Raw genomic sequence first — 57671 nt, forward strand, 5'->3', positions numbered from 1 at the left:
GACCAGCGGCGTCCAGACATAGCCGGGCGAGATGCAGTTGACCGTAATCCCGTCGGTTGCGGTTTCCAGCGCGATGGTCTTGGTCAGGCCCGCAATCCCGTGCTTCGCCGCGACATAGGCCGACTTGTTGGGGCTGGCGACCAGGCTGTGCGCCGATGCCGTGCAGAGGATCCGGCCCCATTTCGCCGCCTTCATGTGCGGCACCGCCGCGCGCATCATGTGCCAGGCCGAAGACAGGTTGATGGCGATGATCGCGTCCCATTTCTCTGGCGGGAAATCCTCGATCTTCGCGACATGCTGGATGCCGGCATTGTTGACGATGATGTCCGGCCCGCCCAGTTCCGCATGGCAGCGATCGACCATCGCGTAGATCGCATCGGGCTTAGACATGTCGGCGTCGTCGTACAGCGCGCCGGCGCCGCTGATCGTCGCCAGCCCCGCCCGCTCCTGTTCGATCGCGCCGGCATCGCCAAAGCCGTTGATCATCACGCTCGCGCCCTCGGTCGCGAGCGCCTTGGCGATCGCAAGGCCGATGCCCGAGGTGGAACCGGTAACGATCGCGGACTTGCCCTTGAGAAACATCATTTACTCCTGTGCGGTGTCGAAGGCCCGCTCGCGGCGGGTCAGGTCGAAGGCGGCGGTTCGGCCATCGGCGATGTTGCTGGCGAGCAGGCGGGAATTGGCGATCGTCTCGGCCACCGCCGCCTCTCCCGCCCGCCAGTGTTCGCGCATCGACCGGGTGGAAAATTCGAAATCGCGGCTGCCGCCCTCCCAGGCATTGGCGCGATAGATCAGATGGACCAGGCTCACCGGCTTTTCGTCGGCCGCGGCGCGCAGTGCGGCGACGTCGGGATCGTCGGCAAAATCGTCGGGCAGGCGCGCGAGCAGGGCGCGGATCGCCTCCCGCTCCTTGCGCAGCCGCATCCGCTCGTCGGTCACCTGCCGGGTGCGGCTGGAAAAGCGGATTTCCTTCTCGCGCGCCATCACGTCGGTGATCGTGCGCGGGAGCGGCGCGCGGGCGGAGAACAGATCGACCTGAAAGATCAGGGTCGATGCCTCCTGATGGTCGAGGACATGGGTCAGCGGCGTATTCGAAACCAGCCCGCCATCCCAATAGAGCGCGCCATCGATCTCGACCGGGGGCAGGCCGGGGGGCAGCGCCCCGGAGGCCATGATGTGCCGCGCGTCGATCCGCTCCTCACGCGTGTCGAAATAGCGGAAATTGCCGCTCGCCAGCTCGACCGCGCCGACCGACAGGCGGATCGGGCCATCGTTCAGCAGATCCCAGTCGACCAGCGAATCGAGCGTCTCGCGCAACGGCGCGGTGTCGTAGAAGCTCAGCGCCTCCGGCGTGCCGGGTGTCGCCAGGAAGGCCGGCACCGGGCGCGGTGCGAAGAACCCCGGCACGCCCTGGCCCAGCACCATCGCCGCCGACCATTCATGGACGAATTCGCGCACCTGATCGTGGGGCAGGATCGGAAAACTGGGCAGCGCGCTGGTCGCGCGGTTCCAGAATGCGGCGAGACGCTCGATCCGCCGTTCGGGCGGATTGCCGGCGACGATCGCCGCGTTGATCGCACCGATCGAGATGCCGGCGACCCAGTCGGGAACGATGCCGCTATCGCTCAGCGCCTCGATCACGCCGGCCTGATAGCTGCCCAGCGCGCCGCCGCCCTGGAGCACCAGCGCGACGCAGCCGGGCAGCGGCAACGGCGATTCGCTGGGGGACTCGGCGCGGCGGATCGGTTCTGCATCGGCCATGGCGCACATGTGGTGCAACGCGATGCGAAGGGCAATGCGGGAATCTGCATGCAACGCGATCGTGGTTGAGGCATTGTCGCGGAGGATTAACGACAAAAGGGGTGCCGGTCATGCGGCTCGACGATCTCGATCCCAGCGACAATGTCCGCGATCTCGGCTCCGGTGGCTGGGGCGGGTTCGGCGGCGGGGGCGGGGGAAACATCCTTCTGGGCCTGTTGCCGATGCTGCTCGGCAGCCGGCTGGGGTGCGGCACGCTGGCGCTGATCGCGATCGGCGCGGCGATCTTCATGGCGATCGGCGGCGGTGGCAGCCTGATCGGCACCGGTGGAGCGCCCGGCGGCGGCGCGCAGGTGAGCGAGAACAAGCCGTGCGATACGGCGGCCGAGCTCCAGGCCTGCCGGGTGATGAAAAGTACCGAGCAGACCTGGTCGAAACTGTTCGCGGCGCAGGGCGGGCGCTATCAGCCCGCGATCCTCAATTTCTATCAGGGCGGGGTCCAGTCGGGCTGTGGTGCGGCATCGTCGGCGGCCGGCCCCTTTTATTGTCCGTCCGATCGCAGCGTCTATCTCGACACCGGCTTTTTCGACGAGCTGAAGAACCGGTTCGGCGCGGCCGGCGACTTCGCCCAGAATTACGTGATCGCGCATGAGGTTGGGCATCACGTCCAGAACCTGACCGGGACGATGGAGCAGGTGCATGCACGCCAGGGCCGGTTGAGCAAGGCGGAGGGCAATGCGCTGTCGGTCCGCGTCGAATTGCAGGCCGATTGCTATGCGGGCGTCTGGGCGGCGCAGAATCGCGACCGGCTGGAACCCGGCGATATCGAGGAAGGGATGCGCGCCGCCAACGCGATCGGTGACGACACGCTCCAGCGCCAGGCGCAGGGGACGGTGGTGCCGGAAAGCTTTACCCATGGCACCTCGGAACAGCGGATGCGCTGGCTCCGGCGCGGCCTGGAAAGCGGCGATCCCAAGGCCTGCGATACGTTCAGCGGCGCGGTTTGAGCCGCTGAACGGGTGGCCGAGGACGGGCGCTGATACGAAAAGGGGTCCGGACCGAAGCCCGGACCCCTTCTTGCTGACCGCAGGTGCGGTCTGCCTGGGAGCCTGAGGTCAATAGGTACCCGAGAAGCTCCGGTTGAGATAGTGCGCCCCGCGAGACTCGTCGCGTTCGCCGAACATCGCGCCGCTGCGTTCCTCGTCGCGCCACGCGTCCTGCGCCGCAGCGGCGGTCTTGCGGATGTGGACCTTGTCATCGACCCGGTCGATCCAGCGTGACGGGATCGAATGATGATGGCCGCCGGCGTCGGGATCGCTCTTGGTCAGAATGATCCGGTCGCCGCGCACCTTATCGACCTTGCCGACATGTTCGCCGTCCGATCCGACCACGTCCATATGTTCCTCGATCTGACCCAGCGAAGCGCGCTGGGTGCGGCGCTCGTTGCGCCACGCGCCGAATTCATTTTCGAACCGGCTCGCGTTCTCGCGGCGATATTCGTCATAGTCGCGGTCGAGATCGGCGATCTGCCGGTTGCGCCAGCCGCGATAATGGTCGTCGCCGGACCAGCTGTTGCCGTGGCGCAGATCGTAGCGCGCGTCCATTTCGCGACGGCGTTCGGCCTCGTCGTCGCCGAACCAGGACCGGATCTCGTCGCCCGCGCGGGAAAAGAAGTCGCGATCGTCATAGGAATATCCCTCCGGGCGGCGCATCGCGCGACCCGGGGAAGGGCGCCGGTCCTGGCGACCCCGGCCCCAGTCGTCGTCACGCGCGCGCAGGTCGCCGCGCGTCCGGCCACCGTCGCGGTCCCAGCCGCCATGGTCATGGCGTCCCTGATCGAAACGCCCCTCGCCCCGCACGAAGCGTGATCCGTAATAATCCTGTCCGCGATAGCGTTCGCGGTCGTAGCCGCCGGCTGCGGCATCATCTCGCGCGCTTGATCGGCCATAATCGTAACCCGTGTCGCGGCCATAGTCATTGTCGTCACGCCAGCGGTAATCGTCGCCTCTCTCCGTACGGGGGGTGCGGTCGTAGCCCATGCTATCCTCCATTAAGTCTTTGATTTCAGGCGCGCGAAACGCCGCGCGCCCCATGTCTGGACAATGGATTGACGGGCCGCTTTGTTCCGGCGCGCGCCGCACCGGCTGCGGCGGACGGAGTTGAATCGAAGCCGGGCCGGAAAATCGCCTTTTCGGCGTTGCATCGGCGCGGGAGTGAAGCTAGAGGGTCCGCCTTCCGGCGAAGGCCGGAGCCGGAGCGGGGCTGTAGCTCAGATGGGAGAGCGCTGCAATCGCACTGCAGAGGTCAGGGGTTCGATTCCCCTCAGCTCCACCAGCTCCATATTTTCCTCTCCCTGCTGACCCGCATCCCACCCGTCCCCGGCGGATCGCGCGCGTCCCCCTTGATCGCCATCGGCGGACGCCCGGATGTCACGCCGGCCTCGCTCGGAGGACGGCGTTGTGGTGGCTGGCGCAATACAGTCCCTTCGTCCCCCCGTTGCCGAAAGCCGGTTCGGGCGCCCGGCCTTTCGCGGGCTGCGCAGATTGGCGATTGTTGCGGGCCGGGGATTTCCACATAGTCGCCGGTGCGCGCGGGTCATTGGGGGGCAGGTGCATCGGGAGATGATTGGGAGCATGACCGGCGCCCCGCATGGATCCCTGTACTGGAATCCGGGGGCGATCAGCTATCTTGCCGAACTCATGCTCGCGCTCGTGCTCAGCGGGTATCTGGTGGTGCGCGCGACGCGGGAAATCCGTCAGGGACGCGTCCACGCCTCGACCTTTCTGCTCACCATCCTGATGCTGGCGATCAGCCTGACCTTTCTTGCGTCGATGTTGCGCGTGCTGACGGCGGGGGGATGGGTCAGCTATGCGATGCCCTGGTCGCGGACCGACGCCTGGACCACGCTGGCGATGCCCTGGTCGCGACCGTTTGGCGGGATCGTTTCGACCTCGCTCATCCTCCTTGCCTATCATTTCCCCAAACCCTTGCGGAACGCGCGCACGGAGATGCGGATCGTCGGTACGTCACTGATCGTGCTGACGCTGGTCGAAGTCGCGATCGCGGTGAAGGCGGACCTGGCGATCCTCACCTACACGGCCTGGTGGCGTCCGCAGTGGATCGCCGGATGGATGAACCTGGCCACGGTCGGCGCCGCCATCATCTTCTGGCGACAACTGGCGGTGGCGAGCGGGGCGGCGCGATCCGCATCGGCCGGTCATCGCGTGTTCGATGCGATCGCAAGCGTCTGGCGCCCGGCGGCGAACCGCGAGGCGCGGGTGGCGCGCGCCTTCCTGATCCTGACCATCCTGCCGATGATCCATACCACCGCGCTGTTCCTGCCCGACGAGGGACAGTTCGGCCGCTATCCGCTGGACATCTTCATCTGCTGGTCGGCGCTGGCGCAGCTGGTGGGCCTGACGCTGGTGCTGGTCGGCTATCTGCCCGAGCGTTCGTCCTTCCTGTTCAAGCTGACGATCATCGGACTTGGCGTACTGCTCGCGACGGTCAATGGCTTGGCCTGGATCGTCGGTCCCACCTATGCGGCGCAGTTTCGCGCGCCGGGCCTGCCCGTATCCGGCCAGGCGCTGCGCTACGCGCCACGCGGCGGCACGCTTGGCTATGCGATGCAGCCGACGGCGTTTCTGCCGGAACCCGCGCGTGGTCAGGCGATCGGCGAATCGGGCGGGCGCATCGATCTGATGTTCCCCCTGCAATTCTATGGCCGGTCCTACCGCCGCCTCTATATCGACCGACTGGGGACGATCGGGTTCGACCATGTGCCGCAGGCTACCGATGCCGCATTCGGCCAGGGGGTGCAGCCGGCAATCTATCCGATGCTGGTCGATACCGCCAATTCCGACGCCAGGATCACGGCTTTCGGCGACGCCGAGCGGCTGATCGTGACCCGTCGCGACCGGTGCGACGCGGATGCCACCGACCGCTGCTATCAGGTGCAGACGATCCTCTATGCGGACGGGCGGATCGACGTTCAGTATCTCGATATCCCGGCGGCCCCGCCCTTCACGCTGTTCAGCCCGCTGCGCGCGCCATGGATTGTCGGCATCACGCCCGGGGTTGACCTGCGCGCGGGGCCGCCGATCCTCATGGACTATCACCGCGCGTTCCTGATGTATCTCGACCGGCTGTTCGCGCCGCTCGTCCTGTTTACCATCGCGACCGCGCTGATCGCCGCGATCGGCCTGCCGTTACTGTTCAGCAATTTTCTGGTCGCGCCGCTGGAGCGGCTGTTGCGCGGCATTCGCCGGTTCCGCGACGGCGAGGCCGATACCCAGGTCGCGATCTCGTTCAACGACGAGATCGGCTACCTGATCGAATCGTTCAACGCGATGGCGCGCGAACAGACCGCGTTGACGCGCCGGCTGGAGGATCGCGTTGCCGAACGCGTGGCGGAGGTTGCCGACATGACGGTGCGCAATACCAAGCTGGAGGAGCGCACGCGGCTGTCCGCCGATCTGCATGACGCGATCGCACAGACGCTGGCATCCGCGTCGCTGCACGCCAATGCGCTGCCCGCCCGGCTGCGCGACCGGTCCGGTCCGGACGTCGAGGCGGCGGAGCAGGTGGCGCGGCTGAACCGGCACGCGCTCAACGAGATGCGGCTGTTGCTCACCGAATTGCGCAGCGCGGGTGAGCAATTCTCTCCCACCAACCGCCTGACCGAACTGCTCGACAGTTTCACGCGGCTCCATGGGCTGGCGATCTCCCGCGATCTGGCCGAGGCGGCGCCGCTCCCGCCGGAGGTGTTCGCGATGTTCTATCGCGTCGCGCAGGAGTGCCTGAACAATGTCGTCAAACATAGCGGGGTTCGCGAGGTTGAACTGGTGTTCGACGCGCTTGAGGATCGCGCGCTGCTGACGGTGAGCGACCAGGGGCGCGGCTTCGGCGCGGCGGACATGGGCCGGCGCGAGCGGCTGGGGCTTGGCATTATGCGTGATCGTGCGCGCATGATCGGCGCGACGCTTGAAATCGACAGCGCGCCCGACCAGGGTTGCCGTGTGACGATGATCTGGATTCGCTGACATGGGCGCCACACCGATCCGCCTGCTGATCGTCGATGATCACCTGATGGTGCGTCAGGGAATCCGGCAATTGCTCTGCGTCGCGCCCGATGTGGAGATCGTCGGCGAGGCCGATAGCGGCGAGGCTGCGCTGAGCATGTGCGCGACCATGTCCCCGCACATCGTCCTCATGGATTTACGGATGCCGGGCATGGGCGGCCTGGCGGCGACCGAGGCGATCCGCCGCGCATATCCCGACATTCGCATCATCGGCCTGAGCACCTTTGCCGAGGGGCATATGGTCAACACGATGATCGCGAATGGCGCCCGCGCGCACCTTCCCAAATCGGTCACCTTCGACGAACTGATCGAGGCGATCCGGAAGGTGCGGGACGGGTCCGTTCTGGCCGCCCCGACCGGTCCGGCCGCATCCGCCGCCGGTGGCGACAGGGCCGCGTCGATTACCGGGCAGCAGCGGCGGGTGCTCGCCTTGATGGTGAAGGGCTTCACGAACCCGGAAATCGCGACCTATCTTGGCCTGTCGGTTTCGACCGCCAACTATCATGTCGGCGCGATCCTGGCGAAACTGGGCGTGTCCAACCGGGCGGAGGCGGTCGCGATCGCCGTCCGCGAGCAGATGACCGACGAATTCGACCTGTAGCGCGTGGCGACGTCCGGGTCGGGCGCGCCCGACCGCCCGCCTAGTAGACCTACCAGTTCCGCTGACCGGCGCGCCCGCTACCCTCGCGCTCATGTCGAGAAGCGGGGGAGATGGTCCGGTGCGACACGCATTGATGGTGGCCGGCATGGCCGTGCTGATGCTGACGGCCTGCGGCAACAAGGCGGGCGACGGCAATGAGGCGACCGCCGGCGGCAACGCGACCGCCGGCGTGGCGCCGGACATGGACGGCAGCTGTCCGGACGATGGCGGCCGGCTGGCGATCACCGGCATCTGCGCCGGTCGGGCGGTCGCCTATCTCAACGTCGCGGACGGGGATGCGCCGGAGGCTCCGGAAGGGTGTAGCTGGGTGGTGCAGGAAACCCGCTTCGCGAACGATGCCCTGCTCTATCGCGCGACGAAGTGCGGGAGCAAGACGACGCGCCTCGCCTATGCCGGGGGGGCCGGCCTTGCCGAATTGTCCTATGACACGGCGGCCTATGGCGACGCCGACAATGCGCTGAAGGGGCAGGTGCTGGTGCGCGTCGCCGGGGTCGATTCCAGCGACAAGACCGCCGCGCTGTTGCGGGTCGCGCGCGATGCGATCGACGATCCGGCGGAAAAGGCGAAATGTTCGGTCCGCAACGCGCGGATCAACGGCTGGCCGGCCGACGCGCTGGTGGTGGACATCAGCGCGGCCGAAGCGGCGAAGGCGCGCCCCGACGAACCGCGAACAGCCTGCGGCCCATTCGGCCTGGACGAGGATTCGACCAGCTATTGGCGGGTGTTCCAGGGGCATAGCTGGTTCTTCCAGCTGGGCCAGGACGCGCTCCAGATCGATCCTGGCTCGCTGACCCTCATGCGCAAGGGTCCGGACGGCAAGTGGAGCCAGACGGATTGAGCGGTCGATCCGCATCTCTGCGGCCCGGGTCTCTGCCCCGCCACGCGCGCGCGATCGTCCGAATAATCGCGCCGGTCGTTGCCGCCTTTTTGACGAAAGCACTGTCCCGATGCGTATCGTTCACCGCCCCCTTGCTCTGACGCTGGCGCTGGTCGCGGCGTCGGCATGTTCGGCCTCTGATGGCGAGGGTGGGGCCACCAATCGTGCGATGGCGAAGGCTCCATCCGCCGCGACGTGCGCGGCGGGTGAGCGCACGCTGTCGGTAACCGGCCTGTGTCAGCGCGCGGCGGCGGCGATGCTGCCCCCCGGGTCAAAGGGGACGCCGATGGAGGGATGCGAATGGGTCGTTCGCGAAACCCCCTTCGCCACCGAAACGCTGTTGTACCGGACCCTGCACTGCGCGCGCGGCGAGACCAATGTCGAATTTCAGGTGGGCAATCACCAGTCCCAACTGGTCTATGCCAGCCGCGCCGATGGCGGGGCGGCGACCGATGCCGACGGCGCGCCACTGGTGCTGGCGCAGGTGTTCGCCGGCGATCCGGACGGGCGCGCGCGCGCCCTGTGGGAAACCCGCGACAGCATGCAGGATCCGGCCGCGGCCAAACGCTGCGACGTGCGGCCGCCCTATCAGCCGGAAGGATTGCCCGCCGACGCGGTGATCATCGACATCGCGCGCGCCAGGGGCGATCTGGAACGCGACGACGCCGCGCCCGAATGCGGACCCTTTGGATATAATCCCGCCGGCGGGTCGATCGATTTCTGGCGCACAAGCCAGGGCTATGCCTGGTTCTTCCGCATGGGAACCGATCTGTGGGACGTCGATCCGGGATCCTTCACGATCGTCGAAAAACGTGCCGATGGCAGCTGGCGTGCGCTGCCCGATCCGATCGCCGGGCCGGAGCCGCGATGACCGATCCGTTCCGTATCCGACCTCCGTTCAAAAATGGGAGCCTGCAATGAACAAGCGTTTCACCGCATTCCTGGCCGCAGGTCTGGCCACGGCATTCGCCGCTCAGCCCGCCGCGGCCAGAACGGTCTATGGCGACTGCTCGATCACCGTCGGGGGCAAGGTCTATCTGAACATCAAGAAGACTTGCCGGATCGATCTGGAAAGCGACGGGTCGTTCCAGATCAACCTCAACGCCAAGAAGCCGTCCTACTTCGCCTATGTCTCCATTCTTGACGGCGGCTTCGCCAATGTGAGCTGGAACGGCGTGGAGAAGGCCTCCCATGCGGACACGCTACTGGGCGAGGATTTCCGCCGCAGCGGCGGTTGCTGGATCGGCCGCAAGGGGAAGGTCTGCGCGATCAAGCGCTGAACCGGTCCGCCTGCAATCAAACAAGGGAATTATCATCATGCGCAAGATCACATCGGTCGCCCTCGCCCTGTCATTCTCGCTGGCCGGTTGCGGGGGCGGCAGCAGCAGCGGATCCGACGCCGAGAAGCCGGCGGCGGCCAGTTCGGCCAAGCCTGCCGACACTGAATCGGCGGCCGCGCCGGAGACTGCCGAAGCCGAGACCAAGCCGGCGAAACCGTCCACCGGGTCGGGCAGCGGGAAATGGGACATCGATACCCATGAATGTTCCGCGATGATGGAAAGCGGCGAGCGCGCCATCAAGATCCAGCAGACCGACAGCGACCTCAAAATCTATCTCGCGCCCGCCTGGGCCGCGAAGGTCGATGGCAGCGGCAAGCTGACGGTCGGCGGCGAAGCGACGGACTATGAAACCACGCAGGAACAGGGCCATGACTGGATCGTGGTGACCTCGTCGAACGACGATTTCGGCGGGATCCGTGATCTCATCGAGAACGGCCAGACCCTCAAGGTCAGCTATTCCGGAAACGGTGCGAAGCAGGATGAAAGCTTCAGCCTGAAAGGCACCGGTGGCGTGATGGAAAAGCTGCGCAAATGCGCGGGGCTTTGATCTGATCGCCGGGCGGACGGGTCCCTGCAACCCGTCCGCCGAACCGTTCCCGCGACGCATCGCGGCGAGGGGCAAGTTTTCCGCGGCCGGCGACGGTCGCGATTTCGTTTTCTGGGCAAACGCCGCGCGAGGCGGATCAAGGTCAGGCGTTCGCGGATCTTGCCGCTCGACCGTGCCGCCTATGGCCCGTCCACCCCATATCGAGCCGCCCGATCGCGCTGCCGCGGCGCCACGCCGCCTGCCTGTGCAATTCGCCGCGCGCGATCGAGTCATGCGCAGAGCCGCCAGGCTGCGCGTTTCGCACATCCGCACGCCGTCTTGTCAATGGTCAGGTCTACCAGTTGCCGCAGCGTGCCTGACCCTGCACTTCGACCGGGCCGATGGTCGGCACAGGGGGAACCCGCAACTCCAACGTCCAGGCGACGGCGCAGGTACAGCGCGCCGTCCCGCCAGCGGGCCGAGGGGTCGGCCGCCATTCCATCGGCTTCAGCGAAGGAGAACGCAATGAACCGCTTGCTCGTTACCGCGCTTGGGGTCGCAATCGCGACCACCCCGGCCGCCATCCTGCTTCCCCAGCCCGCGATTGCCGGGCCGTCGAGCTTTCAGCAGACCTGCTCCGACATCAAGGTCACCGTCGCGGGCGGAAAAGCTACGATCACCGCGTCCTGCGCCAAGGCGAACGGCCAGAAGATTCCTGCCTCGCTCGCCATCAAATATGTGACCAACAGCAACGGGGTCCTGACCCTGAATCCGCAGGATGCCGACGGATCGTTCGCCCAGACCTGCTATGCCGTCGCACTGGACGCCAGCGCCAAGCTGACGGCGCGCTGCAAGGACAGCCGTGGTGTTCTGAAGCCGGCGACGTCGCTCGTGCTCGAGGATATCGGAAACTTCAACGGCGTCCTGAAATACGCCAAGTGAAGCCGGCGGCGGGCGATCGGCAGCGGTCGCCCGCCCCACTCCGGCTCCGATCGCCAAACCATGCTGCCGGTCAGCGGGACGGCGCGGGGCCGCGAAAGTCGCCCGGGGTCAGGCCATGCCGGGCGAGCTTGTCATAGAGCGTCTTGCGCTTGACCTTGAGCGCGCGCTCGATCCGCGACACGCGGCCTTCATATCGGGTCAGCGCGTCAAGCAGGATCGAGCGTTCGAACGCCGCGACCACCGCCGTCAGCGAATCGTCGCCCGTCCGCGCCGCCGGACCGTCGGTATAGTCGGTCAGGCCATGCACATAATGGCGCGCGAAATCGCGTAGCTGGCGCAGGTTTCCCGGCCAGTCGGACGCCAGCAAACGGCTCAAGTCCTGCGCACCCATCGGGCGGGCGGGTATCTCCAGCTCGGCTTCCAGCTCGGCGACGAAATGGCGAAAAATCTCCGGAATGTCTTCGCGGCGCTCGTCGAGTGACGGCAGCGCGATGGAGATGCCGCCAAGGTGCCGCAGCAGGCCCGATGTCGCCACGTCCGTCTCGCCCGACGTCGCCGCGATGACCCGGATATCGGCGGTGCGGGGGCGATCGGCGCCGAGCGCGCGAAACGTCCGGGTTTCGAGCAGGCTGCCGAGTCGGCCGCGTAGCGGCTCCGGCACGCTTTCGATATTGTCGAGCACCAGCGTTCCGCCCTGCGCGCGCTCGATCAGGCCGGAGCGCGATGCGCGATCGGATGGCGCGCGCCCGAACACGATCAGCTCGACATCCGGGTGTGTCCAGATCCCCGCATCGATCGCGACGAGCGGGCGGCCATGGCGCGGGCTGAGCTGGTGGATGCGATTGGCCAGAAAGGTCTTTCCGACCCCGGCCGGTCCGGTCAGCACGATGTCCAGCCCGGTACGCGCCACCTCTCCCACCAGACCCTCCAGTCGCCGGATACGGTCGGACGAACCGATCAGTCCCGGCGCCTCGCGATCGCGCAGCCGGGCGTGCAGCTTGCGGTTTTCGATCACCAGCGCGCGCCGGTCCGCCGCGCGGCGGATGGCATCGACCAGCGCGGCGGACGAATAGGGTTTGGTCAGAAAGTCAGCGGCGCCCTGCTTCATCGCGGCGACCGCCATGGCGATGTCGCCATGCCCGGTCGTCAGGATTACCGGCAGGTCCGGGTCCAGATCGCGGATGGCGGCGAAAAGTTCGAGGCCGTCCATGCCGGGCAGGCGGATGTCGGTGACGACCACGCCGGGAAAGTCCGGCGAAAGCGATTCGAGCGCGGGCGCCGCGCGCGCATGCGCATCGACCTTCACATTCTCGAGCGCCAGCGATTGCACCATCGCCTCGCGCAGCGCCGCGTCGTCTTCGATGAACAGGACCGCCGGGGCCGGTGCGCGCGTCATGCCCGGGGGATCCGCATGACGAAACACGCGCCGCGTGGCGTCGGTTCGGCGGTCAGTTCGCCGCCCAGCGCGCGCATGATGTCGCGGGAGATCACCAGGCCAAGGCCCAGGCCATCGGGCTTGCTGGTGGCAAAGGGGTGGAACAGCGCGTCTTCCTTGCCGGCAAGCCCCGGCCCGTTGTCGGCGACCCGCAACAGATAGTCATGCGCGTCGGCGTCGATCGACAGCGATATCGTCCCGTTCGCGCCGATGGCGTCCAGCGCGTTCTGCAACAGATTGACCAGCACCTGTTCGAGGCGCACCGGTTCGGCACGGACCGGCAGGTCGCAGCGTTCGCGGCCCGGCAACGTCAGGGTCACGCCGCTGCGTTCGATACGATCGTGGAGCAGCATCAACGCGCCATCGATCGCGCGACCGATCGGAAAGACTTCGGGTTCGGCGCTGCCGCGACGGGCGAAGCCGCGCAATTCGGTGGTGATGCGGCCGATCCGCTCCGCCAGGTCGACGATGCGGGTGAAATTGGCGCGGGCCTCGCCATTGTCCCCCCGGTCCAGCAGCCGCGCGCCATTTTCGGCGTAGACCTGAACCGCGGCGACGGGCTGATTGATCTCATGCCCGATGCCGGCGGTCACCTGGCCCAGGATCGCAAGCCGGTTGGCCTGGCCCAGCTGTTCGCGCAGATCCTGTGTGCGGTGCTCGATCAGCCGCTGTGCGTGGGCCTCGCGCCGCCGCTTCAGCACGATCGCCAGCGCGGCGGCAGCGATCGTGGTGACCAGCGCGAGCAGGGCATAGAGCCGCGCGCGGGAGATCGCCGCATCGGCCTTGCTCGCCGGATCGACCAGCAGGTGAAGATGCCAGCCGCCGAACCGGATCGGCTGATCGGCATCCAGCAATGCGGTCGCGACCGTCCCTGCGGTCAGTGGCTTCGGGAGCCGGAGGGGGGGCAACTCGGCCAGGCCGAACTGGCGCAGGTCGAGCGCGCGGTCGCGCCGCACCTCCGGATCGCGTCGCGTCAGGTGGAACCGCCATTCGTCACGGCTGGTGATCAACACGACGCCGTCGGCGTCGGTCACGAACACTTCGGCCCCGGCGCGGCGCCAGTTGGTTTCCAGCGTGTCGAATTCGACCTTCACCGCGACGACGCCGACGATCTTCCCGCCCGCTTCGACGCGCTGGGCGATGTACAGGCCCGGCATGCGGCTGACCGTACCCAGCGCGAACTGGCCCGCCGCGCCCTTTGCCAGCGCGTCGCGGAAATAGCGGCGAAAGCTGTAGTCCGATCCGACGAAGCTGGTCGGCAGGCGCCAGTTGCTCGCGGCCAGCGTGACGCCCCTGGCATCCATCACATAGATCGCCGCGGCGCTGGTCTGGCGGGCGAGCGCCTCGAACCGCCGGTCGAGCGCGGGAACCCGCGCCCGTCCTGCGGCCAGCGCGTCGCGGACCTCGGTATCGTCGGCAAGGATGAGCGGCACCAGGCTGAACTTGTCCAGTTCCGCCTGAAGCCCGGCGGCAAGGATCGCGGCATCGTCCAGCGCGTCCGCCCGCGCGTCGCCATAGGCGCGCGCGCGCGCACCGCGATCGATCACGCCGAGACCGGCGAAGACCGCAATGCCAAGCGCCAGCGAGAGGATCAGCCAGATGGAGGTGCGGCCGCCGGGGATGCGGGGAAACGGCATGGGAAATATTGTGCGAAAATCCGCACAAAGTGCAACGAAATCGTGCGAATTTACGCACGGTTTCGCCAGTAAAGCAATCTAACATACTGATTATAAAGCATAAGAAAATCGAACCGCGTTGCTTCGACCCGCGTGCGGGCGGCGTTATGCTGGGCGGTAATCACGAAAAGACGGGGGTTGGGAGAGATATGCACGAATCGCTGGCGGATCGCACCGTCCCCTCACGCACCCCCTGGTATCGCCATCTCTATCTCCAGGTCGTGGTCGCGATCGCGGTGGGCGCGCTGCTCGGCCATTTCTTTCCGGGCCTTGGCGTGGCGCTCAAGCCGCTTGGCGACGGGTTCATCGCGCTGGTAAAGATGATTATCGCGCCCGTGATCTTCATCACCGTGGCGACCGGGATCGCCGGCATGCGCGACATGACGCGGGTGGGCGGGGTCGCGACCAAGGCGCTGGTCTATTTCATCACCGTTTCGACCTTCGCGCTGATCGTCGGCCTGGCCGTCGCCAATATCGTGCATCCGGGCAGCGGGCTGGGCATCGATCCCGCTTCGCTCGACGCGGACGCGGTCGCGAAATACGCGCAGACCGCGCACGATCAGACGATCGCCGGCTTCCTGCTCGCGACGATCCCGGAAACGCTGATCTCGGCGCTGACCAGCGGCAGCATCCTTCAGGCGCTGCTCGTCGCGATCCTGACCGGCGTCGCGATCGCGCTGACCCGCCCGCGCAGCGACCTGATGTTCGACACGCTGGTCTCGGCCGGCGACGTCGTGTTCAAGCTGGTCCACATGCTGATGCGCCTCGCGCCGATCGGGGCGTTCGGGGCGATCGCCTTCACCATCGGCAGTTTCGGGATCGGCACGCTTGCCCAGCTCGCGGGGCTGGTGGCGACCTTTTACCTCACCTCGCTGCTGTTCGTCGTCGTGGTGCTGGGCGCGATCGCGCGCGCGGCCGGATTTTCGATCTTCGCACTCATCCGCTATCTGCGCGAGGAACTGCTGCTGGTGCTCGGAACGTCGTCGTCCGAAGCCGCGCTTCCCAGCCTTCTCGAAAAGCTCGAAGCCGCCGGCTGCAAACGCAGCGTGGTGGGCCTGGTGGTCCCGACCGGCTATTCGTTCAACCTCGACGGCACCAACATCTACATGACGCTTGCCGCGCTGTTCATCGCCCAGGCGCTGGGGATCGAGCTGTCGTTCGGCGAGCAGGTGTCGCTGGTGCTCGTGGCGATGATCAGTTCAAAGGGCGCGGCCGGGGTTACCGGTGCGGGCTTCGTGATCCTTGCCGCGACGCTGTCGGTGGTCCCGTCGGTTCCGGTCGCCGGGATGGCCCTGATCCTGGGCGTCGACCGGTTCATGAGCGAGTGCCGCGCGCTCACCAACTTCATCGGCAACGCGGTGGCGACGATCGTGGTGGCGAAGTGGGAAAAGGCGCTGGACACCGAACGGCTCGCCGCCGCGATGGCGGGCCATCCGCTCCCCCCGCCGGAACTCGACAGCGAACGGCACGAGCGCCACCCGCCGATGGCGCCGGCCCGTCCGCCAGAGGAGGGCGCGCAATGATCGATCGACGCAGCCTCGTCACGGCGGCGCTGGCCGCTGGCGGCATGACCGCGGTGCCGGTCCGCCCGGCCCTGGGTCAGCAGAGCGAGGACATCGCGCTATGGCCCGGCACCCCGCCCGGTCGCGGTACGGTGCGCGGGCCGGAAAAGATCGGCACCGATGGCGCCGGCAAGGGCGCGGTTTCGAACGTCAGCGTGCCGCGCCTGCGCGTCTATCGTCCCGAAAAGCCGAACGGCATCGCCGTCATCATCTGTGGCGGCGGCGGCTATTTCCGCATTCAGCTCGCCAAGGAAAGCACGCCGGTCGCCGGATGGCTTCAAAGCCGCGGCTATACTGCGTTCGAACTGATCTATCGCCTGCCCGCCGATGGCTGGGAGGCAAGCGCGCCGTTCGCCGATGCGCAGCGCGCGATGAAGATCGTGCGCAGCCGCGCGGCGGAATTCGGCGTGCGCCCCGATCGCATCGGGATCATGGGCATGTCGGCGGGGGGGCATCTGGCGGGCTTTACCGCGCTTCAGCCCGACCGGCCGCTCTATGCGGGAAAGGACCGGTTCGAAGCGACGGCGGCCCGGCCCGATTTCGCGGCGCTGCTGTTCCCCGTCGTCTCGTTGCGCCCGCCCTTCACCACGACCCGCACCCGCCGCGAGATTATCGGTGAAAAGCCCAGTGCCGACGCCCAGGCCGCCTGGTCGCTGGATAGCTATGCCGCCAAGGACGCGCCGCCGGTCATCCAGTTTTCGGCCACCGACGATCCGACCACGCCGCCGGGCCACAATATCGCGCTTTATGAAGCTCTGGTCCGTGCCGGCGCGCGTCCGGAGCTGCACATTTTCGCGGGCGGGGGACATGGCTGGGGCCTTGGCACCGCCGACCAGCCGCTCAGCCAATGGCCGGGCATTTTCGACACATGGCTGCGCGACCAGCTTCGCGAGCGGACACGATAAGACAGGATAACAGGGGGAGGAAAAGATGCGTTTCAACATGATAGCCAGGGTGGCGCTGCTGTGCGGCACCAGCCTGATGACGGTTCCCGCGCTTGCGCAAAGCGCGCCGGCGGCGGCCGAACCGGCGGCCCAGAGCGACGAGTCCGCGAGCGCGCCCGACACCGAAATCGTCGTGGTCGGATCGCAGATTCAGGGCGCGAAGATCAACGACGTCCTGCCGGTCACGGTGCTGGATGAAAAGGCGATTGAGGCGACCGGCGCGGCGTCGGGCGACGAGCTGTTCCGCTCGATCCCGCAGGCCGGAACGGTCGCGTTCAACGAACAGAATTCGAGCACGGTGAACAATGTGCGCGGCGATGCCGCGTCGATCAACCTGCGCGATCTTGGCACCGGCAACACGCTGTTGCTGATCAACGGGCGCCGCATGACGCTCCATCCGGGATTCCAGACCGAATTGCTGGTGCCGGTGGTCTCGTCGGACACCAACGAGATCGCGCCCGGTTCGGTGCGCCGGATCGAGGTGCTGCGCGACGGCGCGTCCGCGCTCTATGGCGCCGATGCGGTCGCGGGCGTGGTCAACACCGTCCTGCGCGGCAAGCGGCGGGGCGGGTTCGTGGAGGGTGACTATCGCCTCTATGGCGGCACCAGCATGTACAGCGCCCAGGCGAGCGGCGGCTATGGCTTCGATTTCGGCGGCGGTCGCGGCAACCTGACCGTCTATGGCGGATATTTCCACGAAAACGGGATGCCGGTTTCGGACCGCGTCTATTCCTCTGACGACAATCGTCTGCCGCTGGTCGTGGGAACCGCGTTCGAAGGCGACGCCTCGTTCAACAACCGCAATACGTTCGGCCCGTTCGGCCAGTTCGACATTCAGGGATCCTCGCCCGCCAGCCGTACCCCGATCGGCGACGATGATTTCTATCTTCAGCCGAGCACCTTTCCCGGGTGCCGGCTTCAGTTCGGCAATGGCATCTGCGCGCGCGACGGCACCACCCCGGTCAGCACGGTCCGCTACAACACGATCTATGGCAACAGCCTGATCAGCGCGAAGACCCGCTACAATGCCCAGGCGCTGCTGAGCTATGAAGTGTCCGACAAGGTCGAGGCCTATTTCGAGGGCAGCTACTACCGCTCCGAAAGCAATCGCAAGCTCGACGCCTCGGCGATCCTCAGCGCGGTGCCGGTCGGTATTTCGCGCACCGCCTACTGGAACCCGTTCGGCCCGGTGGGAAGCCCCAACCGGTTGCCCGGAACGACGATCGCCGCCAGCGGTGTCGATGTCATCATGGAACGCTATCGGTTCGTCGATGTCGGCAATCGCGACGTGTCGGTGGACAAGGACACCTACCGGCTGGTCGCGGGCCTGCGCGGCAAGCTGGGCGAATGGGACTTCGATACCGGTTTTCTGTACTCGCAGGCCGATTCGACCGACCTGACGCGCAACCGCGTCTCGCTCACGCTGATGCAGCGGCAGATCAACCTCACCACGGCGGATGCCTATAATCCGTTCAACGGCGGCTGTCTGACCGATCCGGGCATCGGCGACTGCACGCCCAATCCGCAATCCTCGATCGATCCGTTCCGGATCAGCGTCTATCGCAAGGGCGGCACCAGCCTGGCGCTGGCCGATTTCAAGATCAGCCGCGACGATTTCCTGACGCTGCCCGGCGGCAATCTGGGCGTCGCGACGGGCATCGAGTGGCGGCGCGAGACGTTTTACGATGATCGCGATCCCCGGCTCGACGGCACGATCACCTTCACCGACAGCGTGACCGGCGATTTCAACGGCAGCGACGTCGCCGGCACCAGCCCGTCGCCGGACACAGATGGACGGCGCGACGTCTATTCGGCCTTTGCCGAACTGTTCGTGCCGCTGGTGAGCGCCGACATGAACGTGCCGCTGGTCAGCGCGCTGAACCTCCAGCTGGCCGGTCGTGCCGAGCATTTCACCGACATCAAGGAAACCGCCGTCGTCCCGCGCGTCGCGGCAGCGTGGACACTGGTTCCGGGCCTGACGTTCCGCGGCGCCTGGTCGCGCGGGTTCCGCGCGCCGAACCTGGTGCAGGTGAATGACGAGGGGACGACGCGGTCAAACACGCGTGACGACTTCGTGGTGTGCCAGGCACAGGTCCGAAAGGGGCTGCTCTCGAACCTGGGCGCGTGTCCGGGGGCCGGCGTGATCAGCTATCGCTCGGGGACCGAGAATCTGGTGCCGGAGGACAGCACCAGCATCAATCTGGGCATCGTGCTGGAGCCGAAATTCATCCGGGGCCTGACGCTGACCGCCGATTTCTGGCGAGTGAAGCAGACCGGGCTGGTCGGTACGTTCGGCGACGACAATGCCATCGCGCTCGATCTGCTGCGCCGCCTGAACGGCAGCACCAACCCCAATGTCGTCCGCCTGGCGCCCACGCAGGACGATATCAACCTGTTCACCGGCACCGGATTGGCGCCGGCGGGCAAGATCGATTACGTTCTCGATCCGTATCTCAATCTCGACAGCCGCGTGTCGAAGGGGCTCGATTTCGGCCTGTTCTACCGCGTGCCGGATTTCGGCGCGGGCAAGTTCCGGCTGAGCGTCAACGTGGCGCGGCTGCTCGGCTTCAAACAGTCGGCGGGTCCCGACGGGCAGGAACTGATCGACGCGGTTGCCGCCGGCACCTTGCCGCTCGACGTCTCGGTCGGCGGGCTGGGCGAGCTGCTTCAGCTCGACGGGCGTCCGAAATGGCGCGCCAGCGGCTCGATCAACTGGGAGAAGGGGCCGGTCCAGGTCGATCTGTTCGGCCAGTATGTCGGGAAATTCTATGACACGAGCGTCATCCGCGACGTGCTGATCGTGTCGGACGATCCCCGGGCCAATTATTTCCCGGTCGATGACATCTTCACGATGAACGTGTCGATCTCCTACACGATCCGCAACCGCACGCCGCTCAACGGCACGCGGCTGCGCTTTGCGATCAACAACATCTTCGGGGAGGATCCGCCGCTGGCGGACGAGGATTACGGCTTCTATTCCGACATCCACAGCCCGCGCGGCCGGGTGTTCCACTTCGAACTGCGCAAGTCGTTCTGACCGCGCACCTGGCGGGAGCGTCCATCGACGTTTCCGCCAGGCCGGGCGACCGGGGCGATGACCGTCGGTCGCCGGGTGGTGCTGATGTCAGCCGGGTGCAGCGCCGCCCGGCGGATCTTCCGTCAGCGCGGCGATCTCATCGGCCTCGCGCAGCGCGTCGCCCGGCTCATCGACATGGCCGACCGGATCGACATGGATCAGCACGTCGGTGCCGGGAAACGCATCGGCCAGCCGCCGCTCCAGCGCCTCGACGATGTGATGCGCGGCGGCCACCGTCATTTGGCCGGGCATCGAGATGTGGAACTGCGCGAAATCCTGCGTACCGCTGGTGCGGGTGCGCAGGTCGTGCAGGTTTTCGAGGCCGGGCTGGCGCGCGGCGGTTTCGACAAAGGCGCGGCGCTTTTCCTCCGGCCATTCGCGGTCCATCAGCTGGTGCAGCGCCTCGCTCGCGGCATGCCATGCGCCGTAGAGCAGCCACAGCGCGATCGCGATGCCGAACAGCGGGTCGGCGCCGCGCAGGCGCAGATATTGCTCGGCGACCAGCGCGGCGATCACCCCGGCATTGAGGAACAGGTCGGACTGGTAATGGAGCCGGTCGGTACGGATCGCCAGCGATCCGCTCGCCGCGATCGCCCGCTGCTGATAGGCGGTCAGCGCCAGCGTCGCGACGATCGCGATGAGCGAGACGATCACGCCCGCCTCCGCATCGGCGGAAACCTCGCCGGCGATCAGCCGCTCGCCCGCGCGCACCGCGATGAAGGTCGCGGAGATCGAGATGAGCGCGATCTGGAACAGCGCCGCCAGCGCCTCCGCCTTGCCATGGCCGAACCGGTGCGCATGATCGGCCGGCTGGGCGGCGATCCGCACGCCCGCCAGCGTGACCAGCGAGGCGACCAGATCGAGCAGGCTGTCGGCCAGGCTCGCCAGCATCGCGATCGATCCGGTCGACCATGCGGCATAGGCCTTGAGCGCACCCAGCAGGAGCGCGACGGACACGCTGGCGATCGCGGCGCGGGTCGGCGTCGCGCTCACGGAAAGAGCAGCCCCTCGTCCCAGCCATCGCCGGCCCGCACGAACAGGCGACGTTCGTGCAGCCGGTGCGCGCGATCCTGCCAGAACTCGATCCTCGCCGGCGTGACGCGATAGCCGCCCCAATGCGGCGGGCGTGGCACCTCGCCGCCGTCGAACCGCGCGCGCATCGCTTCGTACCGCGCCTCGAACGTGCCGCGATTCGCCAGCGGGCGCGACTGGTCGCTGGCCCAGGCGCCCAGCTGTGAATCGCGGTTGCGCGTGGCGAAATAGGCGTCCGATTCCATGTCGGACACACGGGTGACCGCGCCCTCGATCCGGATCTGCCGGCGCAGCGATTTCCAGTGGAACAGCAACGCCGCGCGCGGCACCGCTGCCAGGTCCGCCGCCTTGCGGCTCTCGCGGTTGGTGTAGAAGACGAACCCGTCGGGGCCATGGCCCTTCAACAGCACCATGCGGACCGAGGGCTGGCCATCGGCGTCCACCGTCGCCAGCGCCATCGCGTTCGAATCATTGATCTCGTTCGCCCGCGCCTCGGCGTACCAGGAATCGAACAGTGCAAAGGGGTCATCGGCCATTTGCGTCAGATAGGCGGAACGAGTCCGCATCCCAAGCTTTGAATCGGCCACGCAACGACCACGGAGCTTTGGATTATGGCAGCGCGCGCCTATTGGCAGGGACAGATCCGCCTCGCGCTCGTCTCGATTCCGGTGGAGATCTACACGGCGGTCAAATCCGGCGCCCAGATTTCGTTTCACCAGATTCACGAGCCGTCGGGCAAGCGCATCCGCTATGAAAAGGTGGTGCCGGGCATCGGCCCGGTCGATACCGACGAGATCATGAAGGGCTATGAGATCGACAAGGGCGAATATGTCCTGCTCGACCAGGACGAGATCGACGCGGTCAAGCTGGAGAGCAAGAAGACGCTGGAGCTGACCCAGTTCGTCGATGCGCATGAGATCGACGTGCTGTATTTCGAAAAGCCCTATTTCGTCGTTCCCGCCGACGATCTGGCAGAGGAGGCGTTCGTCGTCCTGCGCGAAGCGCTGCGGCGGACGAAGAAGGTCGGGCTGGGCCAGCTGGCGATGCGCGGGCGCGAATATGTCGTCAGCCTGAAACCGTGCGGGCGCGGCCTGGTGCTCGAGACCCTGCGCTACGCCGATGAGGTGAACCGGGCGCAGGGCTATTTTCGTGACATCCCCGATATCGAGCCGGATGCCGAACTGCTCGACCTTGCCGAATCGCTGATCGAGAAGAAGGCGGCGGCGTTCGACCCGAAGGAATTTCACGACCGCTATGTCGATGCGCTGAAGGACCTGATCGATCGCAAGCGCAAGCAGAAGGGCAAGCGCAAGATCATCGAGGACAAGGACGACGGCGATCCGCGCGGCGGCAATGTGGTGGACCTGATGGCCGCGCTGAAGAAGAGCCTGGAAAAGCCGGGCGCCGGGGCCACCGCGACCAGGCGGACACCGGCGAAAAAGGCGCCAGCGCGAAAGCCGGCCGCGCGCAAGCGGGCGTGACCGGTGGCGAAGGCCGATCCGCTCGCCCGGTACAACCGGATGCGCGATTTCGCGAAGACCGCCGAACCGCGCGGTGAGATCGCGCCGGGAACGGGTCGCCGCTTCGTCGTCCAGAAACATGATGCGACCCGGCTCCACTGGGACTTCCGGCTGGAAGTGGACGGTGTGCTCAAAAGCTGGGCGGTGACGCGCGGACCCAGTATCGACCCTGACGAAAAGCGGCTCGCGGTGCGGACCGAGGATCACCCGATGCGCTATGCCGAGTTCGAAGGGACGATCCCGGCGGGCCAATATGGCGGCGGCACCGTCATGCTGTGGGATCTGGGCGAATGGGCGCCGGTGCCGGGCAAACGGGCGGAGGATCTCGACAAGGGCCATCTCCATTTCCGCCTCGACGGCATGCGGATGAAGGGGGAATGGCTGTTGATCCGCCTGAAGCCGCGCGGGAATGAAACGCGCGAGAACTGGCTGCTCCGCAAGATCGACGATGCGGAGGCGGGGGCCACCGACGCGCTGGTCGAGACCGGCCTGACGAGCGTGACGACGGGCCGTACGATGCAGGAAATCGCCGATGGCGCCCCGCCGCGCGATCCCGCGCCGGGCGCACATCCCGGGGGGCGCCGCTCCGCCGGGCGATCCGCGAAGGACAAGCTGCCCCGGTTTCGCGCGCCGCAGCTTGCGACCCTTGTCGATACCGTGCCGTCGGGCAATGGCTGGCTCCACGAAATGAAATATGACGGCTATCGCGCGTTGCTCGCGATCGGCCCGGGCGGGCCGCGCCTCTATACCCGCAGCGGCCTCGACTGGACCGACCGGTTCCGCGCGATCGCGGACGCGGCGCGGGCGATTCCGGCGGCGACGGCGCTGATCGATGGCGAGGTGGTCGCGTTTAAGGACGGCAAGCCCGATTTCGCGACGCTTCAGGACATTCTGTCCAATGGCGGCGGCGCGCTCGCCTTTTTCGCCTTCGACCTGCTCGAACTGGATGGCGAGGATGTCGGACGGCGCCCGCAGATCGAGCGTAAGGAGCGGCTGCGCGCGCTGATCGACCGGGTCGATTCCCCGCTGCTGTTTTCCGAACATGTGCTGGGCGCGGGCGAGAAACTGTTCGAGGCGATGTGCCGGGAGGGGCATGAAGGCATCGTCTCGAAACGTGCCGACGCGCCCTATCGCGGCGCGCGCACCAAATCCTGGCTGAAGATCAAATGCACCCGGCGGCAGGAATTCGTCATCCTGGGCTGGAGCGAGAGCGGCGCGCGGGGGCGCGGCTTCGCCTCGCTGCTGCTCGGCCTGCACGACGGCGAATCGCTGCGCTACGCGGGCAAGGTGGGGACCGGCTTCACGCTCGACGCGACCCAGGATATTCGCGCCCGCCTCGACCGGCTGTCGCGCAAGACGCCGCCCGCCCAGGTCCCGCGCGCCGCCGCGCGCGGCGCGCATTGGGTAACGCCCAATCTGATCGCCGAAGTCGCCTTTGCCGAATTCACGCGCGAACATATCGTGCGCCATGCGAGTTTCCTTGGCCTGCGCGAGGACAAGGATGCCGGTGACGTGACGATCGAGGAGGCAAAGGCGGTGCCGGAGTTCGAACCCAGCGATGTGAGGATCAGCAGCCGCGACCGGGTGATCTTTCCCGATGCGGGCGTGACCAAGGGCGACCTGGCCGATTATTACGCCGCGATCGCGCCGGTCGCGCTCCCCTGGCTCGCGCATCGGCCGATCAGCCTGGTGCGATGCCCGCAGGGGCGCACCCGGCAATGCTTCTTCCAGAAGCATGATGCGGGAAGTTTCGGCGATCATGTGCGGCATGTCGATATCCGGGAGAAGGACGGATCGGTCGAACCCTATCTCTATGTTGACGATGTCGATGGCATGCTCGCCTGCGTGCAGATGGGGACGATCGAATTTCACGGTTGGGGAAGCCGGGTCGCGGATGTCGAGAAACCCGACCGGCTGGTGTTCGATCTCGATCCCGATGAGGGGCTCGGCTTCGATGCGGTGAAGCGCGCCGCCGCGGACCTGAAACGGCATCTGGCGGACCTTGGCCTTGTCAGCTGGCCGATGCTTTCGGGGGGCAAGGGCGTGCATGTCGTGGTGCCGCTGACCCCCCGTGCCGAATGGCCGGCGGCGAAATCCTTTGCGGAGCGGTTCGCACGCGCGCTCGTCCAGGCCGAGCCCGACCGCTTCACCGCCAATATGAAGAAGGCGGAGCGCAAGGGGCGTATCTTCATCGACTGGCTCCGCAACCAGCGCGGCAGCACCGCCGTCCTGCCCTATGTCGCCCGCGCCCGGCCGGGAGCGCCCGTCGCCGCTCCGGTCGGCTGGAGCGAGTTGCGCGACATCGATACGCCGCAGCGGTTCGGCGTGCGCGATATCGACACGCTGATCGCGCGGGCGAACGGCCGCGCGCTGAAGGGGTGGGGGCTGGCCCGACAGGTGCTTCCCGACCTCTGACGGACAGCGTGATCTGTGTTGCGCTGCGGCAGCAATGCCGCCACAACGCGCGGCGAAGGGGGCGGATATGGCGAGCGCTGCGGCGACATCCTTGTTCGATGCGGCGACGATCGCGGGGCGGTGGACCGCCGCCTATCGTGCCGCGACGCCGGCGACCGATGTGCTCCACGCGGCCGGCCTGGACGATCCCGCCTGGAACGCCTTGTTCGAGGAACTGGCGGGGCGCGCCGGCGACGATCTGACGCGTGCGCGTGAAAGCGCCCAGCGCCATGCCGAGGATATCGGCACCGGATTTCGCATCGCCGGCGAGGGGGAGGAACGCCCCTGGCCGCTGTCGCCCGTCCCGCTGCCGATCGCGAAACAGGAATGGCTGGGAATCGCCGCCGGCGTCGCCCAGCGCGCCGACCTGCTCGAAGCGGTGCTGGCCGATTGCTATGGGGCGCAAAAGCTGGTGGCGGGCGGCTATCTTCCGGCGACGCTGGTCACCGGCAGCCCGTTCTTCCTGCGGCCGATGATGGGGCTGACCCCGCCCGGGGGCTATCATCTCAATTTCGTCGCGGTCGATCTGTGTCGCGGTCCTTCCGGGGAATGGCGCGTCCTTGCCGATCAGCTGCGCGCGCCGGTCGGTGCCGGCTATGCGCTGGAAAACCGGCTCGCAATGTCCCAGATGCTCGGCGGGTTGCAGTCGCGGCTCAACATCGATCGGCACGCGCCGTTCTTCGCCGCCTTTCGCGAAGGGATCGCCGCGCGGTGCCGCCGGGCCGACCCGCGGATCGGGCTGCTGACGCCGGGGAAGCTCAACCCCAGCTATGCCGAGCAGGCGCATCTCGCGCGGTATCTGGGCTTCCTGCTGGTTGAGGGCGGCGATCTGGCGGTGCTGGACGATCGCGTCTATCTGCGCACGATCGCGGGGCTCAAGCGGATCGACGCCCTGTGGCGGCGGATCGACCCGCGCCTGATCGATCCGCTGGCGTTCGATTCGCATTCGGCGATCGGCGTGCCGGGCCTGGTCGATGCGATGGCCGCTGACGAGGTGGTGGTCGCCAACGCGCCGGGCGCCGGGATGCTGGAGGCGCGTGCCTTCGCCGCCTTCCTGCCGCGCCTGTGTACCCGACTGACGGGCGAGAATCTGAAGCTGGCCAATATCGCCACCTGGTGGTGCGGGCAGGCGCGCGAGTGCGCGGAGGTGGCGGCCGATCTCGACAACATGCTGATCGCGCCGGCGTTCGGCGTGGCGACGAACGTGCTGGCCGATGGCGCAGGGATCCTTGGCGCGAACATGACGACGGATCAGCGCGCGGCGCTGGTCGCCGATCTCGCCCGACGGCCCCAGGATTATGTGGGGCAGGAGGTGGTCCGGCTGTCGACGATGCCGGTGGTCGCCGACGGCGCGCTGGCGGCGCGGCCGTTCACGCTGCGTGTCTTTGCGGCACGCGGCGCGGATGGCGGCTGGCACGTGCTGCCAGGCGGCTTCGCCCAGATCGGCGAGCATGCAGACGCCCGCGCGGCGGTGATGGGGGAGGGCGACTGGTCCGCCGATGTCGTCATCCATGGCGCGGACCCGGTGCCGCCCGTGACCCTGCTGCCCAGTGACGACACCACCCAGCTGCGCCGCAATCCCGGCACGCTGCCCAGTCGCGTCGCCGACAATCTGTTCTGGCTCGGCCGCTATCTCGAGCGGGGCGAGGCACTGCTCAGCATCATTCGCGCGCTGCTCGGCCATTCGATCAGCGCCGACAGCGGCGCGGCGCTCTCGGCGGAGACGGTGCAGCGGCTGGTCGATACCGCGGTGATGGCGGGCGCCGCCCCGGCGCCCGCGAACCTGCGCCGCGCGGAACTCAGCCGATTCGCCCATGCGGCGATGGATTCGCCCGATGGCTGGTGGGGCGTCCGCGCGATCAATCGCCAGGCGCGCGGCATCGGCGCGGTCAGCCGCGACCGGCTCTCCGCCGACATGATTCGCCTGCTCGACGCGCCCTTCCCCACGCGTGGCGGCGCGCTCGATCGCGCGGGGTCGCTTCAGCGGCGCTATTCGGCGCTTGCCGGGCTGAGTGCCGAGCATATGGGGCGGACCGATGCCTGGCGGTTCCAGGATCTGGGGCGTCGGATCGAACGCGCGATCTGGGCGATTCGCGCGATCCGCAACTTCGCGCAGCCGCGCGCGACAAGCGACGATCTCTCGACGCTGCTCGACCTTGCCGACAGCCAGATCAGCTATCGCCAGCGGTATCTGACCGGTCTGGCGCGCGTGCCGGTGGTCGATCTGGTCGCGCTCGATCCCGGCAATCCGCGCGGCATCGCCTTTCAGGTCGCGGCGATCACCGATCATCTCGCGCGGTTGCCGGTCCTGTCGGACGACGGCCTGGCCGAGCCGCAACAGGCGGAGGCCGCGATACTTGTCGCGACGCTGGCGACGGCGCAGGCGGCGACGCTCGACATGGCGACGCTGGACGCGCTTGAACATCGCCTGGCCACCCTGTCCGACGCGGTCGCGCGCCGCTATTTCCTGCAAGGGTCGGAACCGTTGCGCGCCGCGGGACTCGTGCTCGCCTGATGCTGTACGACATCCGCCACGTGACGCGGTTCGCCTATGCCGAACCGGTCGGCTTCGCGCGCTGCAACCTGCGGCTGAAGCCGATCCACTGGTCGGGGCAGGAACTGCACGACTATGATCTCAGCATCGAGCCGGGGGGGCGGGTCGCGCCCGCCCGGGCGGAGGCGGGGTTGGCCAATGTCCTGCGACTGGTGGTCGCGCAGGCGGCGAAGAGCCTGACGATCGAGAGCCGGTGCCGGATCGCGGTCGATCGCGCGGTGCCGGTGCCGTCGTCCACCGATCCCTCGCTGGAGCAGGTGGCGCAGATGGCGCGCGACAGCCGCGATGCCGGTCCTGCCAGCCCGGCGGCCTATCTCTTCCCCTCGCCGCTGATCCCGCTCGACGCGGACATCGCCGCCTGGTGCGCGCGCGATCTTGATCCCGAACGCGGCGCGCTGGAGGCGGGGATCGCGCTGGCGCGGCGGATCCAGACGGAATTCGCCTTCGATCCCACCGCGACGCTGGTCGATACGCCTCCGCATGAGGCGTTCGTGAAGCGCGGCGGGGTGTGCCAGGATTTCGCCCAGATCATGATTTCCGGCCTGCGTGCGGCGGGGCTGCCGGCGGCCTATGCCTCGGGATATCTGCGCACGCTGCCACCGCCCGGCCAGCCGCGTCTGGTCGGTGCCGACGCCACCCATGCCTGGGTGCTGCTATGGTGCGGTCCCGAACGGGGCTGGGTCGGGTTCGATCCGACCAACGGCATCTGGATGGCGAGCGATCATATCATCGTGGCGGTCGGCCGCGACTATACGGATATCGCGCCGATCGACGGCATCGTACTGGGATCGGGCGCGCAGGACATGCAGGTGTCGGTCGATGTCGAACCTATCGGAGATGCCGACTGACCTTGCATCCGGCGGCATCCGCGCCGATCTAGCGGGCTAACACGCCGATATTTCAACGACCGGGGAAGACTGTGGCCGATCCTTACGCAACCTTGGGAGTCTCGCGCGGGGCCAGCGAGGACGAGGTGAAAAAGGCGTATCGCAAGCTCGCCAAGGAACTGCATCCCGACCGCAACAAGGACAATCCAAAGGCCGCCGAGCGATTCAGCACGGTGACCCAGGCCTATGACCTGTTGATGGACAAGGACAAGCGCGCGCGCTTCGACCGGGGCGAGATCGATGCCGAGGGCAACCCGACATCGCCCTTTGGCGCGGGCTTTGGCGGCGGCGGCGGCGGCCATCCGGGCGGTGGTTTTCGTCCGGGCGGCGCGCAGTTCGATTTCGGCGGCGGCGGCGACGCGGGGTTCGAGGATATTCTGGAGGGCCTGTTCGGCGGTCGCGCCGGTGGCGGGTTCGGCGGGCAGCAGGGCGGTGGCGGCTTTTCCAGCGGCTTTGGCCGGCGACCGCCGCCGGCAAAGGGCGCCAATGTCGCCTATCGCCTGCGCGTTCCGTTCGAGGATGCCGCCGCGCTCAAGCCCCAGCGGATCCAGTTGCGCGATGGCGGGACGATCGACCTGAAGCTGCCGAAGGGTGTCGAGACCGGCACCCAGATGCGTCTTGCCGGCAAGGGCGATCCCGGGCCGGGCGGCACCGGCGACGCGATCGTGACGATCGAGATCGAGCCGCACCGGTTCTTCACCCGCGACGGCGACGATGTGCGGCTCGACCTGCCGGTCACGCTGAAGGAAGCGGTCGAGGGTGCGGGGGTACGCGTGCCGACGCCCGAGGGGCCGGTGAACCTCAAGGTGCCGGCCGGATCGAGTTCGGGCAAGACGCTGCGTCTCAAGGGGCGGGGCTTTCACGGCAAAGCGGGTCGCGGCGACCAGCTGGTGACGCTGATGATCGAGATTCCGGCGGACGATCCCCGCCTTGCCGAATTCGTGGCGGGCTGGTCGGACGAGGGGAACCCGCGCGCCCGGCTGGGCGTCTGAGGCTGGATGGCCGACGACACGCCCGCCCAGCAACGCGCCGACGCAACGATCTCGCCCGAATCCCCTGAGGCGCGGCAGCGCGGCTTCAGCAAGCGCCTGTCCGATCTGGGCGTAACCGACCGGATGATCGAGGTGTCGAAGCGCGTGCTGGTCGGCGCCTATACCGACGGGTTCACGCTTGCCGGCAACCTCGCCTATCTCAGCCTCGTCACGCTCTTTCCGTTCTTCATCGTCGCCACCGCCGTCGCCCGGCTGCTCGGCCGCACCGGCGACGGGTTGCAGACGGTGGCGGCGTTCCTGCGCACCGTGCCGCCCGATGTCGCCGAATTGCTGCGCGGCCCGATCATCGAGGTGCTGGAGGCGCGGTCGGGATCGCTGCTCTGGCTGGGCGCGCTGGTCGGACTGTGGACCACGTCCGGGTTCATCGAAACCGTGCGGGCGATCCTGCGCCAGGCCTATGGCGTTCCGTCCGGCACTTCGTTCTGGCGGTTGAAGCTGGGCGCGATCGGCATGGTCATCGGTTCGGTGATCCTCGCCATGATGGCGTTCAGCTTTCAGGTGCTGCTGATCGGGGCGGAGGAATTCATCCTGCGGGTCCTCCCCTTTGCGTCGGATACGGCGCGGATCATCTCGATCACCCGGATCGCGCCGGGGATCGCGTTGTTCGGCGCGCTCTACATCCTGTTCTATACCCTCACCCCGACCAAATATCGCCGATCCGACTGCGTCAAATGGCCCGGGCCGCTGTTCGTCACCATCTGGTGGCTCGCGATCACCGCGCTGTTGCCCGTCGTGATCGGCGCCTTTGGCGGCTATGGCCTGACCTATGGCAGCCTGGCCGGGGTGATGGTGGCGCTGATCTTCTTCTTCCTTGTCGGGTTCGGCGTGGTTATCGGGGCGGAATTGAACGCGGCTCTGGCGGAAGTACCGCCGAAAGGTCTAGAGGAGCCGCACGGCAAGCCGGAGGAATGACGTCGTGACCGGATTGATGCAGGGCAAGCGCGGACTGATCATGGGCCTCGCCAACGATCGTTCGCTGGCCTGGGGGATCGCCAAGAAATTGCACGAACAGGGGGCGGAACTCGCCTTCAGCTATCAGGGCGAAGCGCTGGAAAAGCGGGTTCGCCCGCTCGCCGAACAGCTTGGCAGCGATTTCCTGATCGATTGCGATGTCGCCGATATGGACGCGCTCGACACGGCGTTCGCGACGCTCGCCGCGCGCTGGCCGACGATCGACTTCGTGGTTCACGCGATCGGCTTTTCGGACAAGAACGAACTGCGCGGCGGCTATGTCGATACCAGCCTCGACAACTTCCTGATGACGATGAACATCAGCGTCTATTCCTTCGTCGCGGTGGCGAAGCGGGCGAGCGCGATGATGCCCGACGGCGGATCGCTGCTGACGCTCAGCTACTACGGCGCGGAAAAGGTCATCCCGCATTACAATGTGATGGGCGTGGCCAAGGCGGCGCTGGAAACCAGCGTCCAGTATCTGGCGGTCGATCTGGGCAGGCAGAATATCCGCGTCAACGCGATCAGCGCCGGCCCGATCAAGACGCTGGCGGCAAGCGGGATCGGCGACTTCCGCCTGATCCTCAAATGGAACGAGCTGAACAGCCCGCTCAAGCGCAATGTGACGATCGAGGATGTCGGCGGCGCGGGCCTTTATTTCCTGTCCGACCTGTCGAGCGGCACCACCGGCGAAACCCACCATGTCGATGCCGGCTATCACGTCATCGGCATGAAGGCCGAGGACGCGCCGGATATCGCACTGGCCTGATGTCGGCAGCATCATGACGATCGCGATCCGCCCCGCGACCGGCGGCGATGTCGCCGCGATCGACGCCTTGCTGCGGCGCAGCTTTCCGGCGCCGGACGAGGCGAATCTGGTTCGTCAGCTGTGCATCGATGGCGACATGGTGCTGACGCTGGTCGCCGACGATGCGCAGAGCGGCGCGCTCGCGGGCATGGTCGCGTTCAGCCGGATGGAGGTGCGCGTCAACGATGTCGCGCTTGCCGCCGTCGCGCTGGCACCCGTGGCGGTGGAGGCGGCGTATCGGCGACAGGGCGTGGCGGAGGCGCTGATCGCTGCGGGACACCGGCACCTGGCCGATGCGGGCTATCTGCTCAGCTTCGTGCTGGGTGAGCCGGGCTATTACGGTCGCTTCGGCTATGCCGCCGATCTCGCGCGCGGGTTCGACTCGCCCTATGCCGGCGACTATCTGATGGCGCTGGCGTTGCAGGACGGGAAGCTGCCCTGTGGCGTGCGCGGCGTCGCGGCCCATGCGGGTGCGTTCGCGGGACTGGCGGAGAACGCCTGAAGTTCGGCGCGAATTGGCTTTTGGCCGACCCGCGATCCTTCTTGCTTCCAAATGACCGGTATTTGGGCAAGGAGATGGCGCCATGAGCTTCAACACCTTCGGCCGCGTGCTGCGCTTCACTACGTTCGGCGAGAGCCACGGCCCGGCGATCGGCGCGGTGGTGGATGGCTGTCCGCCGGGCCTCGCCCTGACCGAAGCCGATATCCAGCCGTTCCTCGACAAGCGTCGCCCCGGCCAGTCGCGCTTCACGACGCAGCGGCAGGAGCCGGATCAGGTCCGCATCCTCTCGGGCGTGTTCGAGGGGCGGACGACCGGCACGCCGATCGGCCTGTTGATCGACAATGTCGATCAACGGTCGAAGGATTATTCGGAGGTCGCTTCGGCCTATCGCCCCGGCCATGCCGACTATGCCTATGACGCGAAATACGGGTTCCGCGACTATCGCGGCGGCGGGCGCTCCTCGGCGCGCGAAACCGCGATGCGCGTCGCGGCGGGGGCGGTCGCGAGGCGGGTGATCCCTGAGGTGACGATCACCGCCTGGGTCGAGGCGATCGGCGGCGACGCGATCGATTACGACCGGTTCGACGCGGCCGAGATCGGCAACAACCCGTTTTTCTGCCCCGACCCCGCCGCCGCTGCGCGCTGGGAAGTGCTGGTCGATGATGCGCGCAAGGCCGGATCGTCGCTGGGCGCGGTCATCGCGTGCGAAGCGACCGGTGTGCCGGCGGGCTGGGGCGCGCCGCTCTATGCCAAGCTCGACAGTGAGCTTGCCGCCGCGTGCATGAGCATCAATGCGGTGAAGGGCGTCGAAATCGGCGACGGTTTCGCCGCTGCCGCACTGACCGGCGAGGCGAATGCCGATCCGATGCGGCCGGGCAATGATGGCGCGCCCGTCTTTCTCGCCAACCACGCCGGCGGCATCGCGGGCGGCATCTCGACCGGCCAGCCGGTGCGCGTGCGCGTCGCGTTCAAGCCGACCAGTTCGATCCTGACCCCGGTCGAAACGGTGACGCGGGACGGCGCGGCGACCGATATCCGGACCAAAGGGCGCCACGATCCCTGTGTCGGCATCCGCGGCGTGCCGGTGGTCGAGGCGATGGTGGCGCTGGTGCTCGCCGACCAGAAGCTGCTGCACCGCGCCCAGACCGGCTGATCGGTCCACCGCGCCCGGCCACCGGCTGATGGCCCGACCGACGTTGATCGGCGTTGGGACGAGGCGCCAATCGGGCGCCGATTGGCGTGCCGCGCGTTCACACCTGGCCATGTAACCAGGAGTTGTTCCCATGCGAAATCGCGCTTTGTTCAGCCTGATCGTCCTGTGCGGCTCGTCCGCCGCGCTCGCCCATCTGCCGTCCGGGCAGGATGGCGCTCCCATACAGAACGGGACAGGCAACGAGGTCCTGCTGAACGATACCGTCGCCAACGAAACGATGTCGAACACGATGGATGTCGAGCCGAGTGCCGCGCCGGCCGACCCCACCGACAACGGCACCGAAACCCCGCCGGAGCCGCAACTGGAGCGTTGAGCCGGCCTTAGTCGGCAAAGGGATCGCGGACCAGGATCGTGTCCTCCCGCTCGGGGCTGGTCGAAACCAGCGCGACCGGACAGCCGATCAGTTCCTCGATCCGGCGGATATATTTGATCGCCTGCGCGGGCAGCTGCGCCCAGCTGCGCGCGCCGGCGGTCGATTCGCTCCAGCCTTCGAATTCCTCATAGACCGGTTGCGCGCGGGCCTGGTCCTGGGGGCTGGGCGGGAGATAGTCGTAGTGGCGCTCCCCGACCGAGTAGCCGGTGCAGATTTTCAGGCTCTCCATCCCGTCGAGAATGTCGAGCTTCGTCAGCGCGATCCCGGTCACCCCGCTGACCGCGACCGACTGGCGCACCAGCACCGCATCGAACCAGCCACAGCGGCGCTTTCGCCCGGTCACCACCCCGAATTCGCGCCCCCGCGTCCCGAGCAGTTCGCCGATTTCGTTATCCTGTTCGCTGGGAAACGGCCCGGAACCGACCCGCGTCGTGTACGCCTTGACGATTCCCAGCACGAAGCCGACCGATCCGGGACCCAGGCCCGATCCCGCCGCCGCCGACCCGCTGACCGTGTTGGACGAGGTGACGAAGGGATAGGTGCCGTGATCGACGTCGAGCAGCACGCCCTGCGCGCCTTCGAACAGGATGCGGCGGCCGGCCTCCTTCGCTTCCTTCAGCGTCAGCCACACCGGCGCGGCATAGGGCAGCACCGCCGGCGCGATGTCGCGCAATTCGTCGAGCAGCTTTGCCCGGTCGATCGGCGGGTGGCCGAACCCGGCGCGCAGCGCGTCGTGATGCGCGCACAGCCGGTCCAGCTGCGCGTCGAGATCGTCGAGATGGGCAAGGTCGCACACGCGGATCGCCCGGCGGCCGACCTTGTCCTCATAGGCCGGACCGATGCCCCGGCGGGTGGTGCCGATCTTGCCCGCGCCCGATGCATCCTCGCGCAGCGCGTCGAGGTCACGATGAAAGGGGAGGATCAGCGGCGCGGTTTCGGCCACCTGCAACGTGTCCGGCCCGATCTCCACCCCCTGGGCGCGAAGCCGATCGATCTCGTCGCGGAAATGCCAGGGGTCGAACACCACGCCATTGCCGATCAGCGACAGCGTGCCGCGCACCAGCCCGGACGGAAGCAGCGAGAGCTTGTAGGTCTTGTCGCCGACGACCAGCGTATGGCCGGCATTGTGTCCGCCCTGAAAGCGGACCACCAGATCGGCGCGGCTGGCGAGCCAGTCGACGATCTTGCCCTTGCCCTCATCGCCCCACTGGGCGCCGATCACCGCGACGTTGGCCACTTCTTCATCCCTTCGGCTGATGCGCGGTCCCCCTAAAGGCCGGGGGCGTCCGCGTCCAGCGTCAGGCGTCGAGCGTTTCGCGAACCTTCGCCGCCAGCGCGTCGATCCCGAACGGCTTGGGCAGCAACGGCCCGGCGCCGTTCAGGCGATCGGCCAGCAGCTTCTCGTCGGGGGTGTAGCCGCTGGTGAACAGGATGCGCAGATCCGGCTGACGCTCGCGCGCGGCACGGGCCAGCGCGTCGCCGGTCATTTCGGGCATCACAACGTCGGTGAACAACAGCGTGATCTTCTGCCCGCGCTCGATCAGGCCCAGCGCCTCGCGCCCGTCATGCGCCTGAAGCACGGTGTAGCCGAGTTCGCGCAACGCCTCGACCGAATAGGCCCGCACCCGTTCCTCATCCTCCACGACCAGAATTACTTCGTCCGGGCTGCCCGTCCGGATCCCTCCCTCGGCCATCGCGACCTTGGCGGCGGCGGTCGCGCCGGCATGGCGGGGGAGAAGCAGGGTGACGCGGGTTCCCTCGCCCAGCCGCGTATCGATCGACACATGGCCGCCCGACTGGCGTGCGAAGCCGAACACCTGACTGAGGCCCAGCCCGGTCCCCTTGCCCACCCCCTTGGTGGTGAAGAACGGATCGAACGCGCGCGCCGCCGTCTCGTCCGACATGCCCGATCCGGTGTCACCGACCGTCAGCGCGATATAGTCGCCGGCGGGAATCCCCATGTCTTCGGCCACTTCCGGCTCGATCGTGCGGTCCTCGGTCGCCAGCGTGAGCGTGCCGCCGCCGGCCATCGCGTCGCGTGCATTGACCGCCAGGTTCAGGATGACGTTTTCGAGCTGGTTGGGATCGGCCAGCGCTGCCCCGATGCGCGGCGACAGCCGGGTTTCGACCACGACATTCTCGCCGATCGTGCGCATCAGCAATTCGATCATGCCATTGACCCGTGCGTTGATGTCCAGCGGCACGGGGGCGAGCGGCTGTTGTCGCGCGAATCCCAGCAGTCGCTGGGTCAGCGCGGCGGCGCGCGTCGCACCGTCCCTGGCGGCGACGATATAGCGATCGAGGTCGATGCTGCCCTGGGCGATCCGCCGTTCGAGCATGTCGAGCGCGCCGATCACGACCGCCAGCATGTTGTTGAAGTCATGCGCGATGCCGCCGGTCAGCTGGCCGATCGCTTCCATCTTCTGCGCCTGGCGCAACCGCTCCTCGACCGCCATCAGCTGCCCGGTGCGTTCCTCAACCGCGCGCTCCAGCTCCTCGCGGGAGCGGGCGAGTACCTCGCGCGCATCGACGATCTCCTGGATGTCGGTGCAGGTGCCGAACCAGCGGATGATCGCGCCGGCATCGTCGCGCACCGCCTGCGCCCGCCCCAGCACCCAGCGATAGACGCCGCTGTGATGCCGCAGCCGATATTCGATATGATAGGGTTCGCCGGTCTTCAGGCTGTGTTCCCAACGTTGCCACGCGCGATCCTGATCGTCCGGATGGAACATGTCGTTCCAGCCCTCGCCGTCGGTCGATCCGGGCGGAACCCCGGTAAATTCGTACCAGCGATCGTTATAATAATCGTGATAGCCGTCGGGCAGCGTCGACCAGACCATCGGGTCGATCGAATTGGCGATCGCGCGGAATTTCTCCTCGCTTTCGCTCAGCGCGGTCACTGCGGCCGCCCGTTCGACCGCGTCCCATGCGATTTCCGCCACCGCCTCGATGACGGCGATTTCATCCTTGGTCCACGCGCGCGGTTCGGCCTGGTTGGCATAGAGCGTCGCGACCCATTGACCGCCGCGCATGAGCGGGACGCCGATCGCGGCGGGCGAGACCCGGTCGAGGCCGGCGGCGCGATAATCGGGATGGCTCGCCATGTCGGCAACGACCAGCGTACGCCCCTCGCGATATGCGTCGGAGATTTCGCGATGCATATAGGCGTCGGTTTCGCCGGTCAGCGCGGGCAGCCGTCCGTTCGTCACCGAAGGTCCGAACTGTGCCGCCCCGTCGGCGATCACGCGGTAGAAGCCCACCCGGTCGATTTCGAGCCGCCGGGCCAGCGCGGTGGCGCTCAGCTCCATGATCGCCTCCGGCGAATCGAGCGCGCGCTGGCGGTCGGCCAGGCCATAGATGAACGCCTGATCCTCGGTCGCAGCCGTCAGTTCGGCCGCCGCCCGCGTCGCCGCCTCTTCCGCGACCCGGCGTTCGGTGATGTCGAAACTGACCCCGGGAAAGCGCAGCGGGCGGCCCTCGGCATCATAGCTGCACCGGCCCTGCGCGGTGACCCAGCGGATGCGCCCCCGCCCGTCGATCAGCCGGTATTCGCTGGCGAAGCGATCGCCGCTCTCCACGGCATGGTCGATCTCGCGCTGCACCCGCGCCGCATCGTCGCGATGGATGTTCGCGAAGAACGTCTCGATCGGCGCGCCTTCCTCGGCGATGCGGGGATCGACGCCGTACAGCCGTGCGAAGCGTGCATCGGTGCGAACCAGATTGGCCGGCAGGTCCCAGTCCCAGACGCCGACGCCGTTCGATGCGTCGAGCGCCAGTTGCAGCCGTTCCTCGCTCTCGCGCAGCCGGGTTTCGGCCGCCGCGCGTTCGGTGACGTCATGCGCCTCGACAAAGATGCCGGTCGTCTCGCCATTGGGGTCCTTGATCGGCTGATAGACGAAATCGAGCAGGCGGGTTTCCGGGCCGTCGGCACGCTGAAGCATCACCGGCGCCGCAGCCGCACGAAACGGCTCTCCGCTGGCATAGACGCTGTCGAGCAGGTCGATAAAGCCTTGCCCGATGACTTCGGGCAATGCCGCCGCGACCGACACCCCCAGCACGTCGCGCCCGCCGATCAGATCGAGATAGGCGGGATTGGCGAGTTCGAAGACATGGGTCGGCCCGCGCAGGATCGCGGTGGCGCCCGGCGCCTGATCGAACAGTTCGCGCATCCGCTCGATTTCGGCGGCCCGCGCGCGCTCGGCCAATACCGTGCGGGTGGTCTCGTTACCCTGGTTCAGAACTCCGACCACTGCTCCATATTCGTCGCGGATCGGGGTGAAGCTGTAGTTCCAATAGGTTTCGGTGATGCGCCCGCCACGCATCATCCCCAGTTGCTGGTCGAATGCGGCGAACCCGTCGCCGCTTTCGATCACGGCCGCGAATTGCGGGCCGACAACGTCCCAGATTTCGGGAAACACGTCCTCGCCGCGCTGGCCCAGCGCCCAGGGGTGGCGTTCGGCCGGAATGTGCGCCCATGCGTCATTGTAGAACAGGCGCAGGTCCGGTCCCCAATAGATGGCGGTCGGAAACTGCGACCCCATGCAGATGCCGAGCGCGAAGCGCAGCGGCTGGGGCCAGCTGTCGGGCGGGCCGACGGGATTGTCGCTCCAGTCATGTTCCCGGATGCGCCGGCCCATCTCGCCGCCATGCTCCAGGAATTTCAGCTCGGAGTACATGGCGATCAGCGTTGGAGGGGGACCGGGACGCTGTCAACGGCGCACGCCCCACTCGACAGACGATTTCCTGCCCCTATTTGAAGGGAATAGCGAAAAGGGAGAGCGCCAGCGTGAAACTTGCCAGTCTGAAACAGGGCCGGGACGGCCGTCTTGTCGTCGTTTCCTCGGATCTCGCCTGGTATGCCGATGCGGGACATATCGCCCCGACGCTCCAGGCGGCGCTCGACGATTGGGACCGTGTCGAGGGCGATCTGCGCAACCTGTCCACCGATCTCGATCATGAGGTGATCCCGCGCGAGCGGTTTCACGAACGCGATGCCGCCGCGCCGCTGCCCCGCGCCTATCAATGGGCGGACGGCTCGGCCTATGTGAACCATGTCGCGCTGGTGCGTCAGGCGCGCAATGCGGAGATGCCGGACAGCTTCTGGCACGACCCGCTGATGTATCAGGGGGGAAGCGACGGCTTTCTCGGCCCGCGCGACCCGATCCCGCTCGCCGACGAAAGCTGGGGCTGCGACCTTGAGGCGGAGGTGGTGGTGGTTACCGGTGACGTGCCGCTGGGCGCGACCCGGGAAGAGGCGCTGGCGGCGGTGCGCCTGGTCGGTCTCACCAACGATGTCTCGCTGCGCAACCTGATTCCGGGCGAACTGGCCAAGGGCTTCGGCTTTTTCCAGTCGAAACCGGCCAGCGCCTTTTCGCCGGTGTTCGTGACCCCCGACGCGCTGGGCGACTGGTGGCGGGAGGGCAAGCTGCATCGCCGGTTGATGGTCGATCTCAACGGCCAGCCGTTCGGCCGGGCGGAGGCCGGGGAGGACATGACCTTCGATTTCGGCACGCTGATCGCGCATGCGGCAAAGACCCGTGCGCTGGGCGCCGGCACGATCATCGGATCGGGAACCGTATCGAACCGCGACGAGGGCGGCGGACCAGGCAAGCCGATCGCGGACGGCGGCGTCGGCTATTCGTGCCTTGCCGAAGTGCGGACGGTCGAGACGATCCTGCGCGGCAAGGCGGAGACGCCGTTCCTGAAGGCCGGCGACACGGTGCGCATCTGGGCCGAGGACGACAAGCATCACCCGATCTTCGGCGTGATCGAGCAGACGGTCGAGGGCTAGAGGGCGAGCGGAAGCTGGCGGCTGGTGAGCGGCCAGCGCGCCAGCTCGACATGCTGCGTCGCGCCGACGAGGCTGTGGATCAGGACGAACTCGCCTGCGTCCCACCAGATCGGCTCGATCGCGTGCTGGTAGGGCGGACCGTCGCGGTAGAGCAGGGTGACGTGCGGGTGAAAGTCCCACCGTTCGCGGAGCAGGCCGGTCCTTCGCAGGCGGTTCGCGATGTCGCGGCCGAGGTCGGTGAGCGGGGGAATGTTGCGGCTGGGCCGCAGTGCGACCGATCGGTTGCTCGCCGCCAGCCTGTCGAGCCGGATGCGCGGCGGGTCCGCCTGGATCGACCGGCCGATCTCGATCAATGTTCGTGCCGCGGCGCCGGGCGGCGAGGCGAAGTCCGGGGTCACGCCGAGCGTCAGGTGGAGCCGGTCGTTCGCGACCGGCGTGTCGCCGGCCAGCGCGTCGCGCTGCCACCCGATCAGGTTGCGCTGGCGCGGCGGCGGGCGGAGCGCGAAGAACAGCCGGTGCCGGATCGCCGCCATCAGTGAAAGTCGCGCGACTTGACGGGGATCGATTCGTGCTCGGGCCAGTGGTTGCTGTCATGGGGGGCGGGCCATCCGGGCGCGCGGCGATCCTGTAGGCGCGGTTCGCATTCGGGCTTCCGGTCGCGCGGATCGATCGTGCCGCCATGGGTCGCGCCGTCACCCGGCATGGTCATGCGCGGCAGGTCGGTCTCGCCGACCTTGCGCAGCAACGAGGTCAGGTCGGTGATCGCATCGGCAACGACGTGGATGACGATCCCCTCGCGCTGCACTCGCCCGCGAATCGCCAGCATCGTCGCGGCCATCACCGTGCGGCGATGCGCCTCGAACCGGTCGGGCCACAGCACCGCATTGGCGATGCCGGTTTCATCCTCCAGCGTCACGAACACCACGCCCCTGGCGCTTCCGGGGCGCTGACGGACCAGGATCAGGCCGGCGACATGGACGCGCGCGCCATCCTTCATCCCGGTCAGGTCGCCGCACGGGCGGATGCCCTGCGCCGTCAACCGGTCACGCAGAAAGGCGAGGGGGTGGGCGCGCAGCGAGAGTTGCGTGGCGCGATAATCCTCCACCACCTCCCGGCCGGCGCTCAGCGGGTCGAGCACGACCGGCGGCTCGCTGTGCGCCGCCACGATCCGCCCTTCGCGCAGGTCGGCGGCGGCGAACAGGTCGAGCGGCGCCTGGCCCAGCGCGCGGATCGCCCAGAGCGCCTGGCGCCGGTCGATGCCGAGCGAGCGGAAGGCATCGGCCCGCGCAAGCCGCTCGAGCGCGGCCGGCTTCACCCGCGATCGTTGCCATGCATCCTCGATCGACACGAACGGGCCGGCGCGCCGCGCGTTCAGGATCGCCTCCCCGTCCTCCCTGGCCAGTCCGTGGACGATCCGCATGCCCAGCCGCAGCGGCATCAGGCCGGCCCATTCCCCATCCGTACCCCAGAAACCGGCATGGCGCGGACGGCGATTGGGCCGGTCGGTCAGCATTCGCATGTCCCACCCACTGTCGTTGATGCAGACCGGATGCACCTCCACCCCGTGCGCACGGGCATCGCGAACGATCTGGGCGGGGGCGTAAAACCCCATCGGCTGGGCATTGAGCAACGCACAGCAAAAGACGTCGGGATGATGGCATTTCATCCAGGACGAAGCATAGGCGATCTTTGCGAAGCTTGCGGCATGGCTTTCGGGAAAGCCGTAATTGCTGAAGCCGCGAATCTGTTCGACCAGCCGCTCGGCGAACGCATCTGCGATGCCGTTGGCGCGCATGCCCGCGATCAGCTTCGGGCCGAACTCGCCGATGTCGCCGGTCGATTTGAACGTCGCCATCGCACGGCGCAGACGATCGGCCTCGGCAGCGGAAAAGCCCGCGCCGGCGATCGCGACCTGCATCGCCTGTTCCTGGAACAGCGGCACGCCCAGCGTCTTCTGCAACACCGCCTTCAGTGCGGGTGAGGGATAATCGACCAGATCCGGGTTCTGCCGGCGCTTCAGATAGGGGTGGACCATATTGCCCTGGATCGGGCCGGGGCGCACGATCGCGACCTGGATCGCGATGTCATAGAAATTGACCGGCTTCATGCGCGGCAGCATCGACATCTGCGCGCGGCTTTCGATCTGGAATACGCCCAGCGTGTCGGCCTGGCGGATCATCCGGAACGTGTCCTCGTCATCCTGCTGCATCACCGGCGAGGCGAGGGTGATGTGCGTCCCCTTGTGCGCGGCCAGCAGGTCGAACGCGCGGCGCATGCAGCCCAGCATGCCCAGGCCCAGGATATCGACCTTCATGAAGCCCAGATATTCGAGATCGACCTTTTCCCATTCGATGACATGCCGATCGACCATCGCGGCCGGCTCCACCGGCACCAGATCGTGGAGCCTGTCGCGGGTCAGCACGAAGCCGCCGGGATGCTGTGACAAATGGCGCGGCGTGCCGATCAGTTCGCGTGCGAGCGACAGGGTGAGGGCGAGGCGATGATCGGTCGCATCCAGATTGAGCGCGGCGACATGTTCCTGCGGCACCCCCTCGTTCGACCAACCCCAGACCTGGCTCGCCAGCGCGCCGGTCAGGTCCTCGGGCAGGCCCAGCGCCTTGCCGACTTCGCGTACCGCGCCGCGCGTGCGAAACCGGCTGACCACGGCGGTCAGCGCGGCATGGTCGCGGCCATAGCTGTCATAGATCCACTGGATGACCTCCTCGCGCCGCTCATGTTCGAAATCGACATCGATATCGGGCGGCTCCTTGCGTTCGGTGCTGATGAAGCGTTCGAACAGCAGCTGGTGCCTGATCGGATCGATCGAGGTGATGCCCAGCGCGAAACAGATCACCGAATTGGCCGCCGACCCACGCCCCTGGCACAGGATCTGCTGGCTGATCGCGAACTGGACGATCGAATTGACGGTCAGGAAATAGGGCGCATAGCCCATCTGCTCGACCAGGCCGAGTTCATGGTCGAGCAGGTCGAGATGTGCCTGTGACGGGCGTCCCGCGAATCGCTGCTTCAGCCCGTTGGTGGCGAGAATCCGCAGCGCCTGTTGCGCGGATTTGCCGGTCAGCACCTCTTCCTGCGGATATTGGTGGCGCAGGTCGCGCAGGGTGAAGGTGCAGCGTTCGGCGATCGCCACGCTCGCCCGCAGCGCGTCGGGCCATCGCGCAAGGCGCCGCGCCATCGCCTCGGGTGGTTTCAGGTGGCGGTCGATGCTGCGCTCGCGCCGCAGCCCCAGATCGTCGATCGTACATTTCTCGCGGATCGCGGTCACCACGTCCTGCAACATGCGGCGGTCGGGATGGTGATACAGCACATCGCCACTCGCGAGAGGGGTCAGGCCATGTCGCCGCGCGTCGGCATGGATCGCCTGCAACCGCTGCGCCTCGTTCGGGCGTCGCTGCGGCGTCATGCAGACATGGCCGCGACCGGCGAACAGATCGGCCATCCATTCAAGGTCGCCGGCAACGCCGCGCGGCACCAGTGCGCCGACCAGCCCTGCGCAATGCGCGGCGACATCGTCCCAGTAAAGGAAGCATCGCCCCTTTTCCCCCCGCTGCGCATCGGCGCGCGATTTGCCCAGGGTGAGCAGGCGGGTCAGGCGGCTCCAGCCGGCACGGTCCTCTGGCCACACCAGCAGCGAGGCGCCATCGACCAGGTCGAGCCGGCAGCCATTGACCGGGCGGATCGCCACCCCCTGCTTTGCCAGCTCGTCGCTCGCGAACAATGCCTGCACGGCTCCGGCGAGCGAATTGCGGTCGGCGATGCCAAGCGCGCGATAGCCGGCCAGGGCGGCCTGGCCGAACAGTTCGAGCGGGGAGGAGGCCCCGCGCAGGAACGAGAAATGCGTCGTTGCCTGTAGCTCGACATAATCGATCGCGGTGGAACTCATCCGAACAGGCCGTGCAGATACCAGCTCAGGTCGCCGGTCGCGGCCCGCTCGCCATCGCCACGGCGGAACAGCCAGTACCGCCGGCCTTCTTCGTCCTCGACGCGGAAATAGTCGCGCATCGCATGGGTCTCGGCAGCCCGCTTCCACCATTCGCCGGCGATGCGTTCGGGGCCGTCGGCGCGGGCGACGCGGATCGTCCGCCCGCGCCAGGTGAAGCGGCGTGGCGGCTGGTCGGGCAGTTCGGCAAGGACGTGGTCGAGCCGTTCGGGACGGTGGAGCAGCCGCACCGGGCGCGGCCAGTCGGGCCGCCAGGGGTCGGGCGGATCGCGCGTATCGAGCTGGCGGACATCGTCCATACGCCGCCGCCCGCTGGCGAGGCGGGGCGGATCGAGCACGCCGTCGCGCGCCACGCTGCGTTCGGGTACGTCGCTTTCGGCCGGCCGGATGCGCCACAGCCGGCGCGGGCCGACCCGGGTGGCCAGCATATCGGCGAGCGGGGCGAGGTCGGGCGTCGTCGCCGCGTCCAGCCGCGCGTCGAACGGCTCCGCGGCGAGCGGATCGGCGCGGCGCACATGCAGGGTGATGGCATCGATGCCGAATCCCGGCTCGATCGTTTCGATCCGCCGCGCGATCAGGCGCAGCAGGTGCATCGGGTCGCGGCTCGCCCGGGCCAGGCCGATGCGGATTTCCTGCGGCACGCCATCGACCCGCTCGGCGACCAGCTCGATCAGCCGCGCACCCAGGCCCGCCCCCTCCAGCACGGCGCATAGCTCCGGCGCCAGCGCGGCGATCCAGTGGGCGATCGCCTCGGCGGTGCCGATCGGCTCGGCAAAGCGGCGCTGGACGCGGATCGGGTCGCGCGGCACGACCGGATCGATCGGTTCCGCCAGCGTTCCCAGCGCCTGTTCGAGCCGGGTGACGAGCGTACCCCCGAACCGGCGCCTGAGCGGAGCGCGGGGCAGGCCGGCAAGCGCGCCGATGCGATCAATGCCGAGCCGGCGGAGCAGCTCGATCTCCGCCGGATCGACCCGCAAGGCGGCGATCGGCAACGGGGCGAGCGCGGCGGCATGATCGCCCGGCGCGCACAGGCTCAGCCTGTTTCCGCCATAATGGGCGATCGCCCAGGCGGCGCCGGGCGTGTCGGCGACGGCGATCCGCGCTCCATGGCCATGGCGGGCGAGCAGGCGCAGGATGCGGTGCGCCATCGCCGCCTCGCCACCATATAGGTGCGCGACACCGCTCAGGTCGATCAACAGCGTATCGGCGCCTTCCACCGCCACGCCGGGCGCCCAGCGCCGGGCGGCCAGCGTGGCGAGCCGGTCGAGCGCGGCGCGGTCCCCCTGCGGGTCGGCGGGGCGGACATCCAGCCCCGGCACCATCGCCCGCGCCTGCGTCACCGCCATCCCCGGCAGGATGCCGATCGCCCGCGCCGCTGGCGAGGCGGCGGCGACGAGGATGCGGTTGCCCTGACGGATCGAGGTGACGGTCGCGCCCGGTTCGGCGCGGGGCGGCGGCGGCGATTGGGGCGTGAAGGGCCGGTCGGGCCTGCCCGCCGGAATCTGCTTGCCGACCTCGTCCGATTGCATCGGGTGGAAGGGGTTGCCCGCCGCCTCGTCGCGGCGACCCAGTTCGCGGGTCGGCGGGCGCTGGTGCGCGGGCAGCGCGGCGATCTGGCGTTCCCGTTCGATCCGCGCGGGGGGCGCGGCGCCATGATCCTGTCGCGCCCAGCGCGCGCCGGGGCGCCATCCGCCGCCGCGCGGGACCGAACAGGCGATCCCCTGCTCGGCGATCGCACCGGTGCGCAGCGCGTCGATCCCGGCCGGTTCGCCGGGATCAGGCGGCGCGGCGGGTGGCTCCGCCTGCCGCAGCCGTTCGATGGGCCAGTCGGGCAGGTAGAGCGCAGCGACCCGTTTCATCGCACGCCTCCACTTGGATGTCGAAGGGATCGCCCCCCTTTTGCCGGGCGAGCGACAGCTGCCAGCGCGCCCGGCCCACCCCTTCGACCGGCAGCGGTGCCGAGGGCGCACTCGCCACGCGCCAGCGGGTGACGGCGGCGGACGGTGCGCCCAGCGGATCGCCGGCCTGTCGCGGATGGCGCTTCATCAACAGCGCGACGGTCCGCCCGCCCTCCGCAGCGAGCTGGAGCCGGCGCGTGGCGGGCATGGCGACGCGCCGGGCCTCGCCCACCACTGCACCCAGGCCCCGATGGCGCAGCCCTTCCTCCATGATCGCCAGCAATTCGGCGTCGTCGGCCGCTTCTGCATACAGTACCCGCTTGGGCGCGAGCCCCGCCTGATACAGGCCCGGCGCGAACAGGTCGCGGCGGCGCACCACCCATAATACCGGCCCCCATGCCCGCGCGGCGATGCCCGCGACGAACAGCGTCGCGGCCGCGTCGTCGGTCAGGTCCGGGGTCGCTGCCGCCACCTCGTGCAGCGCGTCGAGCCGCAGCCCGCCATCGGCGAGCCGGGCGTCGAGCCGCGACAATCCGAAGGGCAGCACCGGCCGGCGGCGAAAACCGCTGGCTTCGATGCCGCGCAGCGTCTCGCGCAGCTGGCTGATGACGGCGGGATCGGCCATGCCGACGCGCAAACTCCGACTCGGGTTGAATTGTTCCTATTTTGTTCCAATACGCCCCTGAGTCAATGCGTGCCGGAGTCAACTTGCCAATCGGCGGGTGATGCGTATCATCCCTCTATCACACCACCTTCAGGGGAATTCGATGAAGCCCGTTTCCGGCGCGATCCTGCTTGCCACCACCTCCTTCCTTGCAACGTCCACCGCCGCCGAGGCCCGACCGATGCCCCAGAGTGCAACGACCCCCGCGACACCGGCGAGCGCCGCCGCGCCCGATCCCGCGCCGATGCTCGACAAATGGCCCGGCCCCTATGAAGGGGTGCCGCAGTGGGACAAGGTGACCCCGGCGATGTTCCCCGCCGCTTTCGAAAAGGGCATGGCCGAAGCGCGCGCCGCCTTCGCCAAAATCCGCGACAATCCGGCCGCACCCACCTTTGCCAACACGATCGAGGCGAGCGAGAAATCGACGACCTCGATCAGCCGCATCTTCCCGGTCTGGGGCGTCTATACCAGCAACCTCGCCACGCCGCAGGTTCAGGCGATCGCGCGTGAATGGAGTCCGAAACTCTCGGCCTTCTTCACCGAACTCAACCTCGACCCCAAAATGTTCCAGCGGGTGAAGACGCTGTACGACGCGCGCGATACGCTCGGCCTCAACGTCCAGCAGATGCGCCTGCTCGAGCGCACCTATCGCGATTACGTCACCTCCGGCGCGCTGCTCGACGCGGGGCAGAAGGCCGAGATCAAGCGGATCAACGGTGCGCTCTCGACGCTCTACACCGAGTTCAGCCGCAAGGTGCTTGCAGATGAAGAGACCGCGATCATCGTCGATGAGTCCGCACAACTCGCCGGCCTGCCCGACAGTTTCAAGGCCAGCCTGGCCGAAGAGGCGAAGGCGCGCGGACAGGCGGGCAAATGGGCGATCAAGAACACCCGTTCGTCGATGCAGCCGTTCCTGATGTACGCCACCAATCGCGACCTGCGCGAAAAGGTGTACAACGCCTATATCAACCGTGGCGACAATGGCGATGCGAACGACACCAACGCGACGATCGCCAGCATCCTGAAGCTGCGCCAGGAACGCGCGAAGATCCTCGGTTTCAAGAACCATGCCTGGTATCGCATGGACGACACCATGGCGGAAACGCCCGACAATGCGATGAAGCTGATGATGTCGGTCTGGCCGGCGGCGGTCGCGCGGGTGAAACAGGAGGTCGCCGACATGCAGGCGCTCGCCGATCAGGAAGCGGCGGCGGGCAAGGGGCCAAAGATCACCATCCAGCCCTGGGACTATCGCTTTTACGCCGAAAAGGTGCGCAAGGCGAAATATGACCTCGATGAAAGCGAGGTGAAGCCGTATCTCGAACTGAACAATATCCTTCAGGGCGCTTTCTACGCGGCAGGCCGCCTCTACGGCCTCGAATTCACCGAAAACACCGGCAAGATCCCCGTATTCCACCCCGATGTCCGCACGTTCGAGGTGACGCGCGGGGGCAAGCCGGTCGGCATTTTCTACTTCGATGCGTTCGCGCGCGCCGGCAAGCGGTCGGGTGCCTGGGCGACCAGCTATCGCAGCCGTTCGGGGCTGCGGGGCGACAACATCGTGCTGGCGTCGAACAACAACAATTTCACCAAGGGCGGCGCGGGCGAGCCGACGCTCATCAGCATCGACGACGCCTCGACGCTGTTCCATGAATTCGGCCATGCGCTGCACAGCCTGCTCGGCAAGGTCTATTATCCCGGCCTCGCCGGCACCCCGCGCGACTTTGTCGAATATCCCAGCCAGGTGAACGAGAACTGGTTGCTCACCCCCGACGTGCTCAACCGCTATGCCAAACATTACAGGACCGGCGAGCCGATTCCGGCCGCGCTGGTCGCGAAGATCGAAAAGGCATCGACCTTCAACCAGGGGTTCGACACGGTGGAATATCTCTCTTCCGCGATCGTCGATATGAAGCTGCACAATCGCGACCAGCCGGTCACCGATCCCGACGCGTTCGAACGCGAGACGCTGGCAGAGCTTGGCATGCCCAAGGAGATCGTGATGCGGCACCGCCTGCCGCAGTTCAATCACCTCTTCTCCTCCGACGCCTATTCCGCCGGCTATTATTCCTATCTGTGGTCGGAAACGATGGACGCCGACACCTGGGCCGCGTTCGAGGAGACGGGCGATGTCTGGAACAAGGGCGTCGCCGACAAATTCCGCACCATCCTGCTGGAAACGGGCAACGAAACCGATCGCAAGGATGCCTATCGCGCGTTTCGCGGGCGCGATCCCGACGTGAAGGCGCTGTTCAAGCGGCGCGGCTTTCCGACCGAATAAAGGTTGGGGCGGGCGGGCCGGTAACGGTCCGCACCGGGCATGGAAAAGGCGGCGACCCGATCCGGGGCGCCGCCTTTTCCTGTTCGTCCGTGTCGGGCGTCAGGCCAGCGCGGCCTTCAGATCCTCGACCAGATCGGTGCGCTCCCACGGGAAGAAGTCGCCTTCCGCCTTGCGGCCGAAATGGCCATAGGCGGCGGTGCGCGCATAGATCGGCTTGTTGAGGCCCAGATGCGTGCGGATGCCGCGCGGAGTCAGGCCGCCCAGCTTCTCGATCTTGCCGATCGCTGCCTCGATCCGGTCGTCGCCGACGGTGCCGGTGCCATGGGTATCGACATAGAGCGACAGCGGCTTGCTGACGCCGATCGCATAGGCCAGCTGGATCGTGCAGCGCTGGGCCAGGCCGGCGGCGACGATATTCTTCGCCAGATAGCGGGTGATATAGGCCGCCGAACGATCGACCTTGGTCGGATCCTTGCCGCTGAACGCGCCGCCGCCATGGGGCGCGGCGCCGCCATAGGTATCGACGATGATCTTGCGCCCGGTCAGGCCGGCATCGCCGTCAGGACCGCCGATCTCGAACGATCCGGTCGGGTTGATGTGATAGACGGTTTCGTCCGACAGCAGGTCGGCCGGGATCACATCCGCGACCACCGACTTCACATAGGCGTGCAGCTCGGCTTCCTTTTCGCCCGCGTCATAGCCCGGCGCGTGCTGGGTCGACACGACGATCGCGGTGCAGGCGACGGGCTTGCTGCCCTCATAGCGCAGCGTGACCTGGCTCTTCGTGTCCGGCTCCAGGAACGGTGCCTTCTTCGAATGACGGTCGGCCGCCATCTGCTCCAGGATCTTGTGGCTGTAATAGAGGGTGGCCGGCATCAGATCGGGGGTATCGTCGGCGGCATAGCCGAACATGATCCCCTGATCGCCCGCGCCCTCGTCCTTGTTGCCACTGGCGTCCACGCCCTGGGCGATGTGCGCCGACTGGCCGTGCAGGTTGTTCTCGAAGCGAAGCGTTTCCCAGTGGAAGCCGTCCTGCTCATATCCGATCTTCCGGACGGTATCGCGCACCGTCTTTTCGATCTCTTCCTTGGCGCCCGGCGCCCATGCGCCATTTTCATAGACGCCCTTGCAGCGGATTTCGCCCGCCAGCACGACCAGCTGGGTCGTGGTCAGCGTTTCACAGGCGATGCGCGCTTCGGGATCCTTGGACAGGAACAGATCGACGATCGCGTCCGAAATCTGGTCCGACACCTTGTCGGGATGACCCTCGGAAACCGATTCGGAGGTAAAGAGATAGCTGGAACGCATGATTTTCCTCGAAAAATGGCTGGGCCGTTGCCATGCCCGTGGCCGGAAACACGATATAAAGTTTTCCTTATATGTCGCCCCTAGCGGGCGAAGCGGCGAATGGCAATCGCGATCGCGAACAGCACGGCCGCACTCAGCAGCACCATCCAGTTGCCGATCCGGGCGAACGGTGTCGGCGGCAATGCGACCGGCATGACGGCCTCGATCGCCCGGGCTTCGCCCGGTGCCGCCGCAGCGACCAGCCGGCCGCGCGCGTCGATGATCGCCGATATGCCGGTCGGGGTCGCGCGCAGGATGGGCAGCCCTTCCTCGATCGCGCGCATCCGCGCCTGGGCGAGATGCTGGGGTGGTCCCCAGCGGCCGAACCACGCGTCGTTGGACGGGTTGAACAGGATCGACGGACGATGCGCGGGATCGACCGTCTGGCCCGAAAAGATGATCTCGTAACAGATCTGCATCCCGACCTGCCCGAAGCCGGGGATCGTCATCGTGCGCGGCCCGGGACCCGGATCATAGTCGATTTCGCCCGACACCAGCCGCGACAGGCCCAACGGCTGAAGGATCGCGCGCATCGGCAGATATTCCCCATAGGGGACCAGATGCGCCTTGTCGTACCGGCCGCGGATGCGCCCTTCGGGGTCGATCACGAACACCGAATTGCCCGCCGCATCGAGCACCCTGTCTCCGCCGAACAGCAATGCGGTGCCGCCGACCAGCGCCATGTCGCGCGGCCCCAGCGTCATCGCGATCATCCGGCGCACGGTGCGCGCATCGGCCTTGCTGTACCATTCGGGCGGGTATCCGTCCTCGACCCAGTAATCGACCGACCCCTCGGGCCATACGATCAGCCGGGGCGCCGGCCCGCCCGGCAGGATCGTCGCGCGGTCGTTGGACAGGCGGGTGAGCGCCTCCATCGCCTTGCGCGCATAGGTGCCGTCGAGCGTGGCCTCCTGTCCGATATTGGGCTGGACGACGCGCACGCGTGGCGCGTCGGGCGCGGTCGATGGCGCGGGGCTCGCCGGCGCACCGATCAGCGCGAGCAGGGCGAGCGGCGCGATGACCGCCGCCGCACCGCGCCATTGCCGCACGCTCGCGAGCAGGATCGCGCCCGCCGCCAGCATCGCGACGCCGGACAGCGCATAGGTGCCGATCCACGCCGCCAGCGCGGCGATCCCCGGCACCGGCAGCCATGCAACGCCCAGCGGGTTCCACGGATAGCCGGTGAACATCACGCCGCGCAGCCATTCGGTGACGATCCACGCCGCCGCCGCGGTCAGCACGAACCCGATGTCGATCGGGCGATTGCCCCGGTACCGCCAGGCCAGCCCCATCGCCATCGCGGGATAGACGGCGAGATACAGGGAAAGCAGCACCACGGCGGCATAGCCGAGCACCGGCGGCATCTTGTCCTGATAGTCGAACGCGTGCTGAATCCAGTTATCGCCGACGGTGAAATGGCCAAGCCCGAACAGCCACCCGCGCAGCATCGCCTGGCGCAGTGTCGGCGCCTCATGGGTCAGCCGCAGCAGCAGCGCGAAGCAGGCCAGGCCGACGGCCCACCAGTCGAGCGGGGCGAAGGCGGTCGCCGAAACGGCGCCGGCGACGAGAGCGATCAGGCGGGGACGAGGCAGCATCGCGCACCGCTATCGGGCCGAACCGTGACAGGCGCAAGCATCTGGCGTATTACCCTGCCATTACAGTTCAGGAGCATTCATGGCCGATCCCGTCACCGTCGATATCCCGCACAAGCTGGGCCGCGACGCCGCCCGCGCCCGGCTCGCCGGCGGCGTGGGCAGGATCGGCAACATGATCCCGGGCGGGGCCGCGGTCGATCAGCGGTGGGAAGGCGACACGCTGTTCTTCACCGTCACCGCGCTGGGCCAGCGGGTCGCCAGCCGGCTCGACGTGTTCGACGACCGCGTTCATGCGCAGGTCGATCTGCCGCCGATGCTCGCGCTGTTCGCCGACAAGATTCGCGAGAAGTTGCAGCGTGAGGCGCCCAAGCTGCTCGAATGACGGAACCCGGCCCGGGTCTCGCGCTTTTTCCCGCCGAGGAGATGCGATATGACCCGCCCGGACTTTATCCGGCCGCAGGATGCCCGTTCGTGCCGGGCAGGCTGATGCGGCTTCCCCGACATCCCTGGCCCGCGGTCATCACCGCGCTGTCGGTCACGCTCGGGCTGGGTAGCTGCGCCGGCGCGCTGATCGGTCAATATACGGTGACCGGGATGGCGATTCCGTCGCTCTATGCCGCCAACATTCCCGATCTGGGTGTCGCCGCCGCGCAACAGGTGCCGCCGCACGACGCGCCGGTGCGGGTCGATCCCGAAACGCCGCGTTACCTCAGCGCCAGCTACGGCTTGTCCGACGATTCGGGCTGGGCGCGCAACTGAGCGGCGCCCGTCGCGCTGACCCGCCAGATCCGGTTGCCGACATCGTCGGCGACCAGCAGCGCGCCGGTGCGATCGGCGGTCACCCCGACCGGCCGGCCCATCGCCTCGCCCTTCGCGTTCAGAAAACCGGTGAGCACGTCGATCGGCTTGACCCCCTTGGCGGGCAGCGCGCGCTTGTCGAACGGCACGAACACCACCTTATACCCCGAAACCGGCACCCGGTTCCACGACCCGTGCAGGCCGATAAACGCGCCATTGGCGTAATTGGCGCCGAGGTTCAGGTCCTGCGCAAAGGTGAGGCCAAGCGGTGCGACATGGGGGCCAAGGCCGAAATCGGGCCGCGCGGTATATTCCAGCAGGTCGGGCCGTCCCGGCGTCACCCGCTTGTCGACATAGCCGCCCCAGTAATTCCACGGCCAGCCATAGAAGTCGCCGAAATTGACCTGGGTCAGATAATCGGGGGGCATGTCGGACCCCAGCATGTCGCGCTCGTTCACCACCGCCCATAGCCGTTTCGACGTTGGGTTGATCGCCAGCCCGACCGGATTGCGCAGGCCCGCGGCCATGATCCGGACGCTCTTCGTTTCCGGGTTCACCTCCAGGATCGTCGCGCGGTTCTTTTCGGCGTCCAGCCCGTTTTCGGCGATATTGGACGACGATCCGACGCTGACCAGCAACGTCCCCTCCGGCCCCAGGATCACGTCGCGGGTCCAGTGATTGCCCCCGCCGGGCAGATCGACGACCTTCTCGCCCTTTCCAGTGATCTTCGTCTCGCCCGGCTTGAAGGGAAAGCGGATCAGCGCATTGTGGTTGGCGACGTAGAGCATGTCGCCGACCAGAACCATGCCGAACGGCGAGGCGAGGCCGTTGGACGCGTCGAGCAGCACCGATCGCTGCTCCGCCACGCCGTCGCCATTCGCATCGCGCAGCAACGTGATCCGGTCCGCGCTCGGCACCGCGGCGCCGGCGCGCTTCATCAGGATGTTCATCACCCAGCCGGTGATGCCGCCCCCGTCGCGGGGCGGTGAATTGGTCTCGGCGACCAGCACGTCGCCATTGGGCAGGCGATACAGCCAGCGCGGATGATCCAGCCCCTCGGCAAACCCGTTGACCTGAAGGCCGGTGGCGGCGACCGGCTTGGCGCCCTGTGGCCAGCCGACCGCCTTGGCGACGCCGATCGTGGGAATGCTCTCGACGCGCGGCGTGGTCATTTTCGGAACCCGCCCCGCGACGGCGTTCGCATCCAGTTCGGCGCGGTCCGGACGCAGCGCGAACCAGCCCGCAATGGCGAGCACGACCGCCACCGCCGCCAGCGAAATCAGGATCTTGCGCATCTTCGTCATTCCTCGACGTCCTCGGCCGTTTCGGGCGGATGCAGGCGCAGGCGGCGCACGCGCGTCGCGTCGGCCTCCAGCACCTCCAGCGTCCATCCGCTGGGATGCTTCAGGCACTCGCCCGCCGCCGGCACATGCCCCGCCAGCACGAAGGCCAGGCCGCCCAGCGTCTCGATATCCTCCTCCACCTCGCCCAGGCGCGGATCGATCGCGGCGGCGACATCCTCCAGTTCGGCGCGTGCGTCGGCGTCCCAGCCGCCATCGTCCAGCGGCACGAACAGCGCCTCGGGCGCCTCGTCATGCTCGTCATCGATCTCGCCGACGATTTCCTCGACCAGATCCTCGATCGTGATCAGCCCCTCGGTCCCGGAATATTCGTCCAGCACGATCGCCAGATGGGTGCGACTGGCCTGCATCTGCGCCAGCAGGTCAAGCGTCCCCATCGATTGCGGCACATAAAGCGGCTGGCGCATCAGGCTGGTGATCTTGCTCGGCGGGCCGGCCCCGGCGGCGAGCACCGCGAACACGTCCTTGACGTGGATCATCCCGATCACCTTGTCGAGCTTCTCGCGATAGACGGGCAGGCGGCTGTGGCCCGCCTCGGCGAACAGCTGGACCAGCTCGGAAAAGCTGGTCTTTTCCTCGATCGCGATCACATCGGCGCGGGGAACGCCGACATCGCCCGCGTCGCGCTCGCCGAAATGGAGCAGGTTGCGGAGCATCTTGCGCTCGAGCGGGGAGAGGTCGCCATCAGCCGCCGGCCGTTCGCCGCCGCTCTCGCCCTCGGCCTCGTCGATCGCCTCTTCGATCCGCTCGCGCAGCGTCTCGCCCTGTTCGTCACCGAACAGCAGCGCGCGCAGGCCGCGCCATATTCCGCCTTCGCCGCTACTGTCGCCGTTCCCGTTGGAACCGTCTGCCATTTGGGGGTGTCAGTCCTCTCGAACCAGATAGGGGTCGGGAATGCCCAGCGTTTGCAGGGCGGCGACCTCCATCGCCTCCATTGCATCCGCCTCCGCGTCTCCCAGATGGTCATACCCTAGCAAATGGAGCACGCCATGGACAATCAGGTGCGTGGCGTGATTTTCGACCGACACCTTCTTGTCCGCCGCCTCGGCCGCGCAGACGCCCTGCGCCAGCACGATATCGCCCAGCAGCACCTCGCCATCGTCGCTGTTCTGGGTCAGTGATTCGATCAGATCGGGGGCGATCATCGGAAAGGACAGGACGTTGGTCGACTTGTCCTTTTGCCGATACTGGGCGTTGAGCTGCCGCACCTCGTCATCGCCGGTCAGCCGCACCGCGATCTCGATCGTCGCGGGTCCCGACGCCAGTTCGCCGAACGGGGTCTGCGTCACCGCCGCGACCGCCGCCTTGCCCGCCAGCGCCTCCCAGTCGAGTTCGGGCCAGCCGGCCTCACGCTGCACCGCGACATCAAGCACCGGCGGCCGGCCCTTCATACGCCTCGACGATCCGCCCGACGATCGGGTGGCGGACGACGTCGCCGATGCCGAACCGGATCATCGCCAGCCCGTCGATCCCCTCCAGCTTGTTCACCGCGTCGTTGAGGCCGCTCGCGGCGGTGCCGCCGGGCAGGTCGGTCTGGTTGGGATCGCCGCACACCACCATCCGGCTGTTCTGGCCAAAGCGGGTGAGGAACATCTTCATCTGCATCGGCGTGGTGTTCTGCGCCTCGTCCAGGATCACGAACGCATCGGCGAGGGTGCGGCCGCGCATGAAGGCGATCGGCGCGATCTCGATCTCGCCGCTGGCGATCCGCCGTTCGACCTGTTCGGCGGGCAGGCAGTCGTAGAGCGCGTCGTAGAGCGGGCGCAGATAGGGATCGACCTTGTCCTTCATGTCGCCGGGCAGGAAGCCCAGCCGCTCGCCCGCCTCGACCGCCGGGCGTGACAGGATCAGCCGCTTGACCGATCCGGTGATGAGCTGCGCCACCGCCTGCGCGACGGCGAGGTAGGTCTTGCCGGTTCCCGCCGGGCCAAGCGCGAAGATGATGTCGTTGGAGATTAGCGCGCGCATATAGGCGGTCTGGGTCACCGAACGCGGCACGATCGTCTTGTTGCGCGTGCGGATCATGATCGGCGGCGGCCCGCCGGCATCGTTCTCCGCGCGGATGATGCCGGTCAGCGTCGGTTCGCTCGCCATCGCGACGACCGCATCGATCAGGCCGGTGTCGATCGCTTCGCCGCGGATCACCCGGCTGTGCAATTCCTGTAGGACCTCGCGCGCATGGGCGACCGCCTCCGCGCTTCCCTCGATCACCACGCGCTGCCCGCGGGCATGGATATAGACGCCGAGTCGCTCCTCAAGCGCGAGGATGTTGCTGTCATATTCGCCGAACAGCTGGGGCAGCAGCTGGGGCCGGTCGAAATCGACCTGGACGCGGGATCGTTCGCCCTGCTGGGCGGGGACGGGCTTGCGGCTCATGCGATCCTTTCGAGCGTAAACGCGCGCACGGCGGCGCGAGCGGAGTGGCGATCTGTCGGGGCGGCGGACGACGGCGGGCCAGCCAAGGCCAAACCGGAATGCAGCGCGGAGGTTCCGTTACGCATGTCGTGTACCGAAGGATGGCAGAGCGTTGGTCGATAGAACAGGGAAAATATCGGCCCCGCGCTCATTCCGGTGAGAGGTGACGCACCCTGGCAACACCGTCCGGCGACATGGCGCATCGCTGGCGCGCGCGGCTGGCGGTTTTTTACAAGTCGGTCGCCGGCCCGCTTGTCTGGAAAGTGGCTGCCATCTGAAGGAGATTGCGGATGTTTCTCATCACTATCGGAGTCGGGCTCGCCGCTAGTGCGATGTTTCAGGCGGCCCCATACGCCGTCGGGGACAAGGTCGAGTTCGCCTATCCGCGGCTGACCGCGCCGACCTACTCGGTCGGACAGGATGTCGAGATCCGCTATTATGGCGAATGGGTGCGCGCGCAGGTGACCGAGGTCGCCGATATCGACGGCAAGCAGCAGGTCCGCACCAGCTATCCGGGGCAGACCACTCCGACCCCTTATCTGGTCATGAACAATGTCGAGGATATCCGACTGCCGACGGGCCGGCTGGGCAAGGACCTGACCGTTGGCCGCTACCGTTGTTCCGACGGTGGGTCACGACCGGACCTCGATTTTCGCGTGGCCCAATATGGGCAGTATTCCGATCCCTATGGCGAGAATGCGGGGACGTTCACGACGTCGGGCGACACGATCACCTTTAAAGGGGGCAAGCTCGACAGGCTGACCGGGCAGCAGCTCAAGGATAACCGCTTCTATTTCAATCCGCAGACATCTTGCAGCTACGAAATGGAAAGCTGAGGCTCAGAGGCGGCTGCGTCGATCCGCTCGATCCCTGCGAGCGAATTGGGGCCGGCCTGGACGATCTCGACCTCGACCAGGTCGCCGATCGCGGCGGCGGTTTCCAGATGGACCGACTGGAGCCAGGGCGATTTGCCCAGCATCTGCCCCGGCTTGCGGCCCGGCCGCTCGATCAGGACGGTGCAGGATTTGCCGACGGTCGCCGCGTTGAACGCCGCCTGATCGCGGTTGAGCGCGTCCTGCAACCGCTTCAGCCGCTCATCCATCACCTGCGGCGTGATGAAGCCATCCATTTCCGCCGCCGGCGTGCCGGGACGCGGCGAATATTTGAAGCTGAAACACTGGGCATAGCCGACCGCATCGACCAGGCTCAGCGTGTCTGCGAATTCGTCCTCGGTCTCGCCGGGAAAGCCGACGATGAAATCGCCCGACAGGGCGATGTCGGGCCGCGCGGCACGGACCCGGTCGAGGATGCGCAGATACGAATCGCGGCTGTGGCTGCGGTTCATCGCCTTGAGCACCCGGTCGCTGCCCGATTGCACCGGCAAATGGAGGAACGGCATCAGCTTTTCGACCTCCGCATGGGCGCGGATCAGCCCTTCCTTCATGTCGTTCGGGTGGCTGGTGGTGTAGCGGATGCGGTGCAGCCCATCGATCCGGTCGAGCGCGGCGATCAGGCCGTGCAGTCCGGTGCCGGCGTCGTCGTCCCACGCATTGACGTTCTGGCCGAGCAGCGTGATCTCCTTCGCGCCGGCATCGACCAGCGCCTTCGCCTCGTCCACGATCGCGTCGAACGGGCGGCTGACCTCTGCCCCGCGCGTATAGGGGACGACGCAATAGGTGCAGAATTTGTCGCACCCTTCCTGCACCGTCAGAAACGCGGTCGGCCCGGCCTTGCGCCGTGCGGGCAGCGCGCCGAACTTGGCGATCGCGGGCATATCGGTGTCGAGCGCAAGGCCGCGTGCCGATGCCTGCGCCACCAGATCGGGCAGGTTGTGATAGGCCTGTGGCCCGACCACGACATCCACCTTCGCGCGGCGGGCGATCTCCTCGCCCTCGGCCTGCGCGACGCAGCCGGCGACCGCGACCATCGGCGCCTTGCCATGTTCCTCCGCCGCCGCCTTTCGCACGCGGCCGATCTCCGAATAGACCTTCTCGGTCGCCTTTTCGCGGATGTGACAGGTGTTGAGCACGACCAGGTCGGCGCTTTCGGCATCGGCGGCGGCGGTCATGCCCTGTGCGGCCATCAGCTCGGCCATGCGCTCGCCGTCATAGACGTTCATCTGACAGCCAAAGGATTTGACGTGATAGGTTTTGGGCGCGGAAGTCATGGCGCGGGCCTATAGTGACTTGTCGCCCTCGGCGAAAGCGGCACCGCCCTCCGCCACCTTCGGTCGATGCCTCGCGTCGCCGCAGCCTTGGCTGCTCCGCACGCTCCCCCACCCGGCCACCCGCCAGGATAATCGCCTGGGTGGCCGGGTGGGGAGCGGGCCGGCACCG

Annotated in this window: 46 protein-coding genes and 1 tRNA gene (1 of these 47 only partly in view); 27 read left to right on the plus strand and 20 right to left on the minus strand. The window is 67.4% G+C overall.

Going from position 1 to position 57671, the window contains the following annotated elements; all coding sequences use genetic code 11:
• A protein-coding gene (locus KF783_RS10405) for a 3-hydroxybutyrate dehydrogenase (RefSeq protein WP_294079006.1) crosses the window boundary here: on the minus strand, positions 1 to 582 show its 5' portion. 204 nt of this gene lie to the left of the window's left edge; only the first 582 of its 786 coding nucleotides appear in the window; its start codon is at positions 580 to 582; its stop codon lies off the left edge, out of view.
• Positions 583 to 585: 3 nt separating this feature from the next.
• Positions 586 to 1761: a patatin-like phospholipase family protein gene (locus tag KF783_RS10410; RefSeq protein WP_294079009.1), complete on the minus strand. Its 1176-nt coding sequence runs from the start codon at positions 1759 to 1761 to the stop codon at positions 586 to 588.
• A 110-nt stretch (positions 1762 to 1871) separates the two neighbouring features.
• On the opposite strand from KF783_RS10410, the gene KF783_RS10415 reads away from it, so the two are divergent.
• Positions 1872 to 2765: a neutral zinc metallopeptidase gene (locus KF783_RS10415; RefSeq protein WP_294079012.1), complete on the plus strand. Its 894-nt coding sequence runs from the start codon at positions 1872 to 1874 to the stop codon at positions 2763 to 2765.
• Between the two features lie 108 nt (positions 2766 to 2873).
• Here KF783_RS10415 and KF783_RS10420 read toward each other — a convergent pair whose 3' ends face one another.
• Positions 2874 to 3797: a DUF2171 domain-containing protein gene (locus tag KF783_RS10420; protein WP_294079015.1), complete on the minus strand. Its 924-nt coding sequence runs from the start codon at positions 3795 to 3797 to the stop codon at positions 2874 to 2876.
• A 219-nt stretch (positions 3798 to 4016) separates the two neighbouring features.
• On the opposite strand from KF783_RS10420, the gene KF783_RS10425 reads away from it, so the two are divergent.
• The 8 genes from KF783_RS10425 to KF783_RS10460 all read left to right on the plus strand — a co-directional run bounded on the left by KF783_RS10425 (position 4017) and on the right by KF783_RS10460 (position 11185).
• A tRNA-Ala gene (locus tag KF783_RS10425) sits at positions 4017 to 4092 on the plus strand.
• Positions 4093 to 4391: 299 nt separating this feature from the next.
• Positions 4392 to 6800 carry a sensor histidine kinase gene (locus KF783_RS10430; RefSeq protein ID WP_294079017.1) on the plus strand — a complete coding sequence of 803 codons (2409 nt, stop codon included), beginning with the start codon at positions 4392 to 4394 and terminating at the stop codon, positions 6798 to 6800.
• A 1-nt stretch (position 6801) separates the two neighbouring features.
• On the plus strand, positions 6802 to 7440 hold the full coding sequence (locus tag KF783_RS10435; RefSeq protein ID WP_294079020.1) for a response regulator transcription factor: 639 nt from the start codon (positions 6802 to 6804) through the stop codon (positions 7438 to 7440).
• A 118-nt stretch (positions 7441 to 7558) separates the two neighbouring features.
• Positions 7559 to 8338 carry a hypothetical protein gene (locus KF783_RS10440; protein WP_294079025.1) on the plus strand — a complete coding sequence of 260 codons (780 nt, stop codon included), beginning with the start codon at positions 7559 to 7561 and terminating at the stop codon, positions 8336 to 8338.
• Positions 8339 to 8447: 109 nt separating this feature from the next.
• Positions 8448 to 9248: a hypothetical protein gene (locus KF783_RS10445; RefSeq protein WP_294079027.1), complete on the plus strand. Its 801-nt coding sequence runs from the start codon at positions 8448 to 8450 to the stop codon at positions 9246 to 9248.
• 46 nt (positions 9249 to 9294) lie between these two features.
• Positions 9295 to 9657 carry a hypothetical protein gene (locus KF783_RS10450; RefSeq protein ID WP_294079030.1) on the plus strand — a complete coding sequence of 121 codons (363 nt, stop codon included), beginning with the start codon at positions 9295 to 9297 and terminating at the stop codon, positions 9655 to 9657.
• A 37-nt stretch (positions 9658 to 9694) separates the two neighbouring features.
• A complete protein-coding gene (locus KF783_RS10455; RefSeq protein WP_294079032.1) occupies positions 9695 to 10264 on the plus strand; it encodes a hypothetical protein in 570 nt (189 codons plus the stop codon).
• A 504-nt stretch (positions 10265 to 10768) separates the two neighbouring features.
• A complete protein-coding gene (locus KF783_RS10460) occupies positions 10769 to 11185 on the plus strand; it encodes a CVNH domain-containing protein (protein ID WP_294079034.1) in 417 nt (138 codons plus the stop codon).
• A 70-nt stretch (positions 11186 to 11255) separates the two neighbouring features.
• Here KF783_RS10460 and KF783_RS10465 read toward each other — a convergent pair whose 3' ends face one another.
• Both KF783_RS10465 and KF783_RS10470 read right to left on the minus strand, forming a co-directional pair.
• Positions 11256 to 12581, minus strand: coding sequence for a sigma-54 dependent transcriptional regulator (locus tag KF783_RS10465; protein ID WP_294079036.1), 1326 nt, complete (start codon positions 12579 to 12581; stop codon positions 11256 to 11258).
• Entirely contained in the window at positions 12578 to 14257 is a 1680-nt protein-coding gene (locus KF783_RS10470; RefSeq protein WP_294079038.1) for an ATP-binding protein, read from the minus strand. Before KF783_RS10470 ends, KF783_RS10465 begins: the two co-directional genes overlap by 4 nt.
• A 188-nt stretch (positions 14258 to 14445) precedes the next feature.
• Here KF783_RS10470 and KF783_RS10475 point away from each other — a divergent pair, with 188 nt between their 5' ends.
• Genes KF783_RS10475 through KF783_RS10485 form a run of 3 tightly spaced genes read left to right on the plus strand, consistent with a single transcriptional unit; the run spans position 14446 to position 19839 of the window.
• The gene (locus tag KF783_RS10475; protein ID WP_294079041.1) at positions 14446 to 15819 is read left to right on the plus strand and encodes a dicarboxylate/amino acid:cation symporter; all 1374 of its coding nucleotides are present in this window, start codon (positions 14446 to 14448) and stop codon (positions 15817 to 15819) included.
• Positions 15816 to 16763, plus strand: coding sequence for an alpha/beta hydrolase (locus KF783_RS10480; protein WP_294079044.1), 948 nt, complete (start codon positions 15816 to 15818; stop codon positions 16761 to 16763). The genes KF783_RS10475 and KF783_RS10480 overlap by 4 nt, the downstream gene beginning before the upstream one ends.
• A gap of 25 nt (positions 16764 to 16788) precedes the next feature.
• Complete coding sequence (locus KF783_RS10485) at positions 16789 to 19839, plus strand: TonB-dependent receptor (RefSeq protein WP_294079047.1); 3051 nt, start codon at positions 16789 to 16791, stop codon at positions 19837 to 19839.
• A gap of 87 nt (positions 19840 to 19926) precedes the next feature.
• Here the strand turns inward: KF783_RS10485 and KF783_RS10490 are convergent, their stop codons facing one another.
• Positions 19927 to 20871, minus strand: a complete 945-nt coding sequence (locus KF783_RS10490; protein WP_294079050.1) for a cation diffusion facilitator family transporter — start codon at positions 20869 to 20871, stop codon at positions 19927 to 19929.
• On the minus strand, positions 20868 to 21446 hold the full coding sequence (pdxH, locus tag KF783_RS10495) for a pyridoxamine 5'-phosphate oxidase (RefSeq protein WP_294079055.1): 579 nt from the start codon (positions 21444 to 21446) through the stop codon (positions 20868 to 20870). The genes KF783_RS10490 and pdxH overlap by 4 nt, the downstream gene beginning before the upstream one ends.
• A 75-nt stretch (positions 21447 to 21521) precedes the next feature.
• On the opposite strand from pdxH, the gene KF783_RS10500 reads away from it, so the two are divergent.
• From KF783_RS10500 to KF783_RS10545, 10 genes are all read left to right on the plus strand, one after another.
• Positions 21522 to 22391 carry a Ku protein gene (locus tag KF783_RS10500; protein ID WP_294079060.1) on the plus strand — a complete coding sequence of 290 codons (870 nt, stop codon included), beginning with the start codon at positions 21522 to 21524 and terminating at the stop codon, positions 22389 to 22391.
• A 3-nt stretch (positions 22392 to 22394) separates the two neighbouring features.
• Positions 22395 to 24845, plus strand: a complete 2451-nt coding sequence (gene ligD / locus KF783_RS10505) for a DNA ligase D (RefSeq protein ID WP_294079063.1) — start codon at positions 22395 to 22397, stop codon at positions 24843 to 24845.
• Positions 24846 to 24912: 67 nt separating this feature from the next.
• Positions 24913 to 27399, plus strand: coding sequence for a circularly permuted type 2 ATP-grasp protein (locus KF783_RS10510; protein WP_294079066.1), 2487 nt, complete (start codon positions 24913 to 24915; stop codon positions 27397 to 27399).
• Positions 27399 to 28286, plus strand: a complete 888-nt coding sequence (locus KF783_RS10515) for a transglutaminase family protein (protein ID WP_294079069.1) — start codon at positions 27399 to 27401, stop codon at positions 28284 to 28286. The genes KF783_RS10510 and KF783_RS10515 overlap by 1 nt, the downstream gene beginning before the upstream one ends.
• Positions 28287 to 28357: 71 nt before the next feature.
• Positions 28358 to 29317 carry a DnaJ C-terminal domain-containing protein gene (locus tag KF783_RS10520; RefSeq protein ID WP_294079071.1) on the plus strand — a complete coding sequence of 320 codons (960 nt, stop codon included), beginning with the start codon at positions 28358 to 28360 and terminating at the stop codon, positions 29315 to 29317.
• 6 nt (positions 29318 to 29323) lie between these two features.
• On the plus strand, positions 29324 to 30289 hold the full coding sequence (locus KF783_RS10525) for a YihY/virulence factor BrkB family protein (protein WP_294079074.1): 966 nt from the start codon (positions 29324 to 29326) through the stop codon (positions 30287 to 30289).
• A gap of 4 nt (positions 30290 to 30293) precedes the next feature.
• Entirely contained in the window at positions 30294 to 31097 is an 804-nt protein-coding gene (fabI, locus tag KF783_RS10530; protein WP_294079077.1) for an enoyl-ACP reductase FabI, read from the plus strand.
• A 13-nt stretch (positions 31098 to 31110) separates the two neighbouring features.
• The gene (locus tag KF783_RS10535) at positions 31111 to 31638 is read left to right on the plus strand and encodes an N-acetyltransferase (RefSeq protein ID WP_294079078.1); all 528 of its coding nucleotides are present in this window, start codon (positions 31111 to 31113) and stop codon (positions 31636 to 31638) included.
• 82 nt (positions 31639 to 31720) lie between these two features.
• Entirely contained in the window at positions 31721 to 32791 is a 1071-nt protein-coding gene (gene aroC / locus KF783_RS10540; protein WP_294079081.1) for a chorismate synthase, read from the plus strand.
• A 130-nt stretch (positions 32792 to 32921) separates the two neighbouring features.
• Complete coding sequence (locus KF783_RS10545; protein ID WP_294079083.1) at positions 32922 to 33164, plus strand: hypothetical protein; 243 nt, start codon at positions 32922 to 32924, stop codon at positions 33162 to 33164.
• A gap of 7 nt (positions 33165 to 33171) precedes the next feature.
• Here KF783_RS10545 and KF783_RS10550 read toward each other — a convergent pair whose 3' ends face one another.
• Both KF783_RS10550 and KF783_RS10555 read right to left on the minus strand, forming a co-directional pair.
• Positions 33172 to 34461 (minus strand): adenylosuccinate synthase, encoded by a 1290-nt coding sequence (locus tag KF783_RS10550; protein WP_294079085.1) that lies wholly within the window; start codon positions 34459 to 34461, stop codon positions 33172 to 33174.
• A gap of 61 nt (positions 34462 to 34522) precedes the next feature.
• A complete protein-coding gene (locus KF783_RS10555) occupies positions 34523 to 37900 on the minus strand; it encodes a PAS domain-containing protein (RefSeq protein WP_294079087.1) in 3378 nt (1125 codons plus the stop codon).
• Between the two features lie 110 nt (positions 37901 to 38010).
• Between KF783_RS10555 and KF783_RS10560 the strand changes: the two genes are divergently transcribed.
• Entirely contained in the window at positions 38011 to 39015 is a 1005-nt protein-coding gene (locus tag KF783_RS10560; RefSeq protein ID WP_294079088.1) for a fumarylacetoacetate hydrolase family protein, read from the plus strand.
• Here KF783_RS10560 and KF783_RS10565 read toward each other — a convergent pair.
• The 4 genes from KF783_RS10565 to KF783_RS10580 are packed head-to-tail and all read right to left on the minus strand — an operon-like array spanning position 39012 to position 45499.
• The gene (locus KF783_RS10565) at positions 39012 to 39548 is read right to left on the minus strand and encodes a 2'-5' RNA ligase family protein (protein WP_294079090.1); all 537 of its coding nucleotides are present in this window, start codon (positions 39546 to 39548) and stop codon (positions 39012 to 39014) included. The genes KF783_RS10560 and KF783_RS10565 overlap by 4 nt on opposite strands.
• Entirely contained in the window at positions 39548 to 42919 is a 3372-nt protein-coding gene (locus tag KF783_RS10570; protein WP_294079092.1) for an error-prone DNA polymerase, read from the minus strand. Before KF783_RS10570 ends, KF783_RS10565 begins: the two co-directional genes overlap by 1 nt.
• Positions 42916 to 44835, minus strand: a complete 1920-nt coding sequence (locus KF783_RS10575; RefSeq protein WP_294079094.1) for a DUF6504 family protein — start codon at positions 44833 to 44835, stop codon at positions 42916 to 42918. The genes KF783_RS10570 and KF783_RS10575 overlap by 4 nt, the downstream gene beginning before the upstream one ends.
• Positions 44753 to 45499 carry a protein ImuA gene (locus KF783_RS10580; protein ID WP_294079096.1) on the minus strand — a complete coding sequence of 249 codons (747 nt, stop codon included), beginning with the start codon at positions 45497 to 45499 and terminating at the stop codon, positions 44753 to 44755. Before KF783_RS10580 ends, KF783_RS10575 begins: the two co-directional genes overlap by 83 nt.
• A 142-nt stretch (positions 45500 to 45641) precedes the next feature.
• Here KF783_RS10580 and KF783_RS10585 point away from each other — a divergent pair, with 142 nt between their 5' ends.
• On the plus strand, positions 45642 to 47819 hold the full coding sequence (locus KF783_RS10585) for a M3 family metallopeptidase (protein WP_294079098.1): 2178 nt from the start codon (positions 45642 to 45644) through the stop codon (positions 47817 to 47819).
• A 99-nt stretch (positions 47820 to 47918) separates the two neighbouring features.
• Here KF783_RS10585 and metK read toward each other — a convergent pair whose 3' ends face one another.
• Both metK and lnt read right to left on the minus strand, forming a co-directional pair.
• On the minus strand, positions 47919 to 49127 hold the full coding sequence (gene metK / locus KF783_RS10590; RefSeq protein WP_294079100.1) for a methionine adenosyltransferase: 1209 nt from the start codon (positions 49125 to 49127) through the stop codon (positions 47919 to 47921).
• An 80-nt stretch (positions 49128 to 49207) separates the two neighbouring features.
• On the minus strand, positions 49208 to 50761 hold the full coding sequence (lnt, locus tag KF783_RS10595) for an apolipoprotein N-acyltransferase (protein WP_294079102.1): 1554 nt from the start codon (positions 50759 to 50761) through the stop codon (positions 49208 to 49210).
• A 79-nt stretch (positions 50762 to 50840) separates the two neighbouring features.
• On the opposite strand from lnt, the gene KF783_RS10600 reads away from it, so the two are divergent.
• Together KF783_RS10600 and KF783_RS10605 are read left to right on the plus strand one after the other, a co-directional pair.
• Positions 50841 to 51143, plus strand: coding sequence for a polyhydroxyalkanoic acid system family protein (locus tag KF783_RS10600; protein WP_294079105.1), 303 nt, complete (start codon positions 50841 to 50843; stop codon positions 51141 to 51143).
• Positions 51140 to 51520 (plus strand): hypothetical protein, encoded by a 381-nt coding sequence (locus tag KF783_RS10605; protein WP_294079106.1) that lies wholly within the window; start codon positions 51140 to 51142, stop codon positions 51518 to 51520. The genes KF783_RS10600 and KF783_RS10605 overlap by 4 nt, the downstream gene beginning before the upstream one ends.
• Here KF783_RS10605 and KF783_RS10610 read toward each other — a convergent pair.
• From KF783_RS10610 to KF783_RS10625, 4 genes are read right to left on the minus strand one after another with little or no spacing between them, the layout of a single operon-like run.
• On the minus strand, positions 51481 to 52854 hold the full coding sequence (locus tag KF783_RS10610) for a sorbosone dehydrogenase family protein (protein WP_294079107.1): 1374 nt from the start codon (positions 52852 to 52854) through the stop codon (positions 51481 to 51483). The two genes, KF783_RS10605 and KF783_RS10610, sit on opposite strands and share 40 nt — an antisense overlap.
• Positions 52855 to 52859: 5 nt before the next feature.
• On the minus strand, positions 52860 to 53774 hold the full coding sequence (locus KF783_RS10615; protein ID WP_294079109.1) for a hemolysin family protein: 915 nt from the start codon (positions 53772 to 53774) through the stop codon (positions 52860 to 52862).
• Between the two features lie 9 nt (positions 53775 to 53783).
• Positions 53784 to 54293 carry an rRNA maturation RNase YbeY gene (ybeY, locus tag KF783_RS10620; protein WP_294079144.1) on the minus strand — a complete coding sequence of 170 codons (510 nt, stop codon included), beginning with the start codon at positions 54291 to 54293 and terminating at the stop codon, positions 53784 to 53786.
• Complete coding sequence (locus tag KF783_RS10625) at positions 54286 to 55296, minus strand: PhoH family protein (RefSeq protein WP_294079111.1); 1011 nt, start codon at positions 55294 to 55296, stop codon at positions 54286 to 54288. Before KF783_RS10625 ends, ybeY begins: the two co-directional genes overlap by 8 nt.
• A gap of 329 nt (positions 55297 to 55625) precedes the next feature.
• On the opposite strand from KF783_RS10625, the gene KF783_RS10630 reads away from it, so the two are divergent.
• On the plus strand, positions 55626 to 56171 hold the full coding sequence (locus KF783_RS10630) for a hypothetical protein (protein ID WP_294079113.1): 546 nt from the start codon (positions 55626 to 55628) through the stop codon (positions 56169 to 56171).
• On the opposite strand, the gene miaB is transcribed toward KF783_RS10630, so the two are convergent.
• Positions 56153 to 57502 carry a tRNA (N6-isopentenyl adenosine(37)-C2)-methylthiotransferase MiaB gene (gene miaB, locus KF783_RS10635; protein WP_294079115.1) on the minus strand — a complete coding sequence of 450 codons (1350 nt, stop codon included), beginning with the start codon at positions 57500 to 57502 and terminating at the stop codon, positions 56153 to 56155. The genes KF783_RS10630 and miaB overlap by 19 nt on opposite strands.
• Positions 57503 to 57671: the final 169 nt, after the last annotated feature.

The organism is Sphingomonas sp., from assembly GCF_019635455.1.
Classification (GTDB): Bacteria; Pseudomonadota; Alphaproteobacteria; order Sphingomonadales; family Sphingomonadaceae; genus Sphingomonas.

What these genes read in the sequence shown, in the direction of transcription:
- KF783_RS10410 (WP_294079009.1), bottom strand. Translation starts at nt 1,761, where the DNA reads ATGGCCGATGCAGAACCGATCCGCCGCGCCGAGTCCCCCAGCGAATCG.
- KF783_RS10415 (WP_294079012.1), top strand. Translation starts at nt 1,872, where the DNA reads ATGCGGCTCGACGATCTCGATCCCAGCGACAATGTCCGCGATCTCGGC.
- KF783_RS10420 (WP_294079015.1), bottom strand. Translation starts at nt 3,797, where the DNA reads ATGGGCTACGACCGCACCCCCCGTACGGAGAGAGGCGACGATTACCGC.
- KF783_RS10430 (WP_294079017.1), top strand. Translation starts at nt 4,392, where the DNA reads ATGACCGGCGCCCCGCATGGATCCCTGTACTGGAATCCGGGGGCGATC.
- KF783_RS10435 (WP_294079020.1), top strand. Translation starts at nt 6,802, where the DNA reads ATGGGCGCCACACCGATCCGCCTGCTGATCGTCGATGATCACCTGATG.
- KF783_RS10445 (WP_294079027.1), top strand. Translation starts at nt 8,448, where the DNA reads ATGCGTATCGTTCACCGCCCCCTTGCTCTGACGCTGGCGCTGGTCGCG.
- KF783_RS10450 (WP_294079030.1), top strand. Translation starts at nt 9,295, where the DNA reads ATGAACAAGCGTTTCACCGCATTCCTGGCCGCAGGTCTGGCCACGGCA.
- KF783_RS10455 (WP_294079032.1), top strand. Translation starts at nt 9,695, where the DNA reads ATGCGCAAGATCACATCGGTCGCCCTCGCCCTGTCATTCTCGCTGGCC.
- KF783_RS10460 (WP_294079034.1), top strand. Translation starts at nt 10,769, where the DNA reads ATGAACCGCTTGCTCGTTACCGCGCTTGGGGTCGCAATCGCGACCACC.
- KF783_RS10465 (WP_294079036.1), bottom strand. Translation starts at nt 12,581, where the DNA reads ATGACGCGCGCACCGGCCCCGGCGGTCCTGTTCATCGAAGACGACGCG.
- KF783_RS10470 (WP_294079038.1), bottom strand. Translation starts at nt 14,257, where the DNA reads ATGCCGTTTCCCCGCATCCCCGGCGGCCGCACCTCCATCTGGCTGATC.
- KF783_RS10475 (WP_294079041.1), top strand. Translation starts at nt 14,446, where the DNA reads ATGCACGAATCGCTGGCGGATCGCACCGTCCCCTCACGCACCCCCTGG.
- KF783_RS10480 (WP_294079044.1), top strand. Translation starts at nt 15,816, where the DNA reads ATGATCGATCGACGCAGCCTCGTCACGGCGGCGCTGGCCGCTGGCGGC.
- KF783_RS10485 (WP_294079047.1), top strand. Translation starts at nt 16,789, where the DNA reads ATGCGTTTCAACATGATAGCCAGGGTGGCGCTGCTGTGCGGCACCAGC.
- pdxH (WP_294079055.1), bottom strand. Translation starts at nt 21,446, where the DNA reads ATGGCCGATGACCCCTTTGCACTGTTCGATTCCTGGTACGCCGAGGCG.
- KF783_RS10500 (WP_294079060.1), top strand. Translation starts at nt 21,522, where the DNA reads ATGGCAGCGCGCGCCTATTGGCAGGGACAGATCCGCCTCGCGCTCGTC.
- KF783_RS10510 (WP_294079066.1), top strand. Translation starts at nt 24,913, where the DNA reads ATGGCGAGCGCTGCGGCGACATCCTTGTTCGATGCGGCGACGATCGCG.
- KF783_RS10515 (WP_294079069.1), top strand. Translation starts at nt 27,399, where the DNA reads ATGCTGTACGACATCCGCCACGTGACGCGGTTCGCCTATGCCGAACCG.
- KF783_RS10525 (WP_294079074.1), top strand. Translation starts at nt 29,324, where the DNA reads ATGGCCGACGACACGCCCGCCCAGCAACGCGCCGACGCAACGATCTCG.
- KF783_RS10535 (WP_294079078.1), top strand. Translation starts at nt 31,111, where the DNA reads ATGACGATCGCGATCCGCCCCGCGACCGGCGGCGATGTCGCCGCGATC.
- aroC (WP_294079081.1), top strand. Translation starts at nt 31,721, where the DNA reads ATGAGCTTCAACACCTTCGGCCGCGTGCTGCGCTTCACTACGTTCGGC.
- KF783_RS10545 (WP_294079083.1), top strand. Translation starts at nt 32,922, where the DNA reads ATGCGAAATCGCGCTTTGTTCAGCCTGATCGTCCTGTGCGGCTCGTCC.
- KF783_RS10555 (WP_294079087.1), bottom strand. Translation starts at nt 37,900, where the DNA reads ATGTACTCCGAGCTGAAATTCCTGGAGCATGGCGGCGAGATGGGCCGG.
- KF783_RS10565 (WP_294079090.1), bottom strand. Translation starts at nt 39,548, where the DNA reads ATGGCGGCGATCCGGCACCGGCTGTTCTTCGCGCTCCGCCCGCCGCCG.
- KF783_RS10570 (WP_294079092.1), bottom strand. Translation starts at nt 42,919, where the DNA reads ATGAGTTCCACCGCGATCGATTATGTCGAGCTACAGGCAACGACGCAT.
- KF783_RS10575 (WP_294079094.1), bottom strand. Translation starts at nt 44,835, where the DNA reads ATGAAACGGGTCGCTGCGCTCTACCTGCCCGACTGGCCCATCGAACGG.
- KF783_RS10580 (WP_294079096.1), bottom strand. Translation starts at nt 45,499, where the DNA reads ATGGCCGATCCCGCCGTCATCAGCCAGCTGCGCGAGACGCTGCGCGGC.
- KF783_RS10585 (WP_294079098.1), top strand. Translation starts at nt 45,642, where the DNA reads ATGAAGCCCGTTTCCGGCGCGATCCTGCTTGCCACCACCTCCTTCCTT.
- metK (WP_294079100.1), bottom strand. Translation starts at nt 49,127, where the DNA reads ATGCGTTCCAGCTATCTCTTTACCTCCGAATCGGTTTCCGAGGGTCAT.
- lnt (WP_294079102.1), bottom strand. Translation starts at nt 50,761, where the DNA reads ATGCTGCCTCGTCCCCGCCTGATCGCTCTCGTCGCCGGCGCCGTTTCG.
- KF783_RS10600 (WP_294079105.1), top strand. Translation starts at nt 50,841, where the DNA reads ATGGCCGATCCCGTCACCGTCGATATCCCGCACAAGCTGGGCCGCGAC.
- KF783_RS10605 (WP_294079106.1), top strand. Translation starts at nt 51,140, where the DNA reads ATGACGGAACCCGGCCCGGGTCTCGCGCTTTTTCCCGCCGAGGAGATG.
- KF783_RS10610 (WP_294079107.1), bottom strand. Translation starts at nt 52,854, where the DNA reads ATGCGCAAGATCCTGATTTCGCTGGCGGCGGTGGCGGTCGTGCTCGCC.
- KF783_RS10615 (WP_294079109.1), bottom strand. Translation starts at nt 53,774, where the DNA reads ATGGCAGACGGTTCCAACGGGAACGGCGACAGTAGCGGCGAAGGCGGA.
- KF783_RS10625 (WP_294079111.1), bottom strand. Translation starts at nt 55,296, where the DNA reads ATGAGCCGCAAGCCCGTCCCCGCCCAGCAGGGCGAACGATCCCGCGTC.
- KF783_RS10630 (WP_294079113.1), top strand. Translation starts at nt 55,626, where the DNA reads ATGTTTCTCATCACTATCGGAGTCGGGCTCGCCGCTAGTGCGATGTTT.
- miaB (WP_294079115.1), bottom strand. Translation starts at nt 57,502, where the DNA reads ATGACTTCCGCGCCCAAAACCTATCACGTCAAATCCTTTGGCTGTCAG.